This is a genomic window from Isoptericola luteus, assembly GCF_020297055.1.
Classification (GTDB): Bacteria; Actinomycetota; Actinomycetes; order Actinomycetales; family Cellulomonadaceae; genus Isoptericola; species Isoptericola luteus.
In genome coordinates, this window is the sequence record NZ_JAIXCQ010000009.1 from 1 (window position 1) to 56,449 (window position 56,449).

Sequence of the window (56,449 nt, forward strand, 5' to 3'; positions counted from 1 at the left end):
CCCCCCCACCGCCGAGATAGAGAGCTACCACCGCCGAGATAGAGAGCTCAGGGTGCCGCCCGGGTGCCCTCGCTGGATAGGCTGCCCGGGTGAGTACGACGACCCCCCCCGACGGCCCCACGCAGGCGTGGCGTCGAGCCCACTTCTCCTCGCTGGCGGACCTCGCGGCCGTCGCCGTGCGGGACGACGGTGCCGCGTGGTGGCTGGACGACGCCGGCCACCCGGTTACCGACCGCGCCGTCGAGACCTGGATCACCTGCCGCATGGCGCACGTGCTCGGGATGGCGCACCTGCTGGGATGTCCCGGGGCCGGTGACCACGCCGACCGTGCACTGTCCGGCCTGCGGTCCGTGCTGGCGGACGCGGAGCACGGCGGCTGGCTGGCGTCGCGGGGGCCGGGTGCCGAGGACGTCGACGGCACGAAGGAGGCGTACGCGCACGCGTTCGTCGTCCTCGCCGCCGCGACGGGAACGATGGCCGGCCGCGCGGGCGCGCCCGAGCTCCTGGCGCAGGCGCTCCGGGTGCTCGACGAGAGGTTCTGGGAGGCCGAGCACGGCCTTCACCTGGACACCCGCTCCCGCGACTGGAGCGTCGTGGACCCGTACCGGGGCGTCAACGCCAACATGCACGGGGTCGAGGCCCTGCTCGCGGCTCACGACGCGACCGGTGAGCAGGAGTGGCTGGCCCGTGCCGCGGGGATCGCGGACCGCGTGGTCACCTGGGCCGAGGCGAACTCGTGGCGGATCCCCGAGCACTTCGGCACCGACTGGCGTCCGGAGCTCGAGTACAACGCGGACCGGCCGAACGACCCGTTCAAGCCGTACGGCGCCACGCCGGGCCACGGTCTGGAGTGGGCACGCCTCCTGGTGCAGGTCGACGTCGCGGCGCAGACGCCCGGTCAGCGCACCGTGAGCGCACAGGCCTTGTTCGACCGCGCCGTCCAGGACGGGTGGGACCCCGACGGCGGGTTCGTCTACACCACGGACTGGTCCGGGGAGCCCGTGGAGGCGCGCCGGTTCCACTGGGTGGCGGCGGAGGCTGTCGCGGCCGCCGACGTCCTCGGTCAGGTCACCGGCCAGGCTCGGTACGGCGAGCTCGCGGGCGGCTGGTGGGAGTGGATCGACGCCCACCTGATCGACCACCTGCAGGGCTCCTGGTTCCACGAGCTCGACACCGAGAACAACCCGTCGGGACGCACCTGGGTGGGCAAGCCGGACGTCTACCACGCCGCCCAGGCGACGATCCTTCCGCTGCTGCCCCTCACGGGCTCGTTCGGGGCGTCCGCCCGAGCGGCCGGCCCTGTCCTGGCCCCGGCCGCCGGGGTGGCTCCGGTGGCGAACGGCGCCCCATGAGGATCTCCGCCAAGGCGGACTACGCCGTGCGGGCCTCGGCCGAGCTGGCGGCGTCGACCGACGCGGGGCCGGTGCCCGCGGAGGCCCTGGCGCGGGCGCAGCAGATCCCGCACCGCTTCCTCGAGGCGATCCTCAGCGACCTGCGCCGCGAGGGGATCGTCGCCAGCCGCCGCGGGGCCGGCGGCGGGTACGTGCTGGCCCGGCCAGCGGACAAGGTGACGGTCGCGGACGTCGTGCGGGCCGTGGACGGCCCGCTGGTCTTCGTGCGTGACGTCCGGCCCTCGGACCTCGAGTACGAGGGGGCCGCGGCGTCGCTTCTGCACGTCTGGGTGGCGCTGAGGGTCAACGTGCGCGCGGTGCTCGAGCAGGTGACTCTTGCGGACCTCGCGGCGGGAAACGTGCCGGACGCCGTCCGACGGCTCACGGACGACCAGGGAGCCTGGACAAGTCCCTGACGGGCCGCGCTTGACGGGCCGAATCTCGGCCAGTGGACAGTTTCCGTCCGACCCTTGAATCCGACCGAACTGGTCGGATAACTTGGGCAAAGTCGCGGCGGACCCGCTGTCGCGCCGACGGAGGGAACCGCCCGTGCGGACACTCGTGCTCCTCGCTCTCGTGGGTCTTGGCGCCCAACTCGTCGACGGCAGCCTCGGGATGGCCTACGGCGTCACGTCGACGACGCTGCTGCTGGCGATCGGTACGAACCCCGCGGCCGCCTCCGCCACGGTCCATCTCGCGGAGATCGGCACGACGTTGGCCTCCGGCGCCTCCCACTGGCGCTTCGGCAACGTGGACTGGAAGGTCGTCCTGCGGATCGGTATCCCCGGAGCCGTCGGTGCCTTTGCGGGCGCCACGTTCCTGTCGTGGCTCTCGACCGAGATCGCCAAGCCGCTCATGGCGATCCTCCTCCTGGCCCTCGGTACCTACGTGCTGATCAGGTTCACGTTCCGCGGCCTGAGGACCGACCGGCTCGGGCAGCCGCTGCGCAAGCGCTTCCTCACCCCGCTCGGCCTCGTCGCCGGCTTCATGGACGCGACGGGCGGGGGTGGCTGGGGGCCGGTGGGAACGCCCGCCATCCTCGCGAGCGGCCGGATGGAGCCGCGCAAGGTCATCGGCTCGATCGACACCAGCGAGTTCTTCGTGGCCGTCGCGGCGAGCCTCGGCTTCCTGGTGGGGCTCGGCTCAGCGGGGATCGACGCGGGCTGGGTGATCGCCCTGCTCGTCGGTGGCCTGATCGCGGCCCCCATCGCGGCGTGGCTGGTGCGTCTGGTGCCGCCGCGCGTGCTCGGCTCCGCGGTCGGCGGCGTCATCGTGCTGACGAACTCGCGGACGCTGATGAACGCGGACCTGCTGGCGGTGAGCCCCACGCTCCGCGTGGTCGTCTACGCCGTGATCTCGCTCGGCTGGGCGGCGGCGGTGGTCCACTCGTTCCGCGAGCACCGCAAGCAGGTCGCCGAGGAGGCCGAGCCGGCACGTCGGGAGGCGGCCGGGTCGACCGCAGCCTGATCGGGCCTGCACCGGGGGCGTACCCCGAGCGGTGTGAGCACCGCCACCGGCCTGGTGAGTCCCGGTGGCGGTGTTCTCGCGTCCCGGTAGCGTGGTGAACGCCCGCAGCGCGGGCCCGGCCAGGAACCAGGTGCGGGAGGGATGCCATGTCAGCGTCGACGTCGTCCGCCCACGGCGGCCCGCTGCGCCGCGAGCTGGTGGTGCTCGCCGAGCTGCTCGGCGCCGGCACCCAGCTCCTCGTGGGCCGCTACCGGGTCGACGCCGCGAACGGCGCCTGGTGGTGGTCCGACGAGGTGTTCATGATCTTCGGCCGGGAGGCCGGCAAGGTGGAGCCCGGGCCGGAGGTGCTGCGGGCGCACCTGCATCCCGACGACCGTGACCGGTTGTCGCGCACGGCGTCGGTCGCGCTCGCGTCCGGCAAACCGTTCGCCGGTGCGCACCGCATCGTCGACGACCACGGGCGGACCCGCACGGTCGTCATCACCGGGCAGGGGCGCCACGACGAGGACGGTCGCGTCACCCAGGTGGTCGGGTACGTGATCGACGCGAGCCCGGTGCCCAAGGACGCGCTCGACCGGGAGGCGCAGCGGGCCGTCTCGAGGGCCTTCGTCGCCGCCGCGGCCGCGGAGCGCGCCAAGGGAGCGATCATGGCGGTCTGCGGGGTGGACGAGTCCGTCGCGACAGAGGTGCTCGCCGACGCGGGAGCGCAGGCGGGCATCTCGGCGCAGACGGCGGGCGTGCAGATGATGGCCGCTCTCGCGCAGGGCGCCGTCGAGGAGGGCGAGCGGACGCGCGAGCACGAGGAGGACCTGGACGTCCCCCGGTCGATCGTCGGCGCCGCGCTGCCCGGCGAGGACGCTGCCGCCCGGCTCAGCCGGGCCCTGGCGACGGTCCACCCCGTCGACCGGCCGCACGGTCACGACGCCCAGCTCGCCCGGCGCCGTCCCCGGGCCGGTCGCTGACCCGGCGCGCGTGCGGGCGCTCGTCGGATGCCGGTCGGGTGCTGATCAGGCCCGGAAGCGCGCCCCGGCGCGGACGGCGCCCTGGCGTGCGAGCCGCTTGGCGAGCACCGCGACGCCACCGGAGACGGCCGCGAACGTCACGGCCTGGATGATCGACAGCTCGTCGTCGTCGACGTTGGTGGGAGCGAGGCTCCCCGTGGTCTTCTCCCAGACCACGCCCACGAGCTTCTGCGCGGCCCACCCGGCCGCCACCGTCAGCAGGACCGTACCGACCTTGACCGCCAGCGGCTGCTCGTCGTCTGCCACGAGGACTCCTTCTTCCTGCTCGAGTGACGACTCTGCCCGAGTGACACTTCGGTCGATAGCTTGCCGTCCGCGCACGTCAGGACCGTGGGGCCCGGAGCGTGAGGGACGCCACCACCGTAGCGTGCCGCGCCTGTGTAGGCTCATGGTGAAACGACAGGGGAGCGCCCTCGGGCGCTGAGAGTGCGGACCACCGCAGACCCTCGAACCTGACCCGGCTAGCACCGGTGGAGGAAGTCGGGCATCTCGACCCTGCGCTGCACGTCCGCACGCCCTCGGGGCCGCGGGCCGACGCGCCGGAGATCCCCTTCTCGACGTCTGAGGAGGAACCAGAGCATGAGGAACAACAAGAGCCTGGGCACGGCGCGCCGGGACGTCCGGCGGAACACCAGGCCCGCGGCCGCGGTCGTCGCCGTCGGCCTGCTGCCGCTGCTGGCGGCGTGCGGGTCCGGTGAGCCGGGCGACGCCGCGGAGGAGGACGTGGTCACGCTCGTCACCCACGACTCGTTCGCGGTGTCGGACGAGGTGCTGGCAGCCTTCGAGAAGACCAGCGGGCTCACCGTGGAGCAGGTCGCCCCGGGCGACGCGGGCACGCTCGTCAACCAGCTCGTGCTCACCAAGGACTCGCCCCTCGGCGACGTCGTGTACGGCGTGGACAACTCGTTCGCCTCACGGGCGGTGGACGCGGGGGTGTTCGAGCCGTACCAGCCCGAGGGCCTGGCCCCTGAGGTCGCGGCCTACGCCCCCGACGACCTGGCCGGCACCCTCACACCCATCGACGTCGGCGACGTGTGCCTCAACCTCGACGACGGCTGGTTCGAGGAGCACGACGTGCCGCCGCCGACCACGCTCGACGACCTCACCGACCCCGCGTACGCCGACCTGACCGTCGTGACGAACCCGGCGACGTCGTCCCCCGGCCTCGCGTTCCTGCTGGCGACGGTGGGGGCATACGGCGAGGACGGCTTCGAGGCGTACTGGGCGGACCTGCGGGACAACGGCCTCAAGGTCGCGGAGAGCTGGGAGGACGCGTACTACGTCGACTTCTCCGGTGCGGGCGAGGGCGGGCAGCGCCCGATCGCGCTGTCGTACGCGACGTCGCCGGCGTTCACGGTGAGCGAGGACGGCGCGACGTCGAGCACCAGCGCGATGCTCGGCACCTGCTTCCGGCAGGTGGAGTACGCGGGCGTGCTCGCGGGGACGGACCACCCGGACGGCGCCCGCCAGCTCGTGGACTTCCTGGCGTCCGAGCCGTTCCAGGCCGACGTGCCCGGGCAGATGTACATGTACCCGGCCGACCCGGACGTCGAGCTCCCCGCCGACTGGCAGCAGTTCGCCCCGCTCGCGGACGAGCCCTACGAGGTGCCGCCGGCGCAGGTCGCCGAGCACCGTGACGACTGGATCGAGCGGTGGACGGCCACCGTCGTCGGCTGAGGCGGAGGCGCAGCGGAGGGTGGGGGCCGAGGGACGAGGCACCCGCCCGCAGCGGAGCCGCAGACTCGGCCGACAACAAGTTCCGGCTGAGGCGGAGGCGCAGCGGAGGGTGGGGGTCGAGGGACGAGGCACCCGCCCGCAGCGGAGCCGCAGACTCGGCCGACAACAAGTTCCGGCTGAGGCGCGGAGCCGCGGGTCCGGCCGCCACGAAGCCGCGGCTGAGCGTCCGCCCGCGCTGGGCGACGTGGCTGGGCTGGGGCCTGGCCGCGGGGCTGCCGCTCGTGTTCCTCGGGCTGTTCTTCGCCTGGCCGGTCACCGCGATCGTGGCGCAGGGCGTGCTGCCCGACGACGGCGCCGGTGGCCGGACGCTCGACCTGTCGGGCTTCGCCGAGGTGCTCGGCGACCCGCGCACCTGGCGGATCGTCGGTCAGACGCTCGGGCAGGCGACGGCGGGCACGCTGCTCGCCGTCGTGCTCGGGCTCCCGGGCGCGTACGTGCTCTACCGCTGCCGGTTCCGCGGCCGGACGCTGGTGCGCGGGCTCGTCACCGTGCCGTTCGTGCTCCCGAGCGTCGTGGTGGGTGTCGCGTTCCGCACCTTGTTCGCGCCGGGCGGGCCGCTCGGCTGGGCGGGCCTGGAGGAGAGCTTCGCCGGGATCGTGCTGGCGCTCGTGTTCTTCAACTACGCCGTGGTGGTGCGCACGGTCGGCGGGCTCTGGGAGCGCCTCGACCCGCGTGCGGAGCAGGCGGCGCGCGCCCTGGGCGCGACGCCGTGGCGGGCGTTCCGCACCGTGACCCTGCCCGCGCTGGGCCCCGCGATCGCGTCGGCCGCGGCCGTCGTGTTCCTCTTCTGCTCGACGGCGTTCGGCGTCGTCCTCGTGCTCGGCGGGATCCGCTACGGGACCATCGAGACGGAGATCTGGGTCCGCACCACGCAGTTCCTCGACCTGCGCGCCGCGGCGGTGCTGTCGGTGCTCCAGCTCGTCGTCGTGGTGGCGGCGCTGCTGCTCGGCGCGCGGGCGCGGACCCGCCGGGAACGGGCGCTGCACCTGACGAGCGAGCGTGCGGCGGCCCACCGGCTGCGGCTGCGTTCCCGCCCGGACGGGAGCGACCTGGCGCCGGCCGTCGTCACGGCTTTCGTGGTCCTCGGGCTGCTGGCGCTGCCGATGGCCGGCCTGGTCGCGCGGTCCTTCCGCGCGCCGGACGGCTCGTGGGGGCTGGACAACTACGTGGCGCTCGGCACCACGGGCGGCCGGAACGCCCTGTCCGTCACGGTGTGGGAGGCGACCGGCAACTCGCTGCGGACGGCCGCCCTCGCGGCGCTGATCGCCGTCGTCGTGGGAGCCCTGGTCGCCCTCGTCGTGTCGCGCCGGCCGCGCTCGACCGGCGCACGTCGTGCCGTCGGGACGCTGGACGCGCTGTTCATGCTGCCGCTCGGCGTCTCGGCCGTGACCGTGGGCTTCGGGTTCCTCATCACGCTGGACCGGCCGCTCGGGCTCGACCTCGACCTGCGCACCGCCGGGGTGCTGGTGCCGATCGCGCAGGCGGTGGTCGCGATCCCGCTCGTGGTCCGGACGGTGCTTCCCGTGCTCCGGGCGATCGACCCGCGGCTGCGGGAGGTGGCCGCCACCCTGGGGTCGGCGCCGGGCAGGGTGCTGCGGACCGTCGACGCGCCGATGGGCGCCCGGTCCCTCGGGCTGGCGGTGGGCTTCGCGTTCGCCGTCTCGCTCGGGGAGTTCGGCGCGACGTCGTTCCTCGCGCGGCCCGACACCGCGACGCTGCCGGTGGTCATCTACCGGCTCATCGGTCGCCCCGGCGCCGAGAACTACGGCATGGCGCTCGCGGCGTCGGTCGTGCTCGCGGTGCTCACCGCGACCGTCATGATGGTGGCCGAACGCCTGCGCGGCGACCGGCCCGGAGGGGAGTTCTGATGGACCCGACCGTGGGGACTGCTGTGGACGGGCACCGCGGGGACGGTGCGCCCGGTGCGGTGCGCCCGGACGGCGCCTCGGGGCTCCAGGTGCGCGACGCCGTCGTGCGGTATGGGGCGGGTCGCCGCCGGCCCGGCTTCGTCGCGGTGGACCGCGTGTCGCTCGACGTCGCCCCGGGCGAGATCGTCGCTCTCCTCGGGCCCAGCGGCTGCGGCAAGTCGTCGTTGCTGCGGGCGGTGGCCGGGCTCGAGCCGCTGGCCGCGGGCAGGGTGCTATTCGACGGCGAGGACGTCGCGGGCGTGCCCGTGCACCGCCGTGGGTTCGGCCTCCTGTTCCAGGACGGCCAGCTCTTCCCGCACCGCGACGTCGCGGGGAACGTCGGCTACGGGCTCGAGGCCGCCCGGGTGCCGCGCCCCGAGCGCGAGGCGCGGGTCGCCGCGCTGCTCGAGGACGTGGGGCTCGCCGGGTACGGCGGGCGTGCGGTCGCGACGCTCTCGGGCGGCGAGAGGCAGCGCGTGGCGCTCGCCCGGGCGCTCGCACCCCGGCCGGGGCTGCTGCTGCTCGACGAGCCGTTGTCGGCCCTCGACCGCCGCCTGCGCGAGCGGTTGGCCGTCGACGTGCGCGAGGCGCTCCGGGCCTCCGGCACCACGGCCGTCTTCGTGACGCACGACCACGACGAGGCCTTCACCGTGGCCGACCGCGTCGCCGTCATGGACGCGGGGCGGATCCTGCAGGTCGACGCGCCGGACGTGCTGCTGCGCAGCCCCGCGTCGCCTCGGGTGGCCGAGTTCCTGGGGCGGGCGCCGGAGCATCCCCCCGGGGGCTCGCGCGACGGGGCGTCACGCGCGTCCCTGGCCGTCGAGAGCTGAGCCGGGGTCAGTCGGCCCCGGCGTCGTGCACCAGGAGCGCCACCTGTGTGCGGTTCTCCAGGCCCAGCTTGTCCAGGAGGCTGGAGACGTGGGCCTTGACCGTGGGCACGCTGAGGTAGAGGCGCGCGGCGATGTCCGCGTTGGACGCGCCCCGGCCGAGCTCGACGGCGACGTCGCGCTCGCGCACGGTGAGGGTGCCGAGCGCGTCCCGCGCCCGCTGCCGCGCGCCGCCGGACCCTGCCACCGCGTCCATGAGCCGGCGCGCGACGTCGGGGGCGAGCACCGGCTCGCCGGCGGCTGCGGAGCGCACGGCGGCCACGATGCGCGCCGGCGGCATGTCCTTGAGCAGGTAGCCCGCGGCGCCGGCACGCAGGGCGCCGCCCACCTCCTCAGCGGTGTCGAACGTGGTGAGCACGACGACGGCCGGTGCGGACGGTCGGGCGCGGACCTGCCGGGTCGCGGTGATCCCGTCGATCCCTGGCATGCGCAGGTCCATGAGCACCACGTCGACGGGGTGCGCGTCGAGGGCGGCGGGCACCTGGGCGCCGTCGGCCGCCTCCGCGACGATGCTGATGCCCTCCGCGCCGTCGAGCATGAGGCGCAGCCCGGCGCGCACGAGCGCATCGTCGTCCACCAGGACGACGCGTACGGGGGTCGGCCCAGTGCCGGCGTCCGCGGTGGCGCCGTTGCCGCCCGGCTCGGAAAGACTCTGCATCAGTCCCAGGGTAGCCAGGCCTCCAGCGCGAACCCGCCGGACGCACGGGGGCCCGTCTCGACGCGTCCGCCGAGCAGCGTCGCGCGCTCCCGCAGGCCCACGAGCCCCGTCCCCGTGCCGGGGCCGGGCGGGCGCGCGTCGACGTCGCGGGCGCCGTCGTCGGTGACACGCACGCGGACGTCCCGGTCCCCGACGTGGACGGCCACCCGGACAGCGGCACCCGGTGCGTGCTTCCGGGCGTTGGTCAGGCCCTCCTGCACGACACGGTAGACGGCGACCGCGACCTGCGGCGGGAGCATGTCGCGGCCCGCCTCGTGGGCCGCGTCGTCGGCGGCCGGCGTGAGCTCGTAGCGCACGTCCCCGCCCGCCGCGCGGGCCTCGTCGACGAGCGTGGCGACGTCGTCGAGCCGTGGCGCAGGCCCCAGGTCGTCGGGCGCGGTGCGCAGCAGGCGGATCACCTGGCGCAGGTCCTCCAGGGCGTCGCTCACGCCTGCCCGCACCCGGCCCGCGGCCACGGCGAGCAGGGCGGGGTCGGCGTCCGGACGGTACTCGAGCGCGCCCGCCGTCGACGCCAGCAGCGAGAGCCGGTGCGCGAGGGTGTCGTGCATCTCGCGGGCGATCCGGGTGCGTTCGGCCGTGCGGGCCTCGGCGAGCCGCCGCTCCTGGTCCGCCTCCGCCCGCCGGGCGCGGTCCCGCAGCGACCAGATCACCGCCGCGCGCTCCTGCCAGTACGCGCCCCAGCCCAGCAGCGCGGCGTGCACCGCGACGTCGCACAGCAGCCACCAGCCGAGCGGCAGGCTCACCGGGCGCCACAAGGCCTGCACCCCGTGTCCGACGACGCCGGCTACCGCGACCAGCAGGGCGGTGGGGACCGGGCGCCAGCGGGCGACCTGCAGCGTGGCGGCCGTCGCGGCGGGCGTCGCAGCGGGGGAGAGGGCCGCCAGCACGGCCAGGACCAGGGCCGCCGGCACGGGACGACGCGTCCACAACAACGGGTAGGCGGCCACCGCCGCGACGGCGACCGCGACGTCGAGACCCACCGTCCTGGCGCCCTCGTCGGCCGACGCCGCGAGCGTCGTCGCGGCCGCCAGCGCGGTGAGCACCGCGATGAGCACGGTCGTGACCACGGCGACGCGGGTCGGCAGCAGAGGCGGCGCGGTGCGCGGGTCCGCGGCCCGGTCGCGCAGCGCGCCGCGGGTCGCGAGGACGGGCTGCGCGGTGGGCGGCGGGCAGTCCGCGGGAGTGGCGGGGAAGGTCATGCGCCGACGCTAGGACCTGCGGACGCGCGGCCGACACCGACCAAGGTCGGGGGTGCGCCCGCCGGACGACCAGGTGACGACCGACTCCGGGAGGGCGCGGCGCGGCACACCCGTGCGACACCGTCGTCCTGTCGGCACCGCGCCGGCAGAAGGAGGGACGAGACATGTGGACGACAGAAGCTTCGAGCGCACCGCGGACGACTTCGGGCGCCGGGGCGCCCCGGACGGCGCGCCGCCGACGGTGGTCCGGCCCGCGCGCCGTCGTGCCGGCGGCGATGCTCACGGGAGCGCTCGTGTTCCTCGTCGGCACGCTCGCCGGCGTCGACCCGCAGGTGCGGGCCGGGACGGGCACCCTCGAGGTCACCATCTCGCTGGTCCTCGGCGCGAGCCTCACCGCGGCGCTCGCGGGCTGGGGCGTCCGGTCGCTCCTGGCCCGCGCCAGCAACGGTGGGCGGCGGACCTGGCTGACGCTGTGCGCCGCCGTCCTGCTCGTGTCGCTGCTCGGCCCGCTGGGCGCGGCGAACGGCGGCGCGATGCTGCTCCTGGCCCTGGAGCACCTGACCGTCGGCACGGTGATCGCGCTCGGCCTCGCCGGGACGCACACCTGGGTGCCGCGACGGCGGTGACCCGCGATGAGTTTCGGGCGCCCCGCGGTCTACAGGGGGAGGCGCGGCCCACCGTGACGGGCCGCACATGCCCGACATGCCCGCACCGACCGGAGGACGCACCATGGCGACGCTCGTCTCCACCCTGTTCATCTCGCTCGACGGCGTGACCGAGATCGACGAGACCTGGCACTTCCCGTACTTCGACGACCACATGGCGGCCGCCGTCGACGACGACTACCAGGGCACCGACGTGCTGCTGATCGGGCGCGTCACCTACGACAGCTTCGCCGGGGCGTGGCCCGGCCGTGAGCTGGCCGGCGAGGAGGACGCCGGCTTCGCGAAGCGGCTCGGGGACATGCGCAAGGTCGTCGTGACGCGCGGCACCCAGGAGCTGGGCTGGCGCGCCGTCGAGCGGCTCGACGGCGACCTCGTGCCCGCGGTGACCGCGCTGAAGGCGGAGCCCGGGCTGGGCAAGATCCTCGTGCCGGGCTCCGTCTCGGTGGTGCGCCAGCTGCTCGCGGCCGGGCTGCTCGACGAGCTGCGCCTGCTGGTGCACCCCGTCGCCGCCCGCCGTGGTGGGCGGCTCTTCGACGAGGGCGAGGCGGTCTACCCGCTGCGGCTGCTGCGGTCCGAGTCGTTCCCCACGGGCGTCGTGCGGCTGATCTACGCCCCGGGCGAGCTGCCGAACGACGCGGGGTACGACGACGTCAAGGGCCAGGTGCCGAGCGCGGACTGACGACGGCGCCCGGCACCCTGTGCCCCGGGCGCTGCGGCGCCCGGGGGAAGGTGCCGACCGTCAGGCGCGGTGCTCGCGGTAGTACCGGATGAGCGCCTGGGTGGACGAGTCCTGCGCGCCGAGGGCGGCGTCGTCGCCGGACACGGCGGGCGCGACCTCGAGGGCGAGCTTCTTGCCGAGCTCCACCCCCCACTGGTCGAATGAGTCGATGCCCCAGACGACGCCCTGGACGAAGGTGATGTGCTCGTACAGGGCGACGAGCTGGCCCAGGACGGAGGGCGTGAGCGCGGGCGCCATGATCGACGTCGTCGGGCGGTTGCCAGAGAAGGTCCGGGCGCTGACGAGCGCCTCGTCGGTGCCCTCGGCGCGCACCTCGTCCGCCGTCTTGCCGAAGGCCAGGGCCTTGGTCTGGGCGAAGAAGTTCGCGAGGAACAGCTCGTGCACGTCGGCGCCGGCCGCCACGGCCTTGCCGTCGCCCTCGGCGTCGGAGAGCGGGTAGGCGGGGTTCGCGACGGCGATGAAGTCCGCCGGGATCAGGCGCGTGCCCTGGTGGATGAGCTGGTAGAACGCGTGCTGGCCGTTGGTGCCCGGCTCGCCCCAGAACACCTCGCCCGTCTGCGTGCTCACCGGAGAGCCGTCCCAGCGCACGGACTTGCCGTTGGACTCCATGGTGAGCTGCTGCAGGTACGCCGGGAACCGGTGCAGCTGCTGGGCGTAGGGGAGGACGGCGTGCGTGTGCGCGCCGAGGAAGTTGACGTACCAGACGTTGAGCAGGCCCATGAGGGCGGGCACGTTGCGCTCCAGAGGTGCGGTGCGGAAGTGCTCGTCCATCGCACGGAACCCGGCCAGCAGCTCGCGGAAGCGGTCCGGGCCGAACGCGATCGCCAGCGACGTGCCGATCGCGGAGTCGACCGAGTAGCGGCCGCCCACCCAGTCCCAGAACCCGAACGCGTTGGCCGGGTCGATACCGAACGCGGCGACCTTGTCGAGCGCCGTCGACACGGCCACGAAGTGCGCGCGCACCGCCGCCTGCTTCGCGTCGGCGTCGTCCTCGATCGCGCCGCCCGCCTGGAGCTGCTCCCAGAGCCAGGCACGCGCCAGGCGGGCGTTCGTCAACGTCTCGAGGGTGCCGAAGGTCTTGGAGGCGACGATGAACAGCGTCGTCTCCGGGTCGAGCCCGGCCGTCTTCTGCGCGATGTCGGTGGGATCGATGTTGGAGACGAACCGCACCTCCAGCCCGTCCTTGAGGTACGGCGCGAGCGCCTCGTAGACCATGACGGGCCCCAGGTCGGAGCCGCCGATGCCGATGTTGACCACGGTGCGCACCGGCTTGCCGGTCACGCCCGTCCACGCGCCGGAGCGCACGTCGTCGGCGAACGCGCTCAGCTTGTCCAGCTCCGCCGCGACGTCGGCGTCGACGTCCTGCCCGTCCACGACCAGCGGGGGCTGCGTGCCCGGCGCGCGCCGCAGCGCGGTGTGCAGGACGGCGCGGTCCTCGGTGACGTTGATGTGCTCCCCGGTGAACATCGCCTCGATCCGCTCGGGCAGCCGCACCTCGCGCGCGAGCCTGACCAGCAGCTCGGTGGTCCCGTCCGTGGCGAGGTTCTTCGACAGGTCCACGAGCAGGTCGCCCGCGGTGTGGCTCATCCGCTCGGCGCGGGCGGGGTCGTCGGCGAACCAGCCGCGCAGGTCACCGCGGAAGTCCTGGTAGTGGCCGTACAGCTCGCCCCAAGCAGCCGTGGTGGTGGGGTCGACGGGGGTGGAAGTCATGGTCCACACGGTAATGAATCCCGGGAGTGCCCGCCGCGGGCGACCGTGACCGGTGGCACGTTGCGGCTCCGGTGCCAGGACGACGATCAGCCGGGGTGCGGCCCGGCCCGACGGGGAGGGGCCCACGGCCTGGTCAAGATCATCGACCCCACGGTGGTGAGCTGGCCCGTCGGCGCGAAGAAGCCTCGGACGCAGGGGGAGCCCGACAGCACCGAGGTTCCACGGGGTCAAGGCGACGCTGGTGAGCACCGACCTGACCGAGGCCGAGCGCGCGACGCTGCTGGAGACCTTCGGTCAGTGACCTGACCGGAGGTCGTGGCCGCCCCAGGCGGTCAGGCCGGGTGCCAGTGGTGGCCCCAGCGCCGGGTGAGCTGCCCGCCGAAGGTGTCGGCCAGCACCTCGACACGGTCCCGGACGGCGTCGGCGACCCCGTGCGCCTCGTCGTCGGAGGCCGCCGTGAACCGCACGGTGATGCGCGCGCGGCCCCGGACGACGCCCACGTCCCAGGCCTCGACGGTGACGAGCTCGCGGGCGGCGCCCGCCGCCGCGGGCAGCACGTCGGCGGGGTCGACACCGGGTTGCAGCAGGCCGACGGCAAGGCTCACGCGGTACGAGGGCACCCCAGGATCCTGCCCTAGACTCGCGCGGGTGAGTAACGACAGGGCACCGCAGGTGAGACTGGAGATCGCCGTCCAGGACGTCGCGGGGGCCCGTGTCGCGGCCGCCGGCGGCGCCGACCGCCTCGAGCTGTGCGCCGCGCTCGCCGGCACCGGCGGGGTCACGCCGTCCGCGGGCACCGTCGCCGCCGTCGTCGAGGCGCTGCGCGGCACCGGGGTCACGGTGCACGTGCTGGTCCGCGCGCGGCCGGGCGGGTTCCACTTCACCGCGGACGAGCTGGACGTCCAGGTGCGCGACGTGCGCTCGGTGCTCGAGGCGGGCGCGCACGGCGTCGTCGTCGGTGCCCTCACGTCCGACGGGACGGTGGACGACGGCGCGCTCCGTGCCCTGGTCGACGCCGCCGACGGCGCCGAGGTGACGTTCCACCGCGCGCTCGACCAGCTGGCCGACCCGGTCGCGGCGCTGCCCGCGCTCGGTGCGGCCGGGGTGCGCCGGGTCCTGACGTCGGGCGGGGCCGCCCGTGCGGGCGAGGGCCTGGGCGTGCTGGCGGCGCTGGCGGAGCACGGCCACCGGGCCGGGGTCGAGATCATGGCCGGCGGCGGCGTCCGGGTCGACGACGTCCCGGCCCTCGTCGCGGCCGGCGTCGACGCCGTGCACCTGTCGGCCAAGCGCACGGTCGCCGCGGACGGCGGCCCCGGCGGCGGAGGTGCCGGGGGCTACGACGCTACCGACCCGGCCGCGGTGGCCGCGGCGCGGTCCGCCCTCGACGCCGCTCTCGAGTCCACCCTCGCCGGATGACCGGCGCGCTGCGCGCGGCCGGCGAGGCCGCCGGGTCCGCCGAGTACGAGGGCTTCATCGGCTGGGTGCTCGGGCTCATGGTGACGCTCGGCGAGGTCGGGGTGGGCGCCGCGGTGCTCATCGAGACGTTCGTGCCCCCCATCCCGTCCGAGGCCGTGCTCCCCGGGGCGGGGTTCCTCGCCTACGCGGGGCAGATGAACGCCTGGGTGGCGATCTTCATGGCCACGCTGGGCGCCGTCGTCGGCGCGTGGGTCTGGTGGTACCTCGGTCTGCTCCTGGGCCGCGACCGGACGCGGGCCATCGTCGACCGGATCCCCCTCATGGACGGGTCCGACTTCGACCGGGCGGAGGCCTTCTTCGCCCGCTGGGGCAAGATCGCGGTGCTCGGCGGCCGGTGCGTGCCGCTGGTGCGCAGCTTCATCTCCATCCCGGCCGGGATCGAACGCATGCCGTTCTGGTCGTTCACGCTGTACACGGTGATCGGCTCCGGGGTGTGGAACTCGATCTGGATCGGTCTGGGCTACGCCTTCGGGCCCGCCATCGAGCCGGTGCTCGCGCGCTGGAGCGGCGTGCTGTCCGACGCCGTGCTGGTGGTCATCGGCCTGCTCGTGCTCTGGTTCCTGGTGGTGCGGCTGCGCGCGCGCTACGCCGGCGGCGCCCCGCCGCGGCACGGTCGCCGCTCCGGCTAGCCGCAGCTAGCCGCGGGTCGGCGTCGCCCGGGCCGGGTCGTGGGCCGAGGGCGCCGGCGCCCCCTGCGGCGGGGCGGTGGTGGACCGCACGACGAGCGACGTCGGCAGGCGCAGGTGCTGCTCGCGCGGGCCGCCGTCGAGCAGGTCGAGGAGCATCCGCACCGCCTCCGCGCCCATGCGGTGCAGGGGCTGCGCGACCGTCGTCAGGGGCGGCGTGGTGCTCCAGGACTCCGGGATGTTGTCGAACCCGACGACGGACAGGTCCTCGGGGACGCGCAGGCCGAGCTCCGCGGCGATGTCCATGAGGTGGATCGCGGAGGCGTCGTTGGCAGCGAAGACGGCGGTGGGCCGCTCGACCCCGGCGGGCTGGAGCAGCTCGCGGGCGGGCTGGTCGGCCAGGTCGGGCCGATACCCGCCGACGCGGACGAGCGCCGGGTCCACCTCGATGCCGGCGGCCTCGAGGGCCTGCCGGTAGCCCAGCTCGCGCAGGCGGGCGGACTCGAGGTCGGCGCGTCCGCCCAGGTGGGCGATGCGGCGGTGCCCGAGCGACAGGAGGTGCTCGACGGCCTCGCGGGCACCGGTCGTGTTGTCGGAGTCGACGGTGGGCGTGCCCTCGGGGCCGGTGTGCGGGTCGACGGCGACGACGGGCACCGGGACGTCGGTGGACATCACCATCGTGGGCGTCACGACGATCGCCGCGTCCACGAGCGTCCCGGCGAGGCGCGACAGGGACCGTCGTTCCCACCCGGCGGCGACGCCGCCGTCGGTGTGGCCGGCGTAGGCCAGGAGCTCGTACCCGGTGCCCTGGACTGCGGCCGAGATCCCCTTGAGCAGCTCGGTGGAGTACGGCTCGAACTCGGCGACGAGCACGCCGATCACGTTGGTGCTTCCCCGGCGCAGGCTGCGGGCGACGAGCGAGGACTCGTACCCGAGGTCCTCGACGACGGCGAGCACGCGCGTGGCCGTCGCGGCCGCGACGCCGTAGCGGTTGTTCACGACCTTGGACACCGTGGCGACGGAGACGCCGGCGACGCGCGCGACGTCGGAGATGGTCACGCGGGACGGGGGCACAGGTCGCCCTGCGGCGGGGGGCTGGGCGGCGGTGCTCACGAGTCGACAGTATGCGCTATCCCCGGCGTTCCGTCCGGGTGTGTCGCCGGCCTTTCGGGGCAGGAGCGCCCCACCGGCCGCCGTCGTGCCGAAATCGTTATCGAAAACGATTGACGGTCACCGGTCCCGGCTGCCAGTCTCATGCCAGCACGATGATGACCACCCGCGGCAGCTGCCGCTCCCGTCGACGAAGACAAGGGATCCACGATGACGAGGACAACGCGTGGCGCGACCATGGTCGCGCTCGGAGCGACCGTCGCCCTTCTCGCCACGGCCTGCGCCGGGCAGGGCACTGGCGGCCAGGGCGAGGAGGAGACCACCGAACCCGGTGCTCCCGTGACGATCACCTGGTGGCACAACTCCAACACCGGTGACGGCAAGAAGTACTACGACAAGGTCGCCGCAGACTTCGAGGCGGCGAACGAGGGCGTGACCGTCGAGGTCAGCGCCATGCAGCACGAGGACATGCTCACCAAGCTGGACGCGGCCTTCCAGGCCGGCGACGCCCCCGACGTCTTCATGGAGCGTGGCGGCGGCGAGCTCGCGGCCCACGTCGAGGCGGGCCTGCTCAAGGACATCTCCGAGCCCGCTGCCGACACGATCTCGACGATCGAGCCGTACATGTCCGGCTTCCAGGTCGACGGCGCGTCCTACGCGCTGCCGTTCTCGATCGGCGTCGTCGGCTTCTGGTACAACAAGGCGATCTTCGAGGACGCCGGCATCGAGGGCACGCCCAGCACGATGGACGGCCTCTACGACGTCTTCGACAAGCTGAAGGCGTCGGGCACCACGCCGCTGTCGGTCGGCGCCGGCGACAAGTGGCCCGCCGCGCACTACTGGTACTACAACGTGATCCGCGAGTGCTCGTCCGAGACGCTGGCCGCGGCCATCGCCGACGTCGACTACTCCGACCCGTGCTTCGTCAAGGCCGGCGAGGACCTCGAGGAGCTCATCGACACCGAGCCCTTCAACAAGGGCTTCCTGAGCACGCCGGCGCAGTCCGGCGCCACCTCGGCCTCCGGCCTCCTTGCCACCGGCAAGGTCGCGATGGAGCTGGCGGGGCACTGGGAGCCCGGCGTCATGCAGGGCCTCACCGAGGACGGCACCGGCCTCGGCGACAACACGGGCTGGTTCCCGTACCCCTCCATCGAGGGCCAGCAGGGCACGGAGTTCGCGCAGATGGGTGGCGGTGACGCGTGGGCCGTGTCGAACAGCTCGCCCGACGCCGCGGTCGACTTCGCCGCGTACCTGATCTCGGACGAGGTCCAGCAGGGCTTCGCCGAGCTCGACATGGGTCTGCCGACCAACCCGACGGCCTCCGGTTCGGTCTCCGACCCGGCGCTGTCGGAGCTGCTCACGGTGCGTGACGGCGCGCCGGAGATCCAGCTCTACCTCGACACCCTGCTCGGGACGTCGATCGGTGGCGCCATGAACGACGAGATCGCGCTGCTGTTCGCCGGCAAGGCGACCCCGCAGGACGTCGTCGACGCGGTGCAGTCCGCGGCCGAAGCGGAGATGTGATCGACGTGGCGGACGACGTGACCGCACCCGCGGCCGCCTCGTCCGCGACGTCCACCGTGGCCCGGTCCGCCGGTCGTGCTCATGCACGGCCGGCGGGCCGGCGCCCGGCTGGGCGCGCGGGCACGGGGACCGGCTCGGACCCGGGCCGGCGGACACGCGGGGTGTGGCGCAAGCGGGCGGAGATCGCCTTCTTCGTGGCCCCCGCGCTCGCCCTGCTCGTGGCGTTCGTGGCGGTGCCCGTGGCGACCGCCGTGCAGATGTCGCTGTACCGGTGGAAGGGCTTCGGCCCCATGGTCGACTTCGTCGGCCTCGCGAACTACGTCTCGGTGCTGACGAACGACGTGTTCACCGACGCGCTCGTGCACAACCTCATCATCGTGGTCGGCTCGATCCTGCTGCAGCTCCCGCTGGGGCTCGCGATCGCGCTGCTGCTCAACCGCAAGATGTGGGGCCAGGGGCTGCTCCGCACGATCATCTTCGTGCCGTACGTGCTGGCCGAGGTCATCGCGGGCGTGGTCTGGTTCCAGCTGCTGCAGCCGCAGTACGGCGTCATCGACACGATGCTCGCCGCCGTCGGCCTCCAGGGCCCGGACCAGGGCTTCCTCGGCACGCCCGAGTACGCCCTGTGGACCGTGCTCGTCGTGCTGACCTGGAAGTACCTCGGCCTCGCCGTGATCCTCTTCCTCGCCGGCCTGCAGGGCGTGCCCGAGGAGCTCTACGAGGCCGCCCAGCTCGACGGCGCCTCCTGGTGGCAGGTGCAGCGGCGCATCACGATCCCGCTGCTCGGCCCGACCATGCGCACGTGGGGCTTCCTGTCGATGATCGGCTCCCTCCAGCTCTTCGACATGGTGTGGATCCTCACCGGCGGCGGCCCGGCCAACGCCACGACGACGATGGCGACGTTCCTGGTCAACGAGGGCACGAAGCGGCAGAACTTCGGCATCGCCGGCGCCGCCTCGGTGGTCCTGTTCGTCGTCGCGCTGGTGCTCGCCCTGGCGTACCAGCGATTCATCCTGAGCCGCGACTCGAAGGAGGACGAGGCATGAGCGCCGCCACGATCCCCGCCCGCACGAAGCCCGCCCCGGCGGGTGCGCCGCGCCGCCGCAAGCGGTCGAACCCGGGCGGCAACGTGCTGGTCTACGCGATCTCCCTCGTGGTGGTGGCGGTGACCCTCGGGCCGGTGCTGTACGGCGTCCTCGGCGGCTTCCGCACCAACGCCCAGCTCGCGGAGAACCCGGCCGGCCTGCCCGACCCGTGGGTGCTGTCCAAGTACGCGGGCGTGCTCGCGGCGGACTCCCCGTTCTGGGGCTACTTCCTCAACTCGACGATCATCGCGGTCGTCACGACGGCCGTCGTCGTGGTGTTCGGGATCATGGCCGCCTACCCGCTGGCGCGGTACCGGTTCCGCGGGCGCGAGGCGCTGTTCCTCGTGTTCGTCATCGGGCTGCTGTTCCCGGCCACGGTGGCGATCATCCCGCTGTTCATCCTCATCACGCAGAACTACCAGCTCGGCAACACCTGGTGGGGCGTGGCGCTGCCGCAGGCCGCGTTCGCGCTGCCCATGACGGTGGTGATCCTGCGGCCGTTCCTGCAGGCCCTGCCCGCGGAGCTCGAGGAGGCCGCCCAGCTCGACGGCGCCAGCCGCATCGGGTTCTTCTGGCGGATCCTGCTGCCCCTGTCGGGGCCGGGCATGGTGACCGTCGGCGTGCTCGCGTTCGTCGGGTCCTGGAACGCCTACCTGCTGCCGCTGCTCCTGCTGCGCGGCGACATGCGGACGCTCCCCCTCGGCGTCGCCGACTTCTCCTCGGAGCACTCGGCCGACACGGCAGGCGTGTTCGCGTTCACGACGCTGGCGATGATCCCTGCGCTGGTGTTCTTCCTCGCGATGCAGAAGCGCATCGTCAACGGCCTGCAGGGCGCCGTGAAGGGCTGAGGACGGGCCGCCCGGCCGAGCCCGGGCGTCCGTCCCCACCCCGACCGTCCGTACGTCGCGTACGAAGGAGATCCCACCGTGACGCATGTTCTCCCTGCGATGCCGCAGGTGTCCGAGCGCGTGGCCGCGCTGCACTCGGCGATGACCCTCGACGAGAAGCTCGCGCAGCTCGTCGGCTACTGGCTCGACAAGGGCGGTGACGTCGTCGCGCCCATGCAGGGCGAGATGGCGTCCGACGACGGGGCACGCCTCGACGAGGTCACCCGGCACGGCATCGGGCACTACACGCGCGTGTACGGCACCCGCCCGGTGGACCCGGTGGACCGGGCCCGCTGGCTGTGGGACGAGCAGCGCCGGCTGCGGGCCGAGACCCGCCTGGGCATCCCCGCGCTCGTGCACGAGGAGTGCCTCACGGGCCTCGCCGCCTGGAAGGCCGCGACGTTCCCGACGCCGCTCGCATGGGGGGCGTCGTTCGACCCGGACACGGTCGCGGAGATGGGCCGCCTCATCGGCGACTCGATGCGTGAGCTCGGCATCCACCAGGGCCTGGCGCCCGTGCTCGACGTCGTGCGCGACCCGCGCTGGGGCCGCGTCGACGAGTGCATCGGCGAGGACCCGTACCTGGTCGGCACGGTCGGCACCGCGTACGTGCGCGGGCTGCAGGATGCCGGGGTGCACGCGACGCTCAAGCACTTCGTGGGCTACTCCGGCTCGCGCGCGGGTCGCAACCACGCGCCCGTGTCGGCGGGCCCGCGCGAGATCGCGGACGTCTACCTCCCGCCGTTCGAGATGGCGGTGCTCGACGGCGACGTGCGCTCGGTGATGGCGTCGTACGTGGACGTCGACGGCGTGCCCCTGCACGCGAGCCACGAGTACCTCACCGAGATCCTGCGGGAGCGGTGGGGCTTCGACGGGGTGGTCGTCGCGGACTACTTCGGCGTGGCGTTCCTGGAGGTCATGCACCGGGTCGCCGCCGACCGGGCGCAGGCCGCGGCACAGGCGCTGGAGGCCGGCCTCGACGTCGAGCTGCCCAGCGGCGACGCGTACCTCGAGCCGCTGGCGGCCGCCGTGCGCGCCGGCGACGTGGACGAGGCGCTGGTGGACCGGGCCGTGCTGCGTGCCCTGCGGCAGAAGGAGCAGCTCGGGCTGCTCGACGACGACGCGTTCGAGGGCGACGCCCCCACCGCCGTCGACCTCGACCCCGCCGGGCACCGGGCCGTCGCCCGCCGGCTCGCCGACGAGTCCGTGGTGCTGCTGACGAACGACGGGCTGCTGCCGCTCAACGGGCTGGCCGCCGCTCCCGCGCGCGTGGCCGTCGTCGGGCCGAACGCGCACCGCAGCGACGCGCTGATGGGCTGCTACTCGTTCGCCAACCACGTGCTGGCGCACCACCCGGACGTCCCCAAGGGCTTTGAGATCCCCACGGTGCTCGAGTCGCTGGCCGGGGCGTTCGAGGAGGCCGGGATGGCCCGGCCCGAGCTGGTGCACGCCGTCGGCTGCGACGTCGAGGGCGAGGACACCTCCGGGTTCGCCGCCGCGGTGGAGGCGGCCTCCGGCGCCGACCTCGCCGTCGTCGTCGTGGGCGACCACGCGGGACTGTTCGGGCGCGGCACTGTCGGGGAGGGCAACGACGCCGAGTCGCTCGAGCTCCCCGGCGTGCAGCGGGCGCTCGTCGAGGCCGTCGTGGCCACCGGCACGCCCGTGGCGATGGTCGTGCTCAGCGGCCGGCCGTACGCGATCGGGTGGGCGCTCGACGGCGACCGCGCGCCGGCGGCGGTGCTGCAGTCGTTCTTCCCCGGCGAGGAGGGCGGGCCCGCGCTGGCCGGCGTCCTCGCGGGCACGGTGAACCCCTCCGGGCGGCTCCCGGTCTCGCTGCCGCGGTCGGCGGGTGCGCAGCCGTACTCGTACCTGCACCCCGTGCTGGGCGGGCCGTCGGACGTGACGTCGACCGACTCCACGCCGCTGCGCCCGTTCGGCTTCGGGCTGTCGTACACCACGTTCGAGTACACGGGCCTCACGGTGGACGCCGACGTCGCGGCGGGCGGCACGTTCACCGCGTCGGTGCGGGTGACGAACACCGGCACCCGGGCCGGTGCCGACGTCGTGCAGCTCTACGCCCGCGACGTGGTGGGGTCGCTGCCGCGCCCGGTCGTGCAGCTCCTCGGCTACCGGCGGGTGGAGCTCGAGGCGGGGGAGTCCGTCGTGGCGACCTTCGAGGTGCCCACGACGCGGCTCGCGTTCAGCGACCGGCGGATGGTGCGCGTCGTCGAGCCCGGCGACGTCGAGGTCTGGGCCGGGTCGCACGCCGCCGCGACCGCGGAGGTCGCCCCCGACGACGTCCAGGAGACGACGGGCGGGGCGATCACCAGCGCACGTCCGGCGGAGAAGCGCGACGTGCCCGGTACGGCGACGGCGCGTGCCACGATCGCCGTCACCGGCGACGTGCACGAGGTCACGACGGCCGACCCGCGGATGGTGACGTCGACCGTCGCGTGACCGAGCGGCCGGCACCCGTCCCGGGGTGGGGTGGTGCCGAACAGCGCGGGTGGTGCGGCTGCTCCTGCTCTCGAGGGCCTAGGTTCGTGCGGGCACCGCCCCACCGCCGACGAGAGGACCCCATGCACGCCGACGCCCTCACCCGGGAGATCCGGGTGACCCGCAGGCACCTGGAGCGTGACGGGCAACCGTGGTTCCCCGTCACCGGCGAGGTGCACTACGCCCGCATCCCGCGCGAGCGGTGGTCGGAGGTACTGGGGCACGCGAGGGCGGGCGGGCTGGACTCGGTGGCGACGTACGTGTTCTGGCAGGCGCACGAGCCCGGTCCCGGGAACTTCTGCTGGGACGGGAACCTCGACCTGCGTGCGTTCGTCGAGCTGGCGGGCACGCACGGGCTGGACGTGGTGGTGCGGATGGGGCCGTGGGCGCACGGGGAGGCGCGGCACGGCGGGTTCCCGGACTGGCTCGTCGAGCGCGGCCTCGACACGCGGACGAACGACCCGGCCTACCTGGAGCTCGTCCGCGCATTCTTCGGGCAGACGGTGGCACAGCTCACCGGTCTGACCCACGCCGAGGGCGGGCCGGTGATCGGCGCGCAGATGGAGAACGAGCTGTACGACCAGCCGGAGCACCTGGCCGCCCTGCGCAGGATCGCCGAGGAGGCGGGGTTGCGGGTGCCGGTCTGGACCGCGACCGGCTGGGGTGGGGCGCAGGTGCCGCCCACCCTGCTGCCGGTGTACAGCGCGTACGCGGACGGGTTCTGGGAGGACGCCGAGACCGAGTGGCCGGCGTTCTCGCCCGTGCACTTCCGGTACAGCACGGTGCGCGACGACCTGTCGGTGGGAGCGGACCTGCGCGAGTCGCTCGACGGGATCGTGCTCGAACACTCCGGCGACGGCGCCGGCGACGGCGTCGCGCCGACGGACGACGACGCGCTGCCGTACGCGACGTGCGAGCTGGGCGGCGGGATGCACGTGGCCTACCACCGGCGCCCGCTCGTGACGCCGCAGGACGTGGCGGCGCTGGCGCTGGCGAAGATCGGCAGCGGCTCGGTGTGGCAGGGGTACTACATGTACGCGGGCGGCACCCAGCGCACCGGGCCGCACGGCACCGAGCAGGAGTCGCACGCCACGGGGTACCCGAACGACGTGCCCACGCGCACGTACGACTTCGGGGCACCGGTCGGCGAGCACGGGCAGGTGCGGCTGCACCACCACCTGCTGCGGCGCCAGCACCTGTGGCTCCAGCACGACGGCGCGGGGTTGTCGGCCATGACCACGACGGTGGGTGGCGGCAGCGACGACTCCGGCGTCGTGGACGACCAGGGCGACCTGCGCTGGTCGGTGCGCTCCGACGGGTGTCGCGGGTACGTCTTCCTCACCACCTACCAGCCCGCCCGCCGCCCGCTGCCTCCGCAGCCGGGGGTACAGCTCGCCGTCGCGCTCGACGACGCGACCGTCACCGTGCCGTCGAGACCGGTAGACCTGCCCGCCGGCGTCTCGGTGGCGTGGCCGGTGCGGTACCCGCTCGCCGACGGACTGGTGCTGCGCAGCGCGACGGCGCAGCTGCTCACGCGGATCGCCGTCGACGGCACCGCCGGCGACGACCGTCCTGACCGTGAGGTCGTCGTGCTGGTCGCGACCGACGGCGTCCGGGTCGAGCTGGTGCTCGAGGGTGACGTCGCCGCGAACGGCCCGGTCACCGCCCGGCGCGAGGCCGGCACGACGGTCCTCGACCTGACCGCCGCTCCCGGCACCGACACGGTGGTGGGCCTGCGCGGTTCGTCCGGAGAGGTCGACGTCCTCGTGCTCGACGAGGCGTCGGCGAACCGGCTCTACCGGCTCGACGTCCTCGGCCGCGACCGGCTGGTGCTGTCCGACGCCCCGGTGCTCTCGCTCGACGGCGCGCTCGTCACGCACACCGACGCCCCGGCGACGACGGTGTCCCTGCTGCCCGCGCCCCCGTCCCTGACGGCGTCGACCGACGCGGCGGCCGTCACCACCGCCCAGCGCGAGGGCGCGCTCTGGTCCACGTGGACGCTGTCCGTCCCGGGCGCCGGCCCTCACCGGGTCGCGACGGGCCTGCACCCGACGGCCCCGGCCCCGCCGGGTGCGACCACGGGCGGCCCGATGGACCGGCTCAGCGCGCCGACCGACTTCTCGGGCGCCGCCCGCGTGCACCTCGACGTGCCCGCCGACGCGCTGGACGGCGTCGACCGCGTCCTGCTGCGCGTCTCCTGGACCGGCGACGTCGGCCGCGCGCTGGTCCACCACGACGGGCGCGAGGAGGTCGTGAGCGACCACTTCTGGCACGGCCGCGACTGGGACGTCGACCTCACCCCTTGGCGCGACGACGTCGTCCGCGACGGCGTGACGCTCGTGCTGCTGCCGTGGCGCCGCGACACCGGCGTCTGGGTCGACCCGTCCGTGCGCGACCTGCCCGACGGGATCGCCGTCGCGGCGGTGGACGTCGTGCGGGTCGCCCGCGTGAGGCTCGCCGCGGCCACCGACGACCCGCCGACCGCCTAGGCTCGTGGTCCCGCATTCTCGGCAGCCCTCCACCCTCGTGACGGCCCTCGCGCGCGCCGCAACGCCCTGGTCGCGCTGTTCTTCCTGAAGGCGGTTCGTGGGTCGTCTTCGTCGACCAGCCGAGGGTGGCCGCCGCCGCGGCGTCCTGTGGGGCCTGGGCGCCTCGCTCGGGTTCCCGTCGCGATCTCGGCATCCGGTGACTCCGGAGAGAACCCTGCCGCCCGCGTGTCCCTCGTCGCGACCCTCGGCTACGTCGCCTTCTCGTGGGCCCATCGCCGCGGCCGCGTTCCTGGCGCCTGCGGCCCGTCCGCCGCAGCGGGCGGAAGCTTGGGTCGCCGAGCGCGTCTGAGGCCAAGGCCGCACGTTCGGGCGAGGACCCGCCACCCCGCCACCCGCTCAGATCAGCAGCGGCGCCAGCCCGAACCCGATGGCGACCGCGGCCGTGACGGACACCAGCCCCGGCACCATGAACGAGTGGTTGAACAGGTACTTCCCGATCCGGGTGGTGCCGGTGTCGTCGAGCTCGATGGCCGCGACGACGGTGGTGTACGTCGGCAGGAGGAACAGCCCTGTGACGGCAGGGAAGGACGCGACGAGCGTCGTCGCGCCCACCCCCATCCCGGCGGCGACGGGCATGAGCGCGATCGTGGTCGCGGCCTGCGAGTAGAGCAGGGCGGACGCGAGCAGCAGCACGACGGCGAGCATCCACGGGTAGTCGCGGATGAGGGTGCCGCCCAGCTCCTCGATGGTGTCGGTGTGTCCCTGCACGAAGGTGTTGCCCAGCCAGGCGACGCCGATGATGCACACGGCCGCGCTCATGCCGCTGCGGAACGTCTGCTGCGTGATGACGGTGCCGACGTCGATCCTGCACAGGACGGCGATGAGCAGCCCGGCCAGCAGCATGAACGTCATGATGGCGCCGCTGCGGGTGATGGTGGGGTTCTCGATGAGGGCGACGGAGTCCGAGACGGCCGTGGAGTAGAGCACCACGACGACCAGCGCGACGGCGAAGATGACCAGCGACAGCAGCGCCCGCGGCTTGGCGACGAACTCGGTGCGCTCGCGCTTGCGCACGAGCCCTTTCGCGAGCCGGTCCTGGTAGACGGGGTCGTCCTGCAGCTCGACGCCCTGTCGTGTCGCGACGAGGGCGCCGAGCAGGCAGCCCACCAGCGTGGAGACGCCCGCGACCGTCAGCATCGTGAGGTAGTCGACGCCGAGCGGCTCGACGACGGCCGCCATCGCCACGACCGCGGCGGAGATCGGCGACGCCACGATCGCCATCTGCGACGCGACCACCGCGATCGACAGCGGCCGGGACGGCCGCACGTTCGACTCCTTCGCCACCTCGGCGATCACCGGCAGGGTGGAGAACGCGACCTGCCCGGTGCCGGCGAACACCGTCATGAAGTAGGTGACGAGCGGCGCGAGGAACGTGATGTTGCGCGGCCGGGCACGCAGCAGCACCTCCGTCCTCGCGACCAGGAGGTCAAGTCCGCCGGCGGACTGCATCGCGGCGATCGCCGCGATGACGCACATGATGATGCCCAGCACGTCCCAGGGGACGCCCGTCGCGGGGTCGACCTCCAGGCCCAGCAGGCCGAGGACGATGACCCCCGCGCCGCCCGCGAGCCCGATCCCGATCCCCCCGAGGCGGGCCCCGATGAAGACGAAGACCAGGACGACCGCGAACTGGACGAGGATCACCCGGCGGCCTCACCGTTCTCGGGCTCGGGCTCGGGCTCGGGCTCGGGCTCGGGCGACGGCTCCGGGGCCGACGGCGCACCGGCGGCGTTGTCGGACTCCACGACCTGGGAGGACTCGCCCTGCTCGTCCAGCGGCGGGATGCCGCGCTCGTCCGGCGGGTAGAACCGCCCGGTGTAGCGGGGGTGCAGGAAGTTCTCCGTGGTGAGGATGGCGTCCACCTCCGCGGGGCTGAGCAGGCCGCGCGCGACGACGATGTCCCGCACGCCCTTGCCGGTGGCGGCAGCCTCCTTGCCCACGAGGTCGCCGTGGTGGTGCCCGATCACCTCGTTGAGGTACGTCACGATGCCGATCGAGCCCAGCACGTGGGCGCGCGTGACCTCCGCGTTGGCGGTGATCCCGACGACGCACTTGGTGCGCAGCACGTCGCACGCGCTGGTGAGCAGCCGGATCGACTCGAACATCGACTCCGCGAGCACCGGCTCCATGACGTTGAGCTGGAGCTGGCCCGCCTCCGCGGCGTGCGTGATGGTCACGTCGTTGCCCATCACCTTGAAGCACACCTGGTTGACGACCTCGGGGATCACCGGGTTCACCTTGGCCGGCATGATCGATGAGCCCGCCTGCAGCTCGGGCAGGTTGATCTCGTTCAGCCCCGCGCGAGGGCCGGAGGACAGCAGCCGCAGGTCGTTGCAGATCTTCGACAGCTTGGCCGCCAGGCGCTTCACCGCGGAGTGCACGGCGAGGTACGCGCCGTTGTCGTAGGTGGCCTCCACGAGGTTCTCCGCGGGCACCGTGGTCAGGCCGCTCACCTCGGCGAGCCGCCGCGCCGCGACCTTGGGGTACCCGGGCGGGGTGTTGAGGCTCGTCCCGATGGCCGTGGCGCCCAGGTTGACCTCCAGCAGCAGCTCCGCGGCCACGCTCAGGCGCTTGACCTCCTCGGCGACGTTCACGGAGAAGCCCGCGAACTCCTGCCCGAGGCTCATGGGCACGGCGTCCTGGAGCTGGGTGCGTCCCATCTTGACGACGTCCGAGAACTCGGACGCCTTCTCGTCGAACGCCCGCGAGAGGCGCTTCACCGCGACGTTCAGCGTCTCCACCATGGCGAACACCGCGAGGCGGAAGCCGGTGGGGTAGGCGTCGTTCGTGGACTGCGACTTGTTGACGTGGTCGTTCGGGTTGATGACGTCGTAGCGGCCCCGGGCGAACCCGGCCCGCTCCAGCGCCAGGTTGGCGATGACCTCGTTGGTGTTCATGTTGACGCTCGTGCCGGCGCCGCCCTGGAACACGTCGATGGGGAACTGGTCGAGGCACCGGCCGTCGACGAGGATCTCGTCGCAGGCGCCCACGATGGCGTCCGCGATGTCACGCTGGACGGCGCGCAGCTCCCGGTTCGCCAGGGCGGCGGCCTTCTTGACCATGACCATGCCGCGGATCATCTCCGGCACGTCGTTGATGGTGGTCCCCGAGATGGGGAAGTTCTCGATCGCGCGTACCGTGTGGATCCCGTAGTACGCCTGGGCCGGGACCTCCTTCGGTCCGAGCAGGTCTTCTTCGACGCGGACGTCGGCCTGGGGTTCAGCCATGGGACAGACGCTAGCAACGGTCGCGTCGCGCCACCTATCGGGCGTGAGAGGCTGAGCCCGTGCGGGCGGACGTGTGGCTGTGGGCGGTGCGGCTCTTCAAGAGCCGGTCGTCGTCCGCTGCGCTGCTGCGTTCCGGCCGGGTGCGGGTCAACGACGTCGTGGCCAAGCCGGCGACGTCGGTGGCCGTGGGGGACACCATCACCTGGCGCGACCCGCTGCGGGACCGCAAGGTCGTCGTCGTGGAGCTGCTGCCCAAGCGCGTGGGCGCACCCCTCGCGGTGAAGGCCTACCGGGACGAGAGCCCGCCCGTGCCCTCCCGCGAGGAGCGGGCGGCCGTGGGCCTGCGCGACCGCGGCGCCGGGCGTCCGACCAAGCGCGAGCGGCGCGAGATCGACAGGCTGCGCGGCACGCGCCGCGACTGACCCGCGCACTCCCCGACCTGTCAGGGCGACGTGCATGTTTGCGTGCACCTCGTCCTGACAACTCGCGGGCTCCCTGACCTGTCAGGACGACGTGCATGTTTGCGTGCACCTCGTCCTGACAACTCGGGCTCCGGGGCGGCGGGTAGCGTGCGGGGATGACCAGCACCGCGGACCGCATCGCCGCCCTCCTGCGTGAGCACCCCGTCTGGGACGGGCACAACGACCTCCCCTGGGAGGCGCGCGTCCAGGTCGGCTACGACTGGGACCGGCTCGACCTCGGCGCGGGCACCCAGGGCCGCACGCACACCGACGTCGCCCGGCTGCGCGCCGGGGGCGTGGGCGCCCAGTTCTGGTCCGTCTACGTGCCGTCCAACCTCCCCGGCAGCGCGGCCGTCACCGCGACGCTCGAGCAGGTGGACGCCGTCCAGCGCATGGTGGCCCGCTGGCCGGAGCACTTCCGGCTCGCGCTCAGCGCGGACGACGTCGTCGCCGCGTGGGCCGAGGGACGGATCGCGTCGCTCATGGGCGCCGAGGGCGGCCAGTCGATCGACTCCTCGCTGGGTGCGCTGCGCATGCTCTACGAGGTGGGCGTGCGGTACATGACGCTCACGCACAATCACCACACCCCGTGGGCGGAGTCCGCGACGGACGATCCGCCGGCCGACGGCCGGTTCGGCGAGAGCGGGCTGACGGCGTTCGGCCGCGAGGTGGTGCGCGAGATGAACCGCCTCGGCATGCTCGTCGACCTGTCGCACGTGTCCGCGGGCACCATGCGCGCCGCGCTCGACGTCACGCAGGCGCCGGTCGTCTTCTCCCACAGCTCGGCGCGGGCGGTGGCCGACGTGCCGCGCAACGTGCCCGACGACGTGCTCGCGCGCCTCGCCGGCAACGGCGGCGTGTGCATGGTGACGTTCGTGCCGAGCTTCGTCACCCCGGCGATCGGCCGGTGGCGGGCCGACGCGGGCGAGGCCGCCCGGGCGGCCGGGATCGCGCCCAACGACCATGCGGCGTTCTCCGCGTTCGGCGTCGAGTGGGAGAAGGCCCACCCGATCCCGGCGACCACGCTCGACGACGTCGTCGAGCACGTCGAGCACGTGCGCGAGGTCGCCGGCGTCGAGCACGTGGGCCTCGGCGGCGACTACGACGGCGCGGGCGGTTTCGCCCCTGAGATCGCGGACGTCTCCGGGTACCCGAACCTGCTGGCGGCGCTCGCGGACCGCGGCTGGTCGGACGACGACCTGGGACGGCTCACCAGCGGGAACGCCCTGCGGGTGCTGCGCGACGCCGAGGCCGTGGCCGCGCGGCTGCGGTCCGGGCGAGGTCCGAGCGTCGCGCGCATCGAGGACCTCGACGCCTGACGGGCGTCAGGCGGTGAGGGAGCGCCGCGACCAGCTCACGCCGAGCGTGCGGAGCACGTCCTGCGGGTCGCGCTGCGTCGCGTCGGAGTACGCGCGCAGGGACATCACCGACGCGGTGAGCATCGTCGTGATGACCTCCCGCGCCAGGCGCTGGTCCTCGCTCGCCTCGTCGAGCAGCTGCTGGACGATGCTCGACCGGATGCCCAGGTCGGGCTCCGTGCACGCCGTCAGCAACGCGATGGTCAACGACCCGGCATCCGTGTTCATGACAGCCCCCTCCGCATGACCCGATGTCCCGGTCTATCGCACGCGGCGGCGTCGCGCATGCCGAGACCGGTGTGCGGGCGGTCGGCGAGCTCCGGTCAGTCGTGCAGGATCCGTTGGAAGAGCACGTGATCCTGCCAGCTCCCCGCGATGCGGAGGTAGCGCGGCGCGACGCCGATCCGCTCGAACCCGGTGCGCTCGAGCACCTGCTGGGACGCGGCGTTGTGCAGCAGCGTGGCGGCCTGCACCCGGTGGAGCCCCAGGGCGTCCCGCGCGTGCGCGCACGCGGCGTCGACGGCGTCCGTCATGAGCCCGCGGCCCGCGAGCCGCCCGTCGATCCAGTAGCCCAGGTGGGTGTTGCAGAAGGCGCCGCGCACGATGTCGGACAGGTTGACGCGCCCGACGATCTCGCCGCCACGCTCCAGGACGAGCGGTTCCGAGCGCCCCGACGACCGCTCCAGGATCTGCACGGGGATCTGACGCGCGTGGTACTCGGCGGTGTAGAACGCGGCGGGCCGGGCGGGCTCCCACGGCTCGAGGTGGTCGCGGTTGCGCTCGTACGCGGCGGCCATCGCGGGGCCGTCGTCGCGGGTCAGCGAACGCAGGACGACGTCGCTGGTCAGGGGGATGTTCACGGGGGTGTCGGGCACCCGGCGAGCCTATCCACCCCGGAGGCGTCCGGCCCCCACCGAAGGGCCCCGTCAGGAGTCGGCGGGTGCCTCGCCGTCGGGCGCGTCCTCGCCGCGCAGGCGGGGCTCGGTGCGCTTGTCCGGGTGGAAGCCCGCCTTGTCGGCGTAGAAGGCACGGACCGCGTCCATGTCGGTCCGGACGTCGCCGGTGAGGCGCAGGGTGAGCCCGAGGCCGGTCGTCATGGTCGTGCGGTCGACGTAGCCGAGGGTGACCGGGAGGTCGGCCGCCCGCGCGATGCGGTAGAAGCCGGACTTCCAGCCGTCTCCCGAGCGGGTGCCTTCGGGTGTGACGACGAGGTGGAAGACCTCGCCGCGCTGCATCCGGGCGAGCACGTCCTCCACGACGCTGCTCGGGTCACGACGGTCTACCGGGATGCCGCCCAGGGCGCGCATGAGCGGCCCGCGCCAGCCGGTGAAGAGCGTGTGCTTGCCGAGCCAGCGGATGTCGAGGCCGAGCCGCCACGCGATGCCGAGCATGAGGACGAAGTCCCAGTTCGACGTGTGCGGGGCGCCGATGAGGATGCCCGTCTCCGTCGGTGCGGGCCGGCTGCGAAGGGTCCAGCGGCTGAGGCGCCAGTACACGCGAGCGAGGGCCCGCCGGAGTCTCCTGAGCATCGTGCGATCCTACCGGCCAGACAGGCCGCGGCCGGCGTCGGCGCCGTGGGCGGCCGGCGGGGGCTGTCGGAGGGCTGTCGGAGGGCAGGGGGATGCTGCCGGGATGAGCCAGCACACGCACGGCATCCATCACACCGTCGACTACCTCGAGCTCCCCGTGACCGACCTCGCGGCGGCGCAGGCGTTCTACGGCGCCGCGTTCGGGTGGGAGTTCGTCCCGTACGGCCCGCAGTACGCGGGCGTCCGCACGGCCGCGGAGCAGGCGCCCGCCGAGGCGGGCGGCCTGCGCCTCGCCGAGGCCTCCGAGATCGCCCGCGGCGGCCCGTTCGTCCTGCTGTACTCCGACGACCTCGACGCGACGCTCGCCGCGGTGACGGCCGCAGGCGGGCAGGTGGTGGACGGCCCGTACGAGTTCCCGGGCGGGCGGCGCTTCCACTTCCTCGACCCGAGCGGCAACGAGCTGGGGGTGTGGGCGACGTCCTGACCTGCGCGGTCCCGGCGGGGGCTACTGCTCCGGCATCCAGACGCGCATGGTCGAGGGGCCGCGGTTGCCCCACGCCTGGTAGCGCCCCATGTCCAGCGGGGGTGCGCCATGGGCAGGTCGAGCACGACCTCCTGGCCCGCGGCGGTCGCCCGCACGGGCGACGCGGCCCTCGCGCGGGTACTCCGTCGCCACCTCGAGCACGACGTCGCCGCCGGCCAGCGCGGGCGGACCGTCGGCGCAGGTCTCGGAGCAGGACCGGTCCGAGGGCAGCTCCCCGGCCGGCGCCGAAGGACTCGCCCTCGTGGTGCGCGCCCATGCCGCCGGTGAGGTAGGGCGACGGGCCAGGCTGGTCAGGGCCTGGCGGGGGGCACGACCGCAGGACGCGGAGCACGACCGGGCGAGGAGTCGGTCACCCGAACGCCGGGCCGCTGCCGATCTCGGCACCGTTGGCGCCGAACCAGGTGAGGACGGCGCCCTCCCACGGGTCGCCCCCGTCCGCGGGGTCGTCCTCGGCGTCACCATCGCCCCCGGCGGGGAGGTCCGCTCCCCAGGCCACCCAGTGGCCGTCGACGAGGTCCGCCTCGATCCTGGCGCCGGCGGCCGTCGTGACCTGGACCCGGCCGACGTTCGTCCCGGCGACCCCCACGAGCGCCGCCGCCGGGCCGGAGGCACCGCCGACCACCGCGGTCGCCTCGGCCGGTGCCGGGCGCCCGGCGGGCAGCCGGCCGGACGTCTCCACGAGCCTGCCGTACGGGGCGTCGGCCTCCTGGAGGCACAGCACGAACTGGCGGGACCCGGGCGAGACGAGGAACGTCACGCCGTGGTCGCCGCGTCGCACCTCCAGGACGGGGCGGCTCCCGGCCGTGCCCGCACCCGGCGCGCAGGCGGCGCGCCGGGCGTCCGCGAGCGCGCTGGTGCCCGTGCTCGTGCCCGAATCGGCGTCCGCCCAGGCGGCGTCGAGGGGGAACGACCGGGTCGAGCCGTCCGCGAGCCTCGCGACGAGGGTCACCACGGCGTCCTCCGGCAGGTCACCGGGGCCGAAGAACGCGGACCAGTAGCCGTCGTCGGTCAGGCGGGCCTCGGCCTGCATCCCCTGGGTGCTCGTCACCGAGCCGTCCGGGTCGTCGCTCCACTCGGCGGTCACCTCGACCGCGTCGACCTCCGCGCCCGCCGTGCCCCACAGCGCGGACCACTCCCCGAGCTCCGTGCCCCGTGGGACGACCTCCTGGGGTCCGGATGCGGCGGGGGCCGTTCCCGACCAGACGGCGGTCGTGCTCGTCCCCTCGCCGAGCGCGCAGAATCCCGCGATCCTGCCGTCCGCGAGGGACAGGAGCGTGAGGTCGGCCGCCGACCACCGCTCGTGCGCGATCGTGCGCCACTGCGGCTCGGCGACGAGCCCGCCCGGGATCGCCTCCGCCGTGAGCAGGTCCGCGCACGTCTGGACCGGCGACGCCGGGGTCAGGTCGGGCCCGGCCGGGGAGACGAGGAGCACCCCGGCGGCCACCACGCCGACCCCCGCAGCGGCAGCGCCCAGCACGGCGCCGCGGTGCCGGGCGGTGTGATGCCGGGTCGTGCGGCGGCGGCCGTCCTCCGCGTGGTCCACGAGGTCCACCCGCACCCGGTCGTCCACGAGGTCGACGACGTGGGCCCCACCGCCCGCCGGTCCGCGCGGGCCCGCGGAGCCGTCGTGGTCGATCGCGGCCTGGAGCGCGGTACGGGCTGCCGCGAGCCTGGCCGGGTCGGGGGCCTCGGCCGGGGCGAGCCGGCCGAGCCGCTGCTCGAGCCGTTGGCCGTGCCGCTGTCCGGTGGTGTCGGCGCCGTCGTCGGTCATGCGGACCTCCTCGCGGACGTGGCGGGCCTGGACGGGCGCCCGGCCGCCGGGGCGGTGCCGACGTCCGCAGCGGAGGCGAGCCGACGACGGGCGCGATGCAGCCGGACGTGGAACGCCGCCGTCGTGCAGTCGGCGACGTCGGCCGCCTCGGCGGGGGCCAGGCCGTCCCAGGCGACCAGCAGGATCGCCTCGCGCTCGCGGGCCGTCAGGCGGGCCAGGCCGCGCAGCAGCACGTCACGCTCGGCGGCCAGCGACTCGGGCGCGCCGTCGGGCAGCGGGGACGAAGCCTCCAGCAGGGTGAGCTCGTCGGTGAGGACCCGCCGACGCCGGGCGGACCGCCGCGCGGTGCGCACGTGGTTGCGCGCCACGACCAGCAGCCACGGCAGCGCCGGGTCGGGCACGTCGGCGATGCGGCGCCAGGCGACGAGGAACGTCTCGGACACCACGTCCTGCGCGGTGTCGGGGTCGGTGTGGCGCAACGCGTACGCCTGGACGCGGACGGCGTGGTCGTCCCACAGCGCGGCCAGCCGGGCGCGCGGCGACACCTCGTCGGGGATGCTCACACCACGTAGTGTCCCCGCGGCGGCCGGACTTACGCGCGACCGCCCACCCGGTGACGCGCGGTGTGCCACCATGCCCGCATGACGACGGTGACGCTGCGGCCGATGACGCCCGCCGAGTTCGAGCGGTGGCAGGTCGTGCTCACGGAGGACTACGCGCGGGAGCAGGTCGCCTCGGGCCGGTGGCCCCGCGAGGGAGCGGTGCAGCGCGCGCGGGAGGAGAACGCGGGCATGCTGCCCCAGGGCATCGACACGCCGCGCATGCTCGTCCTGCGGGGCGAGGACGCCGACGGCGAGGACGTCGGCCGGGCGTGGGTCGCCCTGGACGGCCCCCGCGGGATGACGGGCAGCGCGTTCCTCTACGACATCGAGGTCGTCGAGGGGCGCAGGGGCCGCGGGTACGGGCGCGCGCTCCTCGCCGCGGTCGAGGACGCCGCACGGCAGGCCGGTGCCACCACCCTGGAGCTCAACGTCTTCGGGCAGAACCGCACGGCCGTCGCCCTGTACGACTCGGCCGGGTACGCCGTCGTCACCCAGCAGATGCGCAAGCAGCTCTGACGACGCCCGGGCGGCGGCGGGTCTGGAACCCTGGGGGCATGCGACTCCTCCTGCTGCGCCACGGCCAGACCCCGGCGAACGTGGCCGGGCTGCTCGACACGGGTGCCCCCGGGCCCGCGCTGACCGCCGTCGGCGAGCGGCAGGCCGCCGCCGTCCCCCTCGCGCTGCGCGACCGGCCGATCGGGGCGCTCGCGGTCTCCTCGCTCCTGCGGACATCGCTCACCGTCGCGCCGCTGGCCCATGACCGTGGCGTCCGGCCGCTGATGCTCGCGGGGCTGAACGAGATCGAGGCGGGGGACCTGGAGATGTCGGCGGACCACGCCGACCACTACGTCTACCTGGGGACGGTGTTCGCCTGGGCGCGCGGGGAACACGACCGCCGCATGCCGGGCGGCCCGGACGGGCGTGCGTTCCTCGGGCGTTTCGACCGCGCGGTGGAGCGGCTCGCGGGCCTCGGGGAGGACGTCGTCCTCGCGGTGTCCCACGGTGCGGCGATCCGCTCGTGGGCGAGCGCGCGCGTCCGGGGTCTCGACGTCGACGAGGTCGAGCACACGCCACTGGCCAACACGGGCCTCATCGAGGCCGAGGGCGACCCTGACGCCGGGTGGCGGCTGGTCGACTGGCAGCGCGAGCCCGTCGGCGGCGCGCACCTCGAGCCCGTCGTCGCGGACGACCCCACGGGCGAGCCCATCGACGAGTGAGCGACCGGGCGGAGGCCGGCGGACGTCGTCCGTGGCGGCTCGCACCGAGCTCGTCGGGGACACTGGATGACAGCACACGTCGCCCACTGAAGGAGTCCACGGTGACCCAGGGAATTGTCCGATGGTTCGACGCCGACCGAGGGTTCGGGTTCATCGACCTCGGGAACGAGGCCGAGGACCTGTTCGTCCACGCGTCCGAGATCGTCGGCGACGACGGGCCGAAGCTGCTCCGCGAGGGGCAGGTCGTCGAGTTCGAGGTGGGCGAGGGGGACCGGGGCCCGCAGGCGCGCCGCGTCCGTGTCACGGGCGACCTGGCCGCCGACGCGACCGTGGGCGTGCTCGGCACCGTCGCCTGGTACGAGCCGGCCAAGGGATACGGCTTCGTCACGCCCGACGACGCCCGCGGCGAGATCTTCGTGCACAGCTCGGCCATCGTCACCGGCGGCGTGATCACGGAGGGGCAGCGGGTGGCATTCCTCGTCGTCGAGGGGGAGAAGGGGCCGCAGGCGGACCACCTGCTGCCGCTCGCGGCGGAGCCCGCACGGCCCGCGTCCGACGGCGCGGACGGCACCGTCTCCTGGTACGACGACGTCAAGGGCTTCGGGTTCATCGCCCCCGACACGGGCGGCGAGGACGTGTTCGTCCACGTCAAGGCGCTCGGCCCGGGGCTGTCCGAGCTCTCCGAGGGGGCGCGGGTCACGTACGACGTCGTCGACGGCGACAAGGGGCCGAACGCCCGCCACGTGCAGCTCGTCCGGGGCTCCGGGGGCGCTCGCGGGGGCACCCGTGGGGGCACGGACCGCACGGACCGCGGCCGGCCGGGCCGTGCCGCGGCGTCCGACGGGCCCGTACGGGGCGGAGTGGGCACGGTCGCGCGCTACGACGCGGACCGGGGCTTCGGCTTCATCACCCCCGACGCCGGGGGTGCGGACCTGTTCGTGCACGTGTCGGTCGTGCGGGACGCCGAGTTCCTGGAGGAGGGTGACCGGGTCCGCTTCAAGGTGCGGCAGAGCGACCGGGGCCCGCAGGCCGACGGCGTCGAGCTGATCTGAGCGGGGCCGCCGGCCTGGGAAGGCTTCGTCGTGTGTCGTCGGGGTGCGAGGCGCCTGCTGAGGTTCGGCAGTTCGCTCCTGGTGAACGGTGCCCTTGGCCTGCGGGAACAACCGCCGCGCGAACGAGGTTGAGCCAAGCAGACTCAACTTGGGCCGCTGTGGCTTGCACCTCGTGCCGCCGCGACTTACCTTGAGTGCAGACGACTCAACCTCAGTGCCTCGGGACCCGGGGCGCGTCCACGACATGGAGGCAGCACACATGGCTCGAGCAGTCGGTATCGACCTCGGAACCACGAACTCGGTGGTCACCGTCCTGGAGGGCGGCGAGCCCACCGTCATCGCCAACGCGGAGGGCTCGCGCACGACGCCGTCCGTCGTCGCGTTCTCGAAGACGGGCGAGGTGCTCGTCGGCGAGGTCGCCAAGCGCCAGGCCGTCACCAACGTCGACCGCACCATCAGCTCGGTGAAGCGCCACATGGGCACCGACTGGTCGGTGGAGATCGACGACAAGAAGTACACCGCGCAGGAGATCAGCGCCCGCGTGCTCGGCAAGCTCAAGCGCGACGCCGAGGAGTACCTGGGCGAGCCCGTCACCGACGCGGTCATCACCGTCCCGGCGTACTTCAACGACGCCGAGCGCCAGGCCACGAAGGACGCCGGCCAGATCGCCGGCCTGAACGTCACCCGCATCGTCAACGAGCCCACCGCCGCCGCTCTCGCCTACGGGCTGGAGAAGGGCAAGGAGGACGAGCTCATCCTCGTCTTCGACCTCGGTGGCGGCACGTTCGACGTCTCCCTGCTCGAGGTGGGCAAGGACGAGGACGACTTCTCGACCATCCAGGTGCGCGCCACCTCCGGCGACAACCGCCTCGGTGGCGACGACTGGGACCAGCGCGTCGTCGAGCACCTCATCAAGCAGGTGAAGAACAACTCGGGCGTCGACCTGTCCAAGGACAAGATCGCGCTGCAGCGCCTGCGTGAGGCGTCGGAGCAGGCGAAGAAGGAGCTCTCCTCCGCGACGAGCACCAACATCTCGATGCAGTACCTGTCGATGAGCGAGAACGGCCCCATCCACCTGGACGAGAAGCTCACGCGGGCGCAGTTCCAGCAGATGACGCAGGACCTCATCGACCGGACCAAGGAGCCCTTCCACGCCGTCATCCGCGACGCGGGCATCTCCATCTCCGACATTGACCACGTCGTGCTCGTGGGTGGCTCCACCCGCATGCCGGCCGTGACCGAGGTCGTCAAGGAGCTCACCGGTGGCCGCGAGCCCAACAAGGGCGTGAACCCGGACGAGGTCGTCGCCGTCGGCGCCGCCCTGCAGGCCGGTGTCATCGGCGGTGAGCGCAAGGACGTGCTGCTCATCGACGTCACCCCGCTCTCCCTCGGCATCGAGACCAAGGGCGGCGTGATGACCAAGCTGATCGAGCGCAACACGGCCATCCCGACCAAGCGCAGCGAGATCTTCTCGACGGCCGAGGACAACCAGCCGTCCGTCGCGATCCAGGTGTTCCAGGGCGAGCGCGAGTTCACCCGGGACAACAAGCCGCTGGGCACGTTCGAGCTCACCGGCATCGCGCCGGCGCCGCGCGGCATGCCGCAGATCGAGGTCACGTTCGACATCGACGCGAACGGCATCGTGCACGTGTCCGCCAAGGACCGCGGCACGGGCACCGAGCAGTCGATGAAGATCACCGGCGGCTCCGCCCTCCCCAAGGAGGACATCGACCGCATGGTCAAGGACGCCGAGGAGCACGCGGCCGAGGACAAGAAGCGTCGCGAGGAGGCGGAGACCCGCAACCAGGCCGAGGCCTTCGCGTACTCGATGGAGAAGCAGATCGCGGACAACCGCGACAAGCTCCCCGCCGACGTCGTGACCGAGGTCGAGGCGGACGTCGCCGGCGTGAAGACCGCGCTCGAGGGCGAGGACGCCGATGCCGTGAAGACCGCGTACGAGAAGCTCGGCGCGTCCTCGCAGAAGATCGGCCAGGCGCTGTACGCGTCGGAGCAGGCCTCCGGCGACGCCCCGCAGGGTGACGCCGGTGACGCGGCGGGCTCCGGCTCGACGTCCTCCGACGAGGACGTCGTCGACGCCGAGATCGTCGACGACGAGGACGAGCGCAAGTGACCACGCAGCCGCAGGGGACCCCCGAGCCCGAGCGCTCGGGGGACGCCCCCTTCCAGTTCACCGACAAGCGCAAGGTCGACCCCGCGACGGGAGAGGCCAGGCACGAGGACCAGCCGGCCGAGCCGGAGCCCGCCGGGCCCGGCGACGCGGACGGCGGCACCGACCCGCTCGAGGCGCTCGACTTCGAGCCCGCGGGCGACGGGGCCGAGAGCGCGGAGGTCATGGCCGCCAAGGCCGAGGCCGCGGCGCACCTCGACGCGCTGCAGCGGGAGCGGGCGTCCTTCACGAACTATCGCAACCGCTCGCTGCGCGACCAGGAGGCCGCACGCTCGCAGGGCGTCCAGGACGTCCTCACCGGGCTGCTGCCCGTGCTCGACGACATCGAGCGCGCCAAGCAGCACGGCGAGCTGGAGGGCCCGATGGCGGCGATCGCGGAGAAGCTCGACGCGTCGCTGGCGAAGTTCGGCATCGAGCGGTTCGGTGCCGTGGGGGAGGAGTTCGACCCCACGGTGCACGACGCGCTCATGCACAACGTCGACGCCGACGCCACGTCGACGACGGTGAACCTCGTCGTCGAGCCGGGCTACCGCATCGGCGAGAGGGTGGTGCGGGCGGCCCGCGTCGGGGTGGTCGGACCCGAGTGACGACGTCGGTGGGGCCGGACCCTGTGCGCTCGAATGATTCGCTCGTTCCTCGCTCGGCTCTCGCGCACAGGGCCCGGCCCCACCGACGTACCCGCCCGCGCGCACTCCGTGCGGGCGGGATGATGAGAGGACGAAAGGAGGCGTCGTGACCGGTCAGGACTGGATCGAGAAGGACTTCTACGCCGCGCTCGGCGTCCCCAAGGACGCGGACGACGCGGCCATCAAGAAGGCGTACCGCAAGCTGGCCCGCCAGTACCACCCGGACCACAACCCGGGTGATGCCGCTGCGGAGTCCAAGTTCAAGGAGATCGGCGAGGCGTACGCCGTGCTGTCGGACACGGAGCAGCGCCAGCAGTACGACGCCGTGCGCGCGATGGGCGGCGGTGGCGCGCGGTTCAACGCCGGCCCCGGCGGCGCGGGCGGAGGCTTCGAGGACGTGTTCAGCTCCATGTTCGGTGGGGGCGGCGCCGGTCCGAACGTCCGGTACGGCGGGCAGAGCGGGTACGGGCAGCAGCAGTCCGCCGGCTTCGAGGACCTGCTCAGCCAGATGCTCGGTGGCCAGGGCGCGCCCCGGCAGCGTGCCGGGTTCGGTGCGCCGCCGCGCAGCCGCGGCGCCGACGTGGCCGCGCGCGCGACCCTCCCGTTCCGTGCTGCGGTGGAGGGGTCGACCGTCGAGCTGACCGTCGACGGCCGCAAGCTCACGGTCCGCATCCCCCCGGGCGTGGTCGACGGCAAGAAGATCCGGGTCCGGGGCCGTGGCCGTCCTGGCACCGGCGGCGCCGAGGCGGGCGACCTCGTGGTCACCGTCCACGTGGAGCCTCACCCCGTCTACTCGATCGACGGCTCCGACCTGCGCATCACCGTGCCGGTGACGTTCGCGGAGGCTGCGCTGGGCACCACGGTCGAGGTCCCGACCCTGGACGGGCAGAGCGTGCGCGCCAAGGTCCCCGCGGGGACGCCGTCCGGCCGCGTGCTGCGGGTCCGTGGGCGGGGAGTGCCGGGCAAGAAGGGCGCGGGCGACCTGCTGGTCACGGTGCAGGTCGTGGTGCCGCAGAAGCTGAGCCGCAAGGCCAAGGAGGCGCTCGAGGAGTTCGCCGCCGCCAGCGACCACCAGGACGTCCGCGCCGATCTCGCGAGGCGCGCCGCGCAATGACCCGTGCCCCGGTCGCCCACGGCGGCCGGGGCACGGCCACGACCGAAGGAGCGGTATGACCAACGACGACGCGCCGGTCCTGACCGTCTCGCAGGCCGCGCAGCTCGCGGGCATGCACCCTCAGACGCTGCGGCAGTACGACCGGCTCGGGCTGGTCACGCCGCGCCGCACGGTCGGTCGCGGGCGCCGCTACTCGCGCCGCGACGTCGCGCGACTGCTGGACATCCAGCGGATGGCGCAGGGCGAGGGGATCAATCTCGCGGGGATCAAACGGATCCTCGATCTCGAGCAGCACGTCGTGGTGCTCGAGCACCGGCTCGCCCAGCTCGTGGGAATCCTGTCCGAGCGGGACCAGGCGCACGGGCGCGTGTTCGCGGCCGGCACGACGGGCGACGTCGTGGTGGTGCCCCGCGGACGTCGCGTGCGGCGCGCTGACCTGCGCATCGACGTCGACGCCCAGCGCGACTCCGGTGCGCTGGTGCTCTGGCGACCTGCTCCGCGCCGCGACTGAGAAGCATTTCGGCAACGTCATTCTTGCCTATATCGAGCGGGGTGCGGTAAGGCTTTCCTTAGTCATATGGAATTCGATATCGCTGTGCATTTCGCGGCAAAAGGAATACCGTGGTGGGCAGAAGGGCCGGCGCCGGTCCGGCCGTCGAAGGAGCCAGCGATGAGCACACTGATGGAGCTGCCCGAGGTCGTCGAGTGCTCGGTGGACGGCTGCGGCTACAACCACGAGCACGGCTGCCACGCGGGCGCCGTGACGATCGCCGGCCACACGGGCGACGCTGCCTGCGCGACGTTCATCCCGCTCAGCGCCAAGGGCGGCCTGGAGAAGGTCGTGGCGCACGTCGGCGCGTGCCAGCGCGGTGAGTGCGTCCACAACAGCGAGCTCGAGTGCGGCGCCGCGTCGATCCGCGTCGGTGCGGGCCCGGACGACGCGAGCCACGCCGACTGCCTCACGTTCGAGACGCGCTGAGCGGCGGGCGCCCGGGGCCGCCCCCGGGGCTTCAGCGCCCGAGGTTGCGCAGCAGCTCCACGGCCGCCTGGTGCGTGGCGGGGAGGCGCTCGACCCACACCCGGGTCGGGCGCCTCAGGGTGTCCCCGAGGCCCAGCACCTCGGCGTTGCGTTCCACGATGCCCCGCGTGGCGCGGGCGACCTCGGCGATGGTGGGGCGCCGCTCGCTCAGCACCGCGAACACGCCGTCGGACAGCGACGCCATGGGGAACCCGTCGCCGAACACGTGCTCCAGCGCCCGGCCGACCGCGGCGGAGCGCGCCGCGCGCTGCCAGGGGTCGAGGCCGTCCACGGCGACGTCCACCACGACGAGGCAGTGGCTCAGGGACACGTCGGCGCTCGACAGGACTGCGGCGCCGTAGGTCTCGCGGAGCCGCTCGCTCAGGTAGTCGAGGGTGGGCAGGCCCGTCGCCGGGTCGCGGACGCCCGTGAGCACCGAGTTCCGCTCCCGCGCGTGGACCCATCCCACGGCCGCGGGGCGGACGGCGGCGAGGTCGGGCTCCAGGTCGACGACGCGGAACGCGCACGCCAGGTCGTCGAGCGTCTCCTCCAGGCCGATGCCCGCGGTGCCGCGGGCGAGACCGAGACGGTGCGCGGCAGCGTGCGTGGAACGGCCCTCTTCGATCGCCTCGACGACGGCGTCGATGGCAGGGTGGTACCAGTCGCCAGGGCGCAGCCATACCTCCGCCAGGCTCGTGGAGCGCCAGCGGGCGCGGACACCGGACCCGTGCTCGGGCAGCGGGTCACTCGGTGACGAACTCATATAGATGGGACTCCCACGGGCACCAATCATGACGCAGAAGTCGTGAATTTTCTCGCCCGATGGGTTCGAGGTCCCAAACAGCCGCCGGATCGAGGGGTTTTCGGGCCGGATTTCACCCTCGCCCGCCTTGAACGGGCGCGTACAGTATCGGAGGCTGCGTGTTTGCGCAGTCGGAGAACCGGGATTGGTGGGCCGTGACGGACGTCTATCAAGTGCCAGGGGAGTCGGCCCGCAGTGACGCGGAGCTGATCCTCGAGGTGCGCGGTGGCGACCTCGAAGCCTACGGAGCGCTCTACGAGCGGCATGCCGGGGCTGCGCGCTCCATCGCACGGCAGTACGTGCGCTCGTCCGCCGACGCGGACGACGTCGTGGCGGAGGCGTTCCACCGTGTGCTCGACGTGCTGCAGCACGGTGGCGGACCGGACGCCACCTTCCGTGCCTACCTGCTCACCGTCGTCCGACGCCTGGCCGCCGACCTGGCCAAGGGCGTGCAGCGCACCCGGCCCACCGCCGACGAGACGGTCCTCGAGGCCGCGTTGGACATCGTGTCGTCGACGGAGGCGCCCGCTCTGGCGGGTTTCGAGCGCTCGGTCGTGCGGAACGCGTACGAGGCGCTCCCCGAGCGCTGGCAGGCCGTGCTCTGGTACACGGAGGTGGAGCAGCGCAGCCCCGCGGAGATCGCACCCATCCTGGGGCTGACACCGAACGGCGTCTCCGCGCTCGCCTACCGCGCCCGGGAAGGGTTGCGCGTCGGTTACCTGCAGGAGCACCTGACCGCGGCGCCGTCCGACGGCTGCCGGGCGGTCAACCCGCTGCTGGGTTCGTACGTGCGCGGCGGTCTGGCTCGCCGCGAGGTCAGCAAGGTCGACGAGCACGTCAAGGACTGCGCCGAGTGCCGCAGCCTCGTGCTGGAGCTGGCAGACGTCGCCCACGGCATGCGCGCGGTGGTCGCGCCCCTGGTGGTGGGTGCTGCGGGAATGGCGGTGCTGGGAGCGCTCCCACTGGGCGGGCTGCTGACGGGTAGCGGTCTCGCCTGGCTCGGCGGCGGCACCGCGGGTCTGGCCGGCAGCGCCGGTGCGGGCGGGTCCGCGGCCGGTGCCGCGGGCTCGGCGGGCACGGCGCTGGGGACGGCGGGCACCACGGGTGCGGCGGGGACTGCGGGCGCTGCCGGGTCGGTGGGTGTCGCCGGGTCGGCGTCGGCGGGTGCCGCCGGGTCGGTGGGTGTCGCTGGGTCGGCCGGAGTCGCCGGCTCCACGGGCGCCGTCGGCGCCGGTGCGGCGGGAGCGGGTGCCGGTGCTGCGGGTGCAGGGAGCGGCGCGGCCGCGGCGGCAGGGGCCGCCGGAGCGGCAGGGTCAGCAGCGGCCGGGTCCGCAGGAGCGGCCGTCGCCGTCGCGTCCGGGACGGCCGTGGTCAGCGGTGCCGGGGTCGTCGCCGCGGCGGGAGCGGTCGCCGTCGCGACCGTCGGGGTCGTCACCGTGCTCACGGCGCTGAACCCGGCGGAGCCCACCGTCGTCGAGCCCCCCGTCATCGCGGCGTCCGCCGCCCCCTGGGAGACGCTGGACGACGAGAAGCTCGACCTGGAGGAGATCGTCTCGGCGGAGGACACCGATCCGGCGGACGACCCCGCCTCTCCCACGAACCTGGCGGTGGCGCCGCCGTTGGCCCTGCCCACACCGGCATCGCTCGAGGCCGTCCCCACGTCGGCCGCCGCGCTCCAGCCACGCGTCGCCCAGCACGTGTCGGTGACCGTCACGAACTCCGGGCAGCAGGCGGCGCAGGGCGCGTACATCGAGATCACCCTGCCCGCGGGGATGGAGCTGGCCAGCACGCCGTCGCCGATCGGCGCCGGGGCGCCCGTGCCGCCGTCGACCGCCGCCCCCTCCGCGGGGCCCACCGTCGACACCACGTCGACGGGCGGCACGTCGAGCACGACCACCACCCCGGACGCGTCGTCGTCGAGCCTCCCGCTCGGACCTGCGTCGAGCGCGCTCGCCTGCGGCCCCACGGGGGAGAGCGGACGGCAGGTGCAGTGCGCGCTCGGCGTGATCCCCGCCGGGGAGTCGCGCAGCGGCTACGTCGCGGTGATGGCGCGGTCCGGCGGCAGCTACCCGATCACCGCCGAGGTGTGGGCCGAGGGCCTCCAGCGCGTCGCGCTCGACCTGCCGCCCACCACGGTGCTGCCCTACGGCGCCGAGCTGACGGCCGGCGTCACGGGCGGGGCCGTCGCGAACCCCGGTGCCACCTGGGTCCCCGTCACGGTGCGCAACACCGGGGACAGCGTCGCGGCGGGCAGCTGGTCCGTGCTGGTGACCGTGCCCGACGGGCTGCGGCCCGTCGCCGGCGACGGTGACCTGGCGTGCGGCCCCCGGTCTGAGGGCGGTGCCTGGTCGTGCAGCCCGCGGCAGGGAGCGGCGCCGCTCGAGGCGGGGGAGTCGCGCAGCGCGAGGATCCGCGTCGTCGCCGACGGCGACACGGCGGCCGGCTCCGCGACCGTCGGCGCCTCGCCGGTGCTGCCGGGGTCCACGAACGTGGTCGGGGCCTCGGGAGCCGTCGACGTGGCGGCGCCCTGGGCGGGCGCGACCTCCGGGGCCGGCACCATCGCCGCCGTGTGCTCGGCGACGGGAGGCGTCGGCACGGCTCGGGCCGTGGTCGAGGCCGCCTATACCAACCGGACCACGCAGCCCTTGACGCTGCGGCTGGACGCCGCGGGCGAGAGCCGCACGGCCGAGGCGGTCCTCTCCCCAGGGGGCAGCACCACGGTCCGCGTCCCCGACGGCATGCGCGTCCCCGGCGGCGCGGCCACCTGGACCCTGAGCACGACCGTCGCCGGTGAGACCTTCCGCACCACGGTGCCCGCGGGTTCGTTCGGCGGGGCGGACTGCTACGACCCGTCGTGGGACGTCACCACGTCCGCCACGACGGTCAACGTCGACGGCAAGGTCGTGGTGCGCGGCAAGATCACGAACGCCACGTCCGAGCCGATGCAGGTCGGGATGTCGGCCGCCGGATCGAACGCCGACGCCGTGCTGCTGGCGGCGGGCTCCTCGACGACGCTGTCCGTCGCGACCGGTCGGCACGAGGTCGCCGCGGGCGACGCCGTGTTCTCGCTGTACCGATGGGTGGCTGACACGGACGGCGACGAGCCGTCGCAGGGCGTCGTCCCGTCCGTCGCGCCCCGCGCTCCCTTCGAGGCCGCCACGATCGCCCCGGCGACGTCCCCGGCGGTCGCCGCGGGCGAATGCCGCTACGACGCCGACGCCGAGAGCTCACGGCGCCTGTACTCCGTCCCCCTGGACAACGGGGGCTCCACGCTGCCCGTGACGTTCGTCGTACGGGCCGGGGACCGGTCCGAGACCGTCACGCTGGCACCGGGCGCCTCGACGACCGTCGATATCGACGTGCCGTGGAGCGCCGGTACCGGGACGGTCACGGCGGACGGTCGCCGGATCGCCACCCTCGAGGTCGGGTTCGACTCCTGCGCCGGCGCGCTGGTGTGGCCCGCCGAGGTCGAGGTCGAGGCGGCCCCGCGCTGCGAGGGCGGCGTCGCGTCGCTGGTGGTGGACGTCGCGAACGGCGGGGCACGGTCCTGGCACGCCGAGCTGGTCCGCCGCGGCACGGTGGTGGGCAGCCAGGACGTGGCGGCCTCGTCGTCGGCACGGATCGTCGTCGACGAGGGCTCGTGGCGCCTGCGGTCCGGTACGGCGACCCTCCGCCTGACGCGAACCGTCGAGGGCACCGTCCGGACGGTCGAGCAGGACGTCGCCTACGAGGGCATCCGCTGCGTGGTGCGCGCCCCCTCGGCCACGCTCGACCTCGGCGCGGTCGAGATGGACCGCCACGGCAGCTATGTGACGTCGTGGCGCACCGCGCGGGTGGTGCTCGACAACACCGGGTCGACCGTCCCCGTGAAGTTCCACGTCGAGGGGCCGCAGGGCCGTGACCGGCACGTCACCGTCCCCGCCGGGGAGACGTCGTCGCTCAAGGCCCGGCGGGTCGACGGTCGCCTCGGCCACACGTGGTCGGTGAGCGCCCGCCGCTGGTCGACGACCCTGACGGTGGACCGCTTCACCGCCGCGGAGGCCGGCTGGTGCGGCGAGCGCGTCGCCTGGGGCGAGAAGTACAGCGTGGGCGACGTCCGCTCCTGGAACGGGTTCGCCTTCACGTACGTCGGGCGGGCCTCGGACGGTGAGGGCCACGGCGCTGACGTCGCAGGGCGTGGCGGACGGGGGGCCGACAGCAGGAACGCCGCGGCCGACCGTGGCGGCCACCGCGACCACAGCGACCACAGCCACGGTGGCTGGACCGGTCGCTGGTCGCACTGGGAGAAGATCGGCCTGTGCGAGTACGCCTGAGCCGGTAGGGCCGGGTCGCTCGAGCGACGCCGGGGGCCTGCGTCAGACGATGCCGTAGAGGCGGTCCCCGGCGTCGCCCAGGCCGGGCACGATGTACTTGTTCTCGTCGAGGCGCTCGTCGACGGACGCCACGACGACCTGCACGTCGGCGCGGGACCCCACGGCCTCCTCGACGACCTTGAGGCCCTCGGGGGCGGCGAGCAGGCACACCGCGGTGACGTCGCGGGCGCCGCGCTGCAGCACGTAGTCGATGGCCGCGACGAGCGTGCCGCCCGTGGCGAGCATGGGGTCGAGCAGGAACACCTGGCGGCCGTCGAGGTCGTCGGGCAGCCGCTCGGCGTACGTGACGGCCTCGTAGGTGGTCTCGTCGCGCTGCAGCCCCAGGAACCCGACCTCCGCCGTCGGGAGCAGCCGCGTCATGCCGTCGAGCATGCCCAGCCCCGCGCGCAGGATCGGGATGACGATCGGGCTGGGGGAGCTGAGCTGCACGCCGGTGGTCGTGGTGACCGGGGTGCGGATCTCCTTGGGCTGCGTGCGCACGTGGCGGGTCGCCTCGTAGGCCAGGAGGGTGACGAGCTCGTCCACCAGCTGACGGAACGTCGCCGACGGGGTGGACTCGTCGCGCAGGACGGAGAGCTTGTGGGCCACCAGCGGGTGGTCGGCGACGTGGAGATGCATGGGGCCAACGGTACCTGCGCGCCGTCGGCCGCCAGCAGTTGTCAGGCCCTCGTGCACGGATACGCGCGTGTGGTGCTGACAACTGGGGGCGGGTGGGAGTTGTCAGGGCCACGTGTCTCTATACGCTGTCGTGAGCCTGACACGTGTGGAGGGGTGTGATGGGGGTCGACGACGGCGGTGCCGCGCGTGGCCTGGGCCTGCCCTGGGCGCAGGGCGAGTTCCCGCCCGCCACCGTGAGCGGGCGCCGCCAGGTGTGGGAGTCCCTCATGGGGCTGGCGCTGCACGAGGCGTCGCACGCGCTGGCCAGCGACGACGTCCCGGTGGGCGCGCTCGTCGTCGACGCGGACGGCCGCCTCGTCGGCACGGGCCGCAACCGGCGGGAGGAGACGGGCGACCCGACGGCGCACGCCGAGGTGCTGGCCCTGCGCCAGGCCGCGGCGACGCGCGGCGAGTGGCGGCTCGAGGGGTGCACGCTGGTCGTCACGCTGGAGCCGTGCGTCATGTGCGCGGGGGCGCTCGTCGCGGCGCGCGTGCGGCGGCTGGTCATCGGCGCCTGGGACCCCAAGGCGGGCGCCACCGGCTCCGTCTGGGACCTCGTGCGCGACCAGCGCGCGAACCACGCCGTCGAGGTCGTCGCCGGAATTCGTGAGGACGAGTGCGGGCAGATCCTGCGAGACTTCTTCGAGTCCCGCCGCTGACCCGGCATCCGCCCACGAACGGACGACGATGACCGCTCCCACGCTCGACGACTACGCCCGGCAGAGCCACTACTCCGACCCGGGCGCGCACCAGGACCTGCTGCGCGCCGTCGCTCCCACCCCCGCGGCCACGGGCGCCGCCGCCTGCGCGACGATCGTGCACTACCGCGCCGACGCCCCCACCCTCACCGAGGCGCAGCGCGTCGACATCGACCAGCGGTGGCTCGCGACGATCCTGGACACCGCCGTCACGCGCAGGCCCGGGCCGCTCGACGCGCCCCGCGACCTGCCGGAGCAGGTCGCCGGCTGCTGCCGTGACCACACGCTCTTCTCGCTGGGCGTGCTGCGCGCCCACGGCGTGCCGGCGCGGTCGCGCATCGGGTTCGCCGGCTACTTCAACCCGCCGTTCTTCAACGACCACGTCGTCGTCGAGCACTGGGACTCACGTGCCGCGCGCTGGGTGCGCTGGGACCCGGAGCTGACCCCGGACGGCACGTGGGACTTCGACGTCCGTGACATGCCCACCGGGTCGGCGTCGCCGTTCCCCACCGCCGCCGAGGTGTGGCGGTCGATCCGCGCCGGGGAGGTGGACCCGGCGTCCTACGGCGTCTCCCCGGAGTGGCCCGAGCTGGGTGGCAAGGCCTTCGTGCGCAGCTACGTCATGCTCGAGGTGGCGCACCGGATGCGCGACGAGGTGCTGCTCTGGGACGTCTGGGGAGCGCTGCCGGACCACCCGGGCCTCGTGGCACTCGCGGCCGGGTCGCCGCCTGGCCACGTGCCCCTGGTCCCCATGTCCGACGACGCCTGGGACGCCCTCGCCGACGCGCTCGCCGCCCTGCTCGTGGCCGCGGACGCGGGGGACTCCGACGCCGAGGCCACGCTGGCGGAGCGCTACGCCGCCGGTCTCGGTCCGCGCGGCTCCGTGGCGACGCTGTCGCCCATGGGCCGGATCGGGATCACGGACCTGCGCGAGCGGAGCACGCGCTGGGCGAGCACGCCCGCCTGATCGCCGTCCCGCGCCCGGACCACGCGTCAGAGGGCAGCGACGCGGACGCCGAACACCTCGCGCAGCGCCCGCCGGGCGGCGTGCCAGCCGCTCATGCCGTGCACGCCCGGCCCCGGGGCGGTGGACGACGAGCACAGGTACACCCCGCCCGCGCCGACGCGGTACGGGTTCGCCGTCGGGGTGGGGCGGGCGACGATCTGCCACAGCGTCGCGGCGCCGGCCGCGATGTCGCCGCCCACGTAGTTCTCGTCGTGCTGCGCCATCTGCGCGGCGGGGATGCCGCGGGCACCGACGACGACGTCCTGGAAGCCGGGTGCGTAGCGCTCGATCTGGGCGGTGACGGCCTCGGTGGGGTCGACGGTCGAGCCCGCCGGGACGTGCGCGTACGTCCACAGGGGCCGCAGCTCGCCGTCGCCGGTCGTGCGCCGGCGGGTCTCGTCGGTCACGCTCGGGTCGCTCACCAGGCACATCGGCCGTTCGGCGTGCCGCCCGGCGGCGACGGCCGCCTCGGCGGCCGCCATCTCGGCGCGGGTGCCGCCCACGTGCACGGTGCCGGCCCGCCCTACCTCCGGGTCGGCCCACGGGACCGGCCCGGAGAGCACGAAGTCGACCTTGGCGGCGGCGTTGCCGTACCGGAACCGGCCCAGGCCGCGGCGTACCGACGGCGACAGCGACGGCCCGACGACGTCGAGCAGCGTGCGCGGGCTGGTGTCGAACAGGACGGCGCGAGCGGGCGGGAGGTCGGCGCGGGTGCGGACCCGGTGGTTCGCCACGACGGTGCCGCCGTGCGCCTCGAGGTCCGCACGGAGCGCGGCGATGATCGCGCCGGAGCCGCCGCGGGGGACCGGCCAGCCGCCGTCGAACCCGCCCGACCCCGCCGAGATCGAGGTACCCGTCGCCGACAGCGACGGCAGCCTGGTGATGGTGTGCGCGGCGACGCCGGTGAGCAGCGCCCCGCCGTCGCCGGTGAACCGGGCGTCCCACGCGCCCGTGCCCTGCTCGACCATGCCGAGGGCGAACCGGGCCGCCGCCACCGCGGCGCGCACAGGGAAGCGTGCGTCGAGCACGCCGGGCGGCAGCGAGCGCTTGTCACCCAGGGCGGCGGCGACCACCGCCTCCCACTGCTCGGCGAGCGGGCCGAGCAGCGACCGCCATGCCGCACCGTCCGGGCCGAGCCGGTCGGCCGTGCGAACCAGGTCCCGGTACGCGACGGCGGCGCGTCCCCCCGGCAGGGGCTGGGCGTACGACACCTCGGGGGTGAGCAGCTCCACGCCGTGCGCGGGCAGGTCGAACGCGCGGAAGAACGGCGACGCCCAGGCCATCGGGTGGACGCCGGAGCAGACGTCGTGGGGGAGGTCGCCGGGGAGCCCGGCGAGGAGGTCGCCGTCGTCCCCGGCGTGCAGCGTGCGGGCGCCCCCGCCGGCAGTCCCGTTCGCCTCCAGCACCGTGACCGACAGGCCGGCGCGGGCCAGCGTCACGGCTGCCGCCAGGCCGTTCGGCCCGGAGCCGACCACCACGGCGTCGTCCACCGGGACCTCCCTCGTTCGTGCGGGCTCCGGACGGCGTCGTGCTGCGCGCAGGCGTCGCCCCGTCCTGTCACTCTGGCACAGCCCGGCGCGTCGGCAGGCCCGATCCGGTGCTCGGCCGGGTGGGGCGACGGTGGCTTCGGTCGGGTGATCCCTACCCGCATCTCGTGGGCAACCTTCCTGCCGCGAGCGGTGCCCCGCGGCCTAGGGTCGATGACGTGACCACCAGTCCCGCCTCCAGTCTCGAGGCCACCATCGCCCCCGCGCTCGTCGTACCGGGTGCGCTCCGGCGTGCACCGCTCGCCCCGGCGACGGCGTCGGCATGGGCGCAGGCCGCCACCGCCTGGGTGTGGCTCCTGTGCGTCAGCATCGTCACCTGGATCGCCGTCCCGTTGTCCGCGGGGTTCGTGCTCGTCTTCGGGATCGGCCTGCTCGGCCTCGTCGTGTGCCTGCTCGCCGCCCGCGGGTTCGCCGCGGCGGAGCGCTCGCGGATCGCGCTGCAGACCGGCGCGGTGATCCCCTCGCCGGAGCCGCGCCGCCTGCCGGCGCGGGACCCGGAGTCCGGCAGGCGCCGGTTCTGGGCATCCCTGGGGAGCGTCCTGGGCGACGCACGGGCCTGGGCGGCGGTGGCGTACGCCGTCGTCGGCGCGCTGTTCGCCTCCCTCGTCCTGACGCTCGCGGCGGCCTGCGCGGGCGGCGCGATCGCGGCGGTGATCTTCGCCGTCGTCGGCCACGAGAGCAGCTTCGCCGCGAACGCGCTCCAGGCGGTGCCGTGGCCGCTCGTCGTGGCCGGGAGCCTCCTGGTCGCGGTCGTGATGGTCTGGGCCTCCGCCCTCGTGGTGCAGGGCGGCACGCTGCTCCAGGTCCGTCTGGCCGGCGCGCTCCTCGGGCCGTCGTCGGCGGCGCGGGCCCGAGCCCGGGCCCAGGCCGCGGAGCAGGAGGCCCGGGTGGCCGAGCGGGACGCGCGCTCCGCCCGCGAGCGCGCGGTCGTGCTCACCCAGACGCGCTCGCAGGCCGTCAGCGCGGCCGACACCGAGCGCCGTCGCATCGAACGTGACCTGCACGACGGCGCCCAGCAGCGTCTCGTCGCGCTCGGCGTCGAGCTCGGGGTGGCGCGCCGTGCCGCGGACCGGGACCCCGCCGCCGCGGCGGCCGCGCTGGAGCACGCGCACGGCGAGGTCAAGGAGACCCTTGCCGAGCTGCGCGACCTCGTGCGCGGCATCCACCCGGCCGTGCTGTCCGACCGCGGGCTGGACGCGGCGCTCTCGGCGCTCGCCGCCCGCAGCCCGGTGCCCGTGCAGGTCGAGGCGGACGACGGGCTGGAGGCGGCCGACCCGGCCGCGCAGGCCGCCGCCTACTTCGTCGTCGCCGAGGCCCTGACCAACGTGGCCAAGCACGCAGAGGCGACGTCCGTCCACGTGCACGCCTCGATCGTCGAGAGGGCCGAGGCCGGGGCCGTCGACGGAGCCCGCCTGCGGGTCGTCGTCACCGACGACGGTCGCGGCGGCGCGGAGCCTGCCCCGGGCAGCGGCCTCGCCGGCCTGCGCGGCCGAGTGGCCGCGCTCGACGGATCCTTCGACCTCACCAGCCCGCCCGGCGCGGGCACCCGACTCACCGTGGAGGTGCCGTGCGCATCGTGATCGCGGAGGATTCCGTCCTCCTCCTGGACGGCCTGTCCCGGCTGCTGGCCGCCGAAGGGCACCAGGTGACGGGCTACCGCACCGCCGACGCCCTGGTCGCGGCGATGTCCCGGCCGGGCGCCGAGATCCCGGACCTGCTCGTGACCGACGTGCGGATGCCGCCGTCGCACACCGACGAGGGTCTGCGGGCCGCGCTGCACCTGCGCAGCGTGCACCCGGACCTGCCGGTGCTCGTGCTCTCCCAGTACGTGGAGCAGCGGTACGCGTCCGAGCTCCTCGCGCGGGGGGCCAGCGGGCTCGGGTACGTCCTCAAGGACAGGATCGCCGACGTCGACACCTTCCTCGACGCGGTCGAGCGTGTCGCCGGTGGCGGCACCGTCGTCGACCCGGAGGTGGTCACGCAGGTCATCGCCCGCAGCCGCCGCACCGACCTCGACGACCTCACCCGGCGTGAGCGCGAGGTGCTGGCGCTCATGGCCGAGGGGCGCTCGAACACCGCCATCGCGGACCGTCTCGTCGTCGGGATGGCCGCCGTCGAGAAGCACGTCACCAGCATTCTGACCAAGCTCGGGCTGCCGCCCGACGCCGACGCCAACCGCCGCGTCCTCGCGGTGCTGCGTTGGCTTGACGAGAACGGAGCTCGATCATGACCACCACCGAGAGTGGCTACCAGCAGGCCGCCCCCGAGCCGGGTGCCGCGCCCCCGCCGCGATCGGGGCGCAGCGCGACCGCCCGGGCGCTGATGGTGATCGGCATCGTGCTGGCCGCCCTCGTCGTCCTGCGGGTCGCGGTGCTCCTCATCGACCTCTCGCTGGTCCGCACGACGACGACGCACGCGTCGTACGACGCCGTCGGCGTCGTCGAGCTCGTGGCCGACGACGACGTGACCGTCCGGGTGGCGGACGGCGCGGGCACCGTCGAGGTCGACAAGGTCGCGCGGGGCGGGTTGACCAGCCCGGTGTACCGCGTGCAGGAGTCGGGTGACCGGCTCGTCGTGACGCACGAGTGCGGCCGGTGGACCTGGTTCACGGAGTGCGGCGGCGGCCTCGACGTCACCCTGCCCGCCGACACGGAGCTGGTGGTCCGGTCCTCGAACGGGGACGTCCGGGCGTCCGGCGTCGCGGGGGACGTCGACCTGACGTCGTCCAACGGCGACGTGGAGGCCGCGTCGATCGGCGGGCGGCTGGACGTGTACTCCAGCAACGGCGATGTCGTCGTCGACCAGGCCGGCGGCGACACCGAGGCGCGGTCGTCCAACGGCGACGTCGAGGTGTCCGACGTGGGCGGGTCGCTCGTGGTCGACTCGAGCAACGGGCGCGTCGATGTCGTGAGCGTGGCGGGGTCGGTGGTCGCGGAGTCCAGCAACGGCCGGGTCGACGTCGCCGACGCGGCCGGGGACGTGCGCGCGACCTCGAGCAACGGGGACGTCACCGTGACCGGCGACGGGGAGCCGGTGCGGCTCCTCATCAACACGTCGAACGGGAACCAGACGATCGAGGGCGCCACCGACCCCGACGCCGACCGCACCGTCGAGATCCGCTCGTCGAACGGGGACGTGTCCTACCTGGTCCGCTGACCCGCCTCACCTCGTGTGCCGAGCACGCGGCCGGCGTCGCCATGGCTCCCCATGGTGACGCCGGCCGCGCGTTCGGCACGGGTGCGCTCAGGTGCGCTCAGGTGCGCTCAGAGCCGGTCGGCCAGGGTGGACAGCGTGGCGGAGACGCCGTCGTCGATCTTGAGGGTGGCCAGCGGGTCGCCGCGCGTCTCGCCGCGGTTGACGATGACGACGGGCTTGCCCGCCTTGGCGGCGTGCCGCACGAACCGCAGCCCGCTCAGCACGGTGAGCGACGTGCCCGCGACGAGCAGGGCGTCGGCGTCGTCGACCAGCGCATAGGCGCGTGCCACGCGCTCGCGCGGCACGTTCTCGCCGAAGTAGACGATCTCCGGCTTGAGCACCCCGCCGCAGAACTCGCACGGCGCCGGGCGGAAGTGCGCCGTCTGCGAGATGACGGCGTCGGCGTCCGGCGCCGTCTCGATGTCGGCCACCGTGGCGCCCTCGGCGAGCACCGAGTCGACGAAGCCGGGGTTGAGCGCGTCCAGCCGCTCGGCGAGGTGCGCACGGGAGACGACGCGGCCGCACTGCAGGCAGATGACCCGGTCGTAGCGGCCGTGCAGGTCGATGACGTGGCGCGAGCCGGCGTCCTCGTGCAGCAGGTCGACGTTCTGCGTGATGACGCCCCGCACGATGCCGCGGTCCTCGAGCGCGACGAGCGCCCGGTGGCCCGCGTTCGGGTGCGTGCGGTGCACCCGCTGCCAGCCCACGTGGTTGCGGGCCCAGTAGTGCCGCCGGAACGCCTCGTCCGCGACGAACTGCTGGTACGTCATCGGCGCGCGCGGGGGAGCGTCCGGGCTGCGGTAGTCCGGGATGCCCGAGTCGGTGGAGATCCCCGCGCCCGTGAGCGCGGTGATCGTGCGGCCCGCCAGGAGCCGGACGGCGTCGTCCGCCGAGCCGTGGTGCACCACCGCGTCCGGCGGGAGCTCCCAGCGGCGGTCCTGGTACGTGGGTGCCAGCGGTCGGGGAACGGGTTGCACCCGTCGAGCCTACGACCGCCGCCCCGGTCGCGGCGGGGCGGCCGCAAACGAAGCCTGGACAGGTCACGAAACCGCATCGATCACCCGGGCATATAGGCACGACCCGCGCATCCTGGGAATATCGCGACGTGACAAGACGCCTTCGTGCCATGGTCGCCGGGATCGCGACCGCAGCCCTCCTCCTCGTGGGGCTCGTCGCGCCCGCGGGCTCGGCCACGGCCGCGGACAACACCGGCTCGTCGTCGCTCTCCTCGATCGGCCTGAAGGTCTCGTACTCGATGGACGACGTCGTCACCGGCAACCGGCCGCGCGTGGCACGGGCGTCGTTCACCTTCGACCACCCGCGGAGCACCCTCAGCCTGCGTGGTCTGCGCAGCAGCAGCGCCTACATCGTCGGTCCGGGTTCTCGGTCGGCCCAGCGCGTCCACCTCGTCAAGGACTCCGAGCACCGTGCGCACGCCGACTTCCTCCTCGACGCCAGCGACCCGGCCGGGACGTACTACCTGGCGATCGAGATCAACACGACGGTCGACGGTCAGGCGTACACGATCTTCAAGGACAGGGGCCTCAAGTTCTCGGTGAAGCGGGCCACGACGGCCACCGCGTCGTCGAAGCGCTCGGGGAGCAAGACGGTCGTGTCGGGCAGCGTCACGCGATCGCAGGCGGTGGACTATCAGACGGCCGTCGCGACGCGGCCCTTCGCCCGGGTGAAGGTCAAGCTCTACTTCGACCCCCAGGGTGCCCAGGGTGCCCGGTACAAGGCCACGGTGACGACCGGCTCGGACGGCAGGTACCGCAAGACGCTCACGTACCCGGGCAAGGGACGGTGGATCGCGAAGTACGCCGGGAGCTCGCAGTACGCGCCCTCCGGTGTCAGGACGGCCGGCGCCCGCGAGCCCGCCGTGAAGCGCACGTACATCACGAGCGACACCGCGCTCGGCACGAAGGTCACGATGAAGGTGGTCTCCCAGAACGTCGTCGCCGGCTCCCGGGGGAAGAAGATGCGGGTCGACGTCTCCTTCGCCACGAGCGGCCCTGGTTCCCTGGTGACGAGCGACCTGCATACGGTGTGCGCCACGAGCCGGATCGGCCACTACGACTGGTACTGCAGCGACCTCGTCCGGGACAGCGCGACGAGACTGCACGCGGACTTCTGGTTCGGTCCCTCCGACCCGGCCAGCGTGTACGACCTGGAGGTCTGGGGTGACCTCTGGGTCCGCGCCTCGGGGGAACGCGACTCGGTGGAGCCCCGGATGGCGCAGACGGGGAGCTTCCGCGTCACCAAGAGCACG

The 56,449-nt window shown here is 74.1% G+C and carries 51 protein-coding genes and 1 riboswitch (1 of these 52 cut by a window edge); of the genes, 34 read left to right on the top strand and 17 right to left on the bottom strand.

Annotated features, from left to right (window positions below; genetic code table 11):
* The first annotated feature begins 89 nt into the window (after positions 1-89).
* The 4 genes from LEP48_RS12925 to LEP48_RS12940 all read left to right on the top strand — a co-directional run bounded on the left by LEP48_RS12925 (position 90) and on the right by LEP48_RS12940 (position 3,820).
* The gene (locus LEP48_RS12925) at positions 90-1,352 is read left to right on the top strand and encodes an AGE family epimerase/isomerase (RefSeq protein WP_225566014.1); all 1,263 of its coding nucleotides are present in this window, start codon (positions 90-92) and stop codon (positions 1,350-1,352) included.
* Positions 1,349-1,807 (top strand): RrF2 family transcriptional regulator, encoded by a 459-nt coding sequence (locus LEP48_RS12930; RefSeq protein ID WP_225566015.1) that lies wholly within the window; start codon positions 1,349-1,351, stop codon positions 1,805-1,807. Before LEP48_RS12925 ends, LEP48_RS12930 begins: the two co-directional genes overlap by 4 nt.
* A 133-nt stretch (positions 1,808-1,940) precedes the next feature.
* The gene (locus tag LEP48_RS12935) at positions 1,941-2,858 is read left to right on the top strand and encodes a sulfite exporter TauE/SafE family protein (protein ID WP_225566016.1); all 918 of its coding nucleotides are present in this window, start codon (positions 1,941-1,943) and stop codon (positions 2,856-2,858) included.
* A 146-nt stretch (positions 2,859-3,004) separates the two neighbouring features.
* Entirely contained in the window at positions 3,005-3,820 is an 816-nt protein-coding gene (locus LEP48_RS12940) for a PAS domain-containing protein (protein ID WP_225566017.1), read from the top strand.
* Between the two features lie 45 nt (positions 3,821-3,865).
* Here the strand turns inward: LEP48_RS12940 and LEP48_RS12945 are convergent, their stop codons facing one another.
* Positions 3,866-4,126, bottom strand: a complete 261-nt coding sequence (locus LEP48_RS12945) for a DUF4235 domain-containing protein (RefSeq protein WP_225566018.1) — start codon at positions 4,124-4,126, stop codon at positions 3,866-3,868.
* Between the two features lie 145 nt (positions 4,127-4,271).
* Positions 4,272-4,376: riboswitch (TPP riboswitch) on the top strand.
* A gap of 83 nt (positions 4,377-4,459) precedes the next feature.
* On the opposite strand from LEP48_RS12945, the gene LEP48_RS12950 reads away from it, so the two are divergent.
* The 3 genes from LEP48_RS12950 to LEP48_RS12960 all read left to right on the top strand — a co-directional run bounded on the left by LEP48_RS12950 (position 4,460) and on the right by LEP48_RS12960 (position 8,354).
* On the top strand, positions 4,460-5,557 hold the full coding sequence (locus tag LEP48_RS12950; protein WP_225566019.1) for a thiamine ABC transporter substrate-binding protein: 1,098 nt from the start codon (positions 4,460-4,462) through the stop codon (positions 5,555-5,557).
* Positions 5,558-5,775: 218 nt separating this feature from the next.
* A complete protein-coding gene (locus LEP48_RS12955; protein WP_422723841.1) occupies positions 5,776-7,485 on the top strand; it encodes an ABC transporter permease in 1,710 nt (569 codons plus the stop codon).
* The gene (locus LEP48_RS12960) at positions 7,485-8,354 is read left to right on the top strand and encodes an ABC transporter ATP-binding protein (protein WP_308010029.1); all 870 of its coding nucleotides are present in this window, start codon (positions 7,485-7,487) and stop codon (positions 8,352-8,354) included. Before LEP48_RS12955 ends, LEP48_RS12960 begins: the two co-directional genes overlap by 1 nt.
* 7 nt (positions 8,355-8,361) lie before the next feature.
* On the opposite strand, the gene LEP48_RS12965 is transcribed toward LEP48_RS12960, so the two are convergent.
* Both LEP48_RS12965 and LEP48_RS12970 read right to left on the bottom strand, forming a co-directional pair.
* Positions 8,362-9,069 carry a response regulator gene (locus LEP48_RS12965; RefSeq protein ID WP_225566021.1) on the bottom strand — a complete coding sequence of 236 codons (708 nt, stop codon included), beginning with the start codon at positions 9,067-9,069 and terminating at the stop codon, positions 8,362-8,364.
* The gene (locus LEP48_RS12970) at positions 9,069-10,328 is read right to left on the bottom strand and encodes a sensor histidine kinase (protein WP_225566022.1); all 1,260 of its coding nucleotides are present in this window, start codon (positions 10,326-10,328) and stop codon (positions 9,069-9,071) included. Before LEP48_RS12970 ends, LEP48_RS12965 begins: the two co-directional genes overlap by 1 nt.
* A gap of 164 nt (positions 10,329-10,492) precedes the next feature.
* Here LEP48_RS12970 and LEP48_RS12975 point away from each other — a divergent pair, with 164 nt between their 5' ends.
* Complete coding sequence (locus LEP48_RS12975) at positions 10,493-10,954, top strand: DUF6069 family protein (RefSeq protein WP_225566023.1); 462 nt, start codon at positions 10,493-10,495, stop codon at positions 10,952-10,954.
* 76 nt (positions 10,955-11,030) lie between these two features.
* Entirely contained in the window at positions 11,031-11,672 is a 642-nt protein-coding gene (locus tag LEP48_RS12980; RefSeq protein WP_308010030.1) for a dihydrofolate reductase family protein, read from the top strand.
* A gap of 60 nt (positions 11,673-11,732) precedes the next feature.
* On the opposite strand, the gene pgi is transcribed toward LEP48_RS12980, so the two are convergent.
* Positions 11,733-13,442: a glucose-6-phosphate isomerase gene (pgi, locus tag LEP48_RS12985; RefSeq protein WP_225566024.1), complete on the bottom strand. Its 1,710-nt coding sequence runs from the start codon at positions 13,440-13,442 to the stop codon at positions 11,733-11,735.
* A gap of 332 nt (positions 13,443-13,774) precedes the next feature.
* Positions 13,775-14,062 carry a hypothetical protein gene (locus tag LEP48_RS12990; protein ID WP_225566025.1) on the bottom strand — a complete coding sequence of 96 codons (288 nt, stop codon included), beginning with the start codon at positions 14,060-14,062 and terminating at the stop codon, positions 13,775-13,777.
* 28 nt (positions 14,063-14,090) lie between these two features.
* On the opposite strand from LEP48_RS12990, the gene LEP48_RS12995 reads away from it, so the two are divergent.
* Both LEP48_RS12995 and LEP48_RS13000 read left to right on the top strand, forming a co-directional pair.
* Positions 14,091-14,858: a copper homeostasis protein CutC gene (locus LEP48_RS12995; protein ID WP_225566026.1), complete on the top strand. Its 768-nt coding sequence runs from the start codon at positions 14,091-14,093 to the stop codon at positions 14,856-14,858.
* Complete coding sequence (locus LEP48_RS13000; protein WP_225566027.1) at positions 14,855-15,547, top strand: DedA family protein; 693 nt, start codon at positions 14,855-14,857, stop codon at positions 15,545-15,547. The genes LEP48_RS12995 and LEP48_RS13000 overlap by 4 nt, the downstream gene beginning before the upstream one ends.
* Before the next feature lie 6 nt (positions 15,548-15,553).
* Here the strand turns inward: LEP48_RS13000 and LEP48_RS13005 are convergent, their stop codons facing one another.
* Complete coding sequence (locus tag LEP48_RS13005; RefSeq protein WP_225566028.1) at positions 15,554-16,657, bottom strand: LacI family DNA-binding transcriptional regulator; 1,104 nt, start codon at positions 16,655-16,657, stop codon at positions 15,554-15,556.
* 207 nt (positions 16,658-16,864) lie between these two features.
* On the opposite strand from LEP48_RS13005, the gene LEP48_RS13010 reads away from it, so the two are divergent.
* The 5 genes from LEP48_RS13010 to LEP48_RS13030 all read left to right on the top strand — a co-directional run bounded on the left by LEP48_RS13010 (position 16,865) and on the right by LEP48_RS13030 (position 25,135).
* Positions 16,865-18,178 (top strand): ABC transporter substrate-binding protein, encoded by a 1,314-nt coding sequence (locus LEP48_RS13010; protein ID WP_225566029.1) that lies wholly within the window; start codon positions 16,865-16,867, stop codon positions 18,176-18,178.
* Between the two features lie 5 nt (positions 18,179-18,183).
* Positions 18,184-19,224 (top strand): carbohydrate ABC transporter permease, encoded by a 1,041-nt coding sequence (locus LEP48_RS13015; RefSeq protein WP_225566030.1) that lies wholly within the window; start codon positions 18,184-18,186, stop codon positions 19,222-19,224.
* Positions 19,221-20,111, top strand: a complete 891-nt coding sequence (locus LEP48_RS13020; protein ID WP_225566031.1) for a carbohydrate ABC transporter permease — start codon at positions 19,221-19,223, stop codon at positions 20,109-20,111. Before LEP48_RS13015 ends, LEP48_RS13020 begins: the two co-directional genes overlap by 4 nt.
* Before the next feature lie 99 nt (positions 20,112-20,210).
* Positions 20,211-22,607, top strand: a complete 2,397-nt coding sequence (locus tag LEP48_RS13025) for a beta-xylosidase/alpha-l-arabinosidase (protein ID WP_225566183.1) — start codon at positions 20,211-20,213, stop codon at positions 22,605-22,607.
* Between the two features lie 122 nt (positions 22,608-22,729).
* Positions 22,730-25,135 (top strand): beta-galactosidase, encoded by a 2,406-nt coding sequence (locus LEP48_RS13030; protein WP_225566032.1) that lies wholly within the window; start codon positions 22,730-22,732, stop codon positions 25,133-25,135.
* A 396-nt stretch (positions 25,136-25,531) separates the two neighbouring features.
* On the opposite strand, the gene LEP48_RS13035 is transcribed toward LEP48_RS13030, so the two are convergent.
* On the bottom strand, positions 25,532-26,839 hold the full coding sequence (locus tag LEP48_RS13035; protein WP_225566033.1) for an anaerobic C4-dicarboxylate transporter: 1,308 nt from the start codon (positions 26,837-26,839) through the stop codon (positions 25,532-25,534).
* The gene (gene aspA, locus LEP48_RS13040; protein WP_225566034.1) at positions 26,836-28,422 is read right to left on the bottom strand and encodes an aspartate ammonia-lyase; all 1,587 of its coding nucleotides are present in this window, start codon (positions 28,420-28,422) and stop codon (positions 26,836-26,838) included. The genes LEP48_RS13035 and aspA overlap by 4 nt, the downstream gene beginning before the upstream one ends.
* A 59-nt stretch (positions 28,423-28,481) precedes the next feature.
* Between aspA and LEP48_RS13045 the strand changes: the two genes are divergently transcribed.
* Both LEP48_RS13045 and LEP48_RS13050 read left to right on the top strand, forming a co-directional pair.
* On the top strand, positions 28,482-28,844 hold the full coding sequence (locus LEP48_RS13045; protein WP_225566035.1) for an RNA-binding S4 domain-containing protein: 363 nt from the start codon (positions 28,482-28,484) through the stop codon (positions 28,842-28,844).
* A gap of 155 nt (positions 28,845-28,999) precedes the next feature.
* Entirely contained in the window at positions 29,000-30,202 is a 1,203-nt protein-coding gene (locus LEP48_RS13050; protein WP_225566036.1) for a dipeptidase, read from the top strand.
* A gap of 6 nt (positions 30,203-30,208) precedes the next feature.
* Here LEP48_RS13050 and LEP48_RS13055 read toward each other — a convergent pair whose 3' ends face one another.
* The 3 genes from LEP48_RS13055 to LEP48_RS13065 form a co-directional block, all read right to left on the bottom strand.
* A complete protein-coding gene (locus LEP48_RS13055; protein ID WP_225566037.1) occupies positions 30,209-30,469 on the bottom strand; it encodes a hypothetical protein in 261 nt (86 codons plus the stop codon).
* Between the two features lie 95 nt (positions 30,470-30,564).
* Positions 30,565-31,116 (bottom strand): GNAT family N-acetyltransferase, encoded by a 552-nt coding sequence (locus LEP48_RS13060; RefSeq protein WP_225566038.1) that lies wholly within the window; start codon positions 31,114-31,116, stop codon positions 30,565-30,567.
* A 51-nt stretch (positions 31,117-31,167) separates the two neighbouring features.
* Positions 31,168-31,770 (bottom strand): 1-acyl-sn-glycerol-3-phosphate acyltransferase, encoded by a 603-nt coding sequence (locus LEP48_RS13065; protein WP_225566039.1) that lies wholly within the window; start codon positions 31,768-31,770, stop codon positions 31,168-31,170.
* Between the two features lie 103 nt (positions 31,771-31,873).
* On the opposite strand from LEP48_RS13065, the gene LEP48_RS13070 reads away from it, so the two are divergent.
* Positions 31,874-32,254, top strand: coding sequence for a VOC family protein (locus LEP48_RS13070; RefSeq protein ID WP_225566040.1), 381 nt, complete (start codon positions 31,874-31,876; stop codon positions 32,252-32,254).
* Between the two features lie 409 nt (positions 32,255-32,663).
* Here the strand turns inward: LEP48_RS13070 and LEP48_RS13075 are convergent, their stop codons facing one another.
* Positions 32,664-34,085 carry a hypothetical protein gene (locus LEP48_RS13075; protein ID WP_225566041.1) on the bottom strand — a complete coding sequence of 474 codons (1,422 nt, stop codon included), beginning with the start codon at positions 34,083-34,085 and terminating at the stop codon, positions 32,664-32,666.
* Positions 34,082-34,648 carry an RNA polymerase sigma factor gene (locus tag LEP48_RS13080; protein WP_225566042.1) on the bottom strand — a complete coding sequence of 189 codons (567 nt, stop codon included), beginning with the start codon at positions 34,646-34,648 and terminating at the stop codon, positions 34,082-34,084. The genes LEP48_RS13075 and LEP48_RS13080 overlap by 4 nt, the downstream gene beginning before the upstream one ends.
* A gap of 78 nt (positions 34,649-34,726) precedes the next feature.
* Here LEP48_RS13080 and LEP48_RS13085 point away from each other — a divergent pair, with 78 nt between their 5' ends.
* From LEP48_RS13085 to LEP48_RS13125, 8 genes are all read left to right on the top strand, one after another.
* Positions 34,727-35,203 (top strand): GNAT family N-acetyltransferase, encoded by a 477-nt coding sequence (locus LEP48_RS13085; RefSeq protein WP_225566043.1) that lies wholly within the window; start codon positions 34,727-34,729, stop codon positions 35,201-35,203.
* 38 nt (positions 35,204-35,241) lie between these two features.
* A complete protein-coding gene (locus LEP48_RS13090; protein ID WP_225566044.1) occupies positions 35,242-35,904 on the top strand; it encodes a histidine phosphatase family protein in 663 nt (220 codons plus the stop codon).
* A gap of 101 nt (positions 35,905-36,005) precedes the next feature.
* Positions 36,006-36,956, top strand: a complete 951-nt coding sequence (locus LEP48_RS13100) for a cold-shock protein (RefSeq protein WP_308010031.1) — start codon at positions 36,006-36,008, stop codon at positions 36,954-36,956.
* A 259-nt stretch (positions 36,957-37,215) separates the two neighbouring features.
* Entirely contained in the window at positions 37,216-39,087 is a 1,872-nt protein-coding gene (gene dnaK, locus LEP48_RS13105) for a molecular chaperone DnaK (protein ID WP_225566045.1), read from the top strand.
* Positions 39,084-39,731 (top strand): nucleotide exchange factor GrpE, encoded by a 648-nt coding sequence (grpE, locus tag LEP48_RS13110; RefSeq protein WP_225566046.1) that lies wholly within the window; start codon positions 39,084-39,086, stop codon positions 39,729-39,731. Before dnaK ends, grpE begins: the two co-directional genes overlap by 4 nt.
* 145 nt (positions 39,732-39,876) lie before the next feature.
* Complete coding sequence (locus LEP48_RS13115) at positions 39,877-40,884, top strand: DnaJ C-terminal domain-containing protein (protein ID WP_225566047.1); 1,008 nt, start codon at positions 39,877-39,879, stop codon at positions 40,882-40,884.
* A gap of 55 nt (positions 40,885-40,939) precedes the next feature.
* Positions 40,940-41,395 carry a heat shock protein transcriptional repressor HspR gene (locus LEP48_RS13120; RefSeq protein ID WP_225566048.1) on the top strand — a complete coding sequence of 152 codons (456 nt, stop codon included), beginning with the start codon at positions 40,940-40,942 and terminating at the stop codon, positions 41,393-41,395.
* A 159-nt stretch (positions 41,396-41,554) separates the two neighbouring features.
* Positions 41,555-41,863 (top strand): DUF1540 domain-containing protein, encoded by a 309-nt coding sequence (locus LEP48_RS13125; protein WP_225566049.1) that lies wholly within the window; start codon positions 41,555-41,557, stop codon positions 41,861-41,863.
* A gap of 31 nt (positions 41,864-41,894) precedes the next feature.
* Here LEP48_RS13125 and LEP48_RS13130 read toward each other — a convergent pair whose 3' ends face one another.
* Positions 41,895-42,665: a hypothetical protein gene (locus tag LEP48_RS13130; RefSeq protein ID WP_225566050.1), complete on the bottom strand. Its 771-nt coding sequence runs from the start codon at positions 42,663-42,665 to the stop codon at positions 41,895-41,897.
* A 158-nt stretch (positions 42,666-42,823) separates the two neighbouring features.
* On the opposite strand from LEP48_RS13130, the gene LEP48_RS13135 reads away from it, so the two are divergent.
* Positions 42,824-47,017, top strand: a complete 4,194-nt coding sequence (locus tag LEP48_RS13135; protein WP_225566051.1) for a sigma-70 family RNA polymerase sigma factor — start codon at positions 42,824-42,826, stop codon at positions 47,015-47,017.
* A gap of 42 nt (positions 47,018-47,059) precedes the next feature.
* On the opposite strand, the gene upp is transcribed toward LEP48_RS13135, so the two are convergent.
* Positions 47,060-47,695 carry a uracil phosphoribosyltransferase gene (upp, locus tag LEP48_RS13140; protein WP_225566052.1) on the bottom strand — a complete coding sequence of 212 codons (636 nt, stop codon included), beginning with the start codon at positions 47,693-47,695 and terminating at the stop codon, positions 47,060-47,062.
* Between the two features lie 266 nt (positions 47,696-47,961).
* Between upp and LEP48_RS13145 the strand changes: the two genes are divergently transcribed.
* Together LEP48_RS13145 and LEP48_RS13150 are read left to right on the top strand one after the other, a co-directional pair.
* Positions 47,962-48,393: a nucleoside deaminase gene (locus LEP48_RS13145; protein WP_225566185.1), complete on the top strand. Its 432-nt coding sequence runs from the start codon at positions 47,962-47,964 to the stop codon at positions 48,391-48,393.
* Between the two features lie 28 nt (positions 48,394-48,421).
* Entirely contained in the window at positions 48,422-49,399 is a 978-nt protein-coding gene (locus tag LEP48_RS13150) for a transglutaminase domain-containing protein (protein ID WP_225566053.1), read from the top strand.
* 26 nt (positions 49,400-49,425) lie between these two features.
* Here LEP48_RS13150 and LEP48_RS13155 read toward each other — a convergent pair whose 3' ends face one another.
* Positions 49,426-50,928, bottom strand: a complete 1,503-nt coding sequence (locus tag LEP48_RS13155; RefSeq protein ID WP_225566054.1) for a phytoene desaturase family protein — start codon at positions 50,926-50,928, stop codon at positions 49,426-49,428.
* Positions 50,929-51,143: 215 nt separating this feature from the next.
* Here LEP48_RS13155 and LEP48_RS13160 point away from each other — a divergent pair, with 215 nt between their 5' ends.
* The 3 genes from LEP48_RS13160 to LEP48_RS13170 are packed head-to-tail and all read left to right on the top strand — an operon-like array spanning position 51,144 to position 54,141.
* The gene (locus LEP48_RS13160) at positions 51,144-52,565 is read left to right on the top strand and encodes a sensor histidine kinase (RefSeq protein ID WP_225566055.1); all 1,422 of its coding nucleotides are present in this window, start codon (positions 51,144-51,146) and stop codon (positions 52,563-52,565) included.
* A complete protein-coding gene (locus LEP48_RS13165) occupies positions 52,553-53,215 on the top strand; it encodes a response regulator transcription factor (protein ID WP_225566056.1) in 663 nt (220 codons plus the stop codon). Before LEP48_RS13160 ends, LEP48_RS13165 begins: the two co-directional genes overlap by 13 nt.
* A complete protein-coding gene (locus LEP48_RS13170; RefSeq protein WP_225566057.1) occupies positions 53,212-54,141 on the top strand; it encodes a DUF4097 family beta strand repeat-containing protein in 930 nt (309 codons plus the stop codon). The genes LEP48_RS13165 and LEP48_RS13170 overlap by 4 nt, the downstream gene beginning before the upstream one ends.
* A gap of 107 nt (positions 54,142-54,248) precedes the next feature.
* On the opposite strand, the gene LEP48_RS13175 is transcribed toward LEP48_RS13170, so the two are convergent.
* Positions 54,249-55,157, bottom strand: a complete 909-nt coding sequence (locus tag LEP48_RS13175; RefSeq protein WP_225566058.1) for a Sir2 family NAD-dependent protein deacetylase — start codon at positions 55,155-55,157, stop codon at positions 54,249-54,251.
* A gap of 128 nt (positions 55,158-55,285) precedes the next feature.
* On the opposite strand from LEP48_RS13175, the gene LEP48_RS13180 reads away from it, so the two are divergent.
* On the top strand, positions 55,286-56,449 hold the 5' portion of the coding sequence (locus LEP48_RS13180; protein ID WP_225566059.1) for a hypothetical protein. Its footprint extends 324 nt past the window's final position; only the first 1,164 of its 1,488 coding nucleotides appear in the window; it begins with the start codon at positions 55,286-55,288; its stop codon lies off the right edge, out of view.

What these genes read in the sequence shown, in the direction of transcription:
- LEP48_RS13170 (WP_225566057.1), top strand. Translation starts at nt 53,212, where the DNA reads ATGACCACCACCGAGAGTGGCTACCAGCAGGCCGCCCCCGAGCCGGGT.
- LEP48_RS12975 (WP_225566023.1), top strand. Translation starts at nt 10,493, where the DNA reads ATGTGGACGACAGAAGCTTCGAGCGCACCGCGGACGACTTCGGGCGCC.
- LEP48_RS12940 (WP_225566017.1), top strand. Translation starts at nt 3,005, where the DNA reads ATGTCAGCGTCGACGTCGTCCGCCCACGGCGGCCCGCTGCGCCGCGAG.
- aspA (WP_225566034.1), bottom strand. Translation starts at nt 28,422, where the DNA reads ATGGCTGAACCCCAGGCCGACGTCCGCGTCGAAGAAGACCTGCTCGGA.
- LEP48_RS12965 (WP_225566021.1), bottom strand. Translation starts at nt 9,069, where the DNA reads ATGCAGAGTCTTTCCGAGCCGGGCGGCAACGGCGCCACCGCGGACGCC.
- LEP48_RS12930 (WP_225566015.1), top strand. Translation starts at nt 1,349, where the DNA reads ATGAGGATCTCCGCCAAGGCGGACTACGCCGTGCGGGCCTCGGCCGAG.
- LEP48_RS13055 (WP_225566037.1), bottom strand. Translation starts at nt 30,469, where the DNA reads ATGAACACGGATGCCGGGTCGTTGACCATCGCGTTGCTGACGGCGTGC.
- LEP48_RS12980 (WP_308010030.1), top strand. Translation starts at nt 11,031, where the DNA reads ATGCCCGCACCGACCGGAGGACGCACCATGGCGACGCTCGTCTCCACC.
- LEP48_RS13050 (WP_225566036.1), top strand. Translation starts at nt 29,000, where the DNA reads ATGACCAGCACCGCGGACCGCATCGCCGCCCTCCTGCGTGAGCACCCC.
- LEP48_RS13065 (WP_225566039.1), bottom strand. Translation starts at nt 31,770, where the DNA reads ATGCTCAGGAGACTCCGGCGGGCCCTCGCTCGCGTGTACTGGCGCCTC.
- pgi (WP_225566024.1), bottom strand. Translation starts at nt 13,442, where the DNA reads ATGACTTCCACCCCCGTCGACCCCACCACCACGGCTGCTTGGGGCGAG.
- LEP48_RS13125 (WP_225566049.1), top strand. Translation starts at nt 41,555, where the DNA reads ATGAGCACACTGATGGAGCTGCCCGAGGTCGTCGAGTGCTCGGTGGAC.
- LEP48_RS13025 (WP_225566183.1), top strand. Translation starts at nt 20,211, where the DNA reads ATGCCGCAGGTGTCCGAGCGCGTGGCCGCGCTGCACTCGGCGATGACC.
- upp (WP_225566052.1), bottom strand. Translation starts at nt 47,695, where the DNA reads ATGCATCTCCACGTCGCCGACCACCCGCTGGTGGCCCACAAGCTCTCC.
- LEP48_RS13120 (WP_225566048.1), top strand. Translation starts at nt 40,940, where the DNA reads ATGACCAACGACGACGCGCCGGTCCTGACCGTCTCGCAGGCCGCGCAG.
- LEP48_RS13085 (WP_225566043.1), top strand. Translation starts at nt 34,727, where the DNA reads ATGACGACGGTGACGCTGCGGCCGATGACGCCCGCCGAGTTCGAGCGG.
- LEP48_RS12950 (WP_225566019.1), top strand. Translation starts at nt 4,460, where the DNA reads ATGAGGAACAACAAGAGCCTGGGCACGGCGCGCCGGGACGTCCGGCGG.
- LEP48_RS12970 (WP_225566022.1), bottom strand. Translation starts at nt 10,328, where the DNA reads ATGACCTTCCCCGCCACTCCCGCGGACTGCCCGCCGCCCACCGCGCAG.
- LEP48_RS13090 (WP_225566044.1), top strand. Translation starts at nt 35,242, where the DNA reads ATGCGACTCCTCCTGCTGCGCCACGGCCAGACCCCGGCGAACGTGGCC.
- LEP48_RS13145 (WP_225566185.1), top strand. Translation starts at nt 47,962, where the DNA reads ATGGGGCTGGCGCTGCACGAGGCGTCGCACGCGCTGGCCAGCGACGAC.
- LEP48_RS13075 (WP_225566041.1), bottom strand. Translation starts at nt 34,085, where the DNA reads ATGACCGACGACGGCGCCGACACCACCGGACAGCGGCACGGCCAACGG.
- LEP48_RS13030 (WP_225566032.1), top strand. Translation starts at nt 22,730, where the DNA reads ATGCACGCCGACGCCCTCACCCGGGAGATCCGGGTGACCCGCAGGCAC.
- LEP48_RS13020 (WP_225566031.1), top strand. Translation starts at nt 19,221, where the DNA reads ATGAGCGCCGCCACGATCCCCGCCCGCACGAAGCCCGCCCCGGCGGGT.
- LEP48_RS13070 (WP_225566040.1), top strand. Translation starts at nt 31,874, where the DNA reads ATGAGCCAGCACACGCACGGCATCCATCACACCGTCGACTACCTCGAG.
- LEP48_RS13150 (WP_225566053.1), top strand. Translation starts at nt 48,422, where the DNA reads ATGACCGCTCCCACGCTCGACGACTACGCCCGGCAGAGCCACTACTCC.
- LEP48_RS12960 (WP_308010029.1), top strand. Translation starts at nt 7,485, where the DNA reads ATGGACCCGACCGTGGGGACTGCTGTGGACGGGCACCGCGGGGACGGT.
- dnaK (WP_225566045.1), top strand. Translation starts at nt 37,216, where the DNA reads ATGGCTCGAGCAGTCGGTATCGACCTCGGAACCACGAACTCGGTGGTC.
- LEP48_RS13000 (WP_225566027.1), top strand. Translation starts at nt 14,855, where the DNA reads ATGACCGGCGCGCTGCGCGCGGCCGGCGAGGCCGCCGGGTCCGCCGAG.
- LEP48_RS13130 (WP_225566050.1), bottom strand. Translation starts at nt 42,665, where the DNA reads ATGAGTTCGTCACCGAGTGACCCGCTGCCCGAGCACGGGTCCGGTGTC.
- LEP48_RS13010 (WP_225566029.1), top strand. Translation starts at nt 16,865, where the DNA reads ATGACGAGGACAACGCGTGGCGCGACCATGGTCGCGCTCGGAGCGACC.